Annotated in this window: 57 protein-coding genes, 1 tRNA gene and 1 pseudogene (2 of these 59 only partly in view); 36 read left to right on the top strand and 23 right to left on the bottom strand. The window is 41.0% G+C overall.

Annotation, left to right across the window (positions count from 1 at the left end; translation table 11 throughout):
• The 4 genes from G529_RS0101370 to G529_RS0101355 form a co-directional block, all read right to left on the bottom strand.
• Positions 1-1194, bottom strand: the 5' portion of a protein-coding gene (locus tag G529_RS0101370) for a BatD family protein (protein ID WP_026913816.1). Its footprint begins 441 nt before the window's first position; 1194 of the gene's 1635 nt are visible here — the first part of the coding sequence; it begins with the start codon at positions 1192-1194; its stop codon lies beyond the left edge, outside the window.
• A 3-nt stretch (positions 1195-1197) separates the two neighbouring features.
• Positions 1198-2064, bottom strand: a complete 867-nt coding sequence (locus G529_RS0101365) for a DUF58 domain-containing protein (protein ID WP_026913815.1) — start codon at positions 2062-2064, stop codon at positions 1198-1200.
• Positions 2065-2135: 71 nt separating this feature from the next.
• Positions 2136-3140, bottom strand: a complete 1005-nt coding sequence (locus tag G529_RS0101360; RefSeq protein ID WP_084509722.1) for an AAA family ATPase — start codon at positions 3138-3140, stop codon at positions 2136-2138.
• Positions 3141-3292: 152 nt separating this feature from the next.
• A complete protein-coding gene (locus G529_RS0101355) occupies positions 3293-4141 on the bottom strand; it encodes a DUF4382 domain-containing protein (RefSeq protein ID WP_026913813.1) in 849 nt (282 codons plus the stop codon).
• Positions 4142-4301: 160 nt separating this feature from the next.
• Between G529_RS0101355 and G529_RS0101350 the strand changes: the two genes are divergently transcribed.
• From G529_RS0101350 to G529_RS0101325, 5 genes are all read left to right on the top strand, one after another.
• The gene (locus G529_RS0101350) at positions 4302-5054 is read left to right on the top strand and encodes an SDR family NAD(P)-dependent oxidoreductase (RefSeq protein WP_026913812.1); all 753 of its coding nucleotides are present in this window, start codon (positions 4302-4304) and stop codon (positions 5052-5054) included.
• 10 nt (positions 5055-5064) lie between these two features.
• Positions 5065-6201, top strand: coding sequence for an ATP-binding protein (locus tag G529_RS0101345; RefSeq protein ID WP_026913811.1), 1137 nt, complete (start codon positions 5065-5067; stop codon positions 6199-6201).
• A gap of 1 nt (position 6202) precedes the next feature.
• On the top strand, positions 6203-6928 hold the full coding sequence (locus tag G529_RS0101340) for a metallophosphoesterase family protein (protein ID WP_026913810.1): 726 nt from the start codon (positions 6203-6205) through the stop codon (positions 6926-6928).
• Positions 6929-7095: 167 nt separating this feature from the next.
• Complete coding sequence (locus tag G529_RS0101330; protein WP_026913809.1) at positions 7096-8100, top strand: acyl-ACP desaturase; 1005 nt, start codon at positions 7096-7098, stop codon at positions 8098-8100.
• A gap of 83 nt (positions 8101-8183) precedes the next feature.
• On the top strand, positions 8184-8732 hold the full coding sequence (locus G529_RS0101325) for a DUF3575 domain-containing protein (RefSeq protein WP_026913808.1): 549 nt from the start codon (positions 8184-8186) through the stop codon (positions 8730-8732).
• A 145-nt stretch (positions 8733-8877) separates the two neighbouring features.
• Here G529_RS0101325 and G529_RS16820 read toward each other — a convergent pair.
• The 3 genes and pseudogenes from G529_RS16820 to G529_RS0101310 form a co-directional block, all read right to left on the bottom strand.
• Positions 8878-8982: pseudogene (locus G529_RS16820) on the bottom strand (YkvA family protein); the annotation flags it as partial.
• Between the two features lie 377 nt (positions 8983-9359).
• Positions 9360-10913 carry an L-piperidine-6-carboxylate dehydrogenase gene (amaB, locus tag G529_RS0101315; RefSeq protein WP_026913806.1) on the bottom strand — a complete coding sequence of 518 codons (1554 nt, stop codon included), beginning with the start codon at positions 10911-10913 and terminating at the stop codon, positions 9360-9362.
• 60 nt (positions 10914-10973) lie between these two features.
• Entirely contained in the window at positions 10974-11516 is a 543-nt protein-coding gene (locus G529_RS0101310) for a 3-hydroxyanthranilate 3,4-dioxygenase (protein ID WP_026913805.1), read from the bottom strand.
• Positions 11517-11642: 126 nt separating this feature from the next.
• On the opposite strand from G529_RS0101310, the gene G529_RS0101305 reads away from it, so the two are divergent.
• The 8 genes from G529_RS0101305 (at position 11643) to trxA (ending at position 21322) form a co-directional block, all read left to right on the top strand.
• On the top strand, positions 11643-12710 hold the full coding sequence (locus G529_RS0101305) for an isoaspartyl peptidase/L-asparaginase family protein (protein WP_026913804.1): 1068 nt from the start codon (positions 11643-11645) through the stop codon (positions 12708-12710).
• Positions 12711-12851: 141 nt separating this feature from the next.
• Complete coding sequence (locus G529_RS0101300) at positions 12852-13688, top strand: phospholipase A (RefSeq protein ID WP_035695378.1); 837 nt, start codon at positions 12852-12854, stop codon at positions 13686-13688.
• Positions 13689-13839: 151 nt separating this feature from the next.
• Positions 13840-14322, top strand: coding sequence for a GbsR/MarR family transcriptional regulator (locus tag G529_RS0101295; protein WP_026913802.1), 483 nt, complete (start codon positions 13840-13842; stop codon positions 14320-14322).
• Positions 14323-14341: 19 nt separating this feature from the next.
• Positions 14342-15469: an efflux RND transporter periplasmic adaptor subunit gene (locus tag G529_RS0101290; protein WP_026913801.1), complete on the top strand. Its 1128-nt coding sequence runs from the start codon at positions 14342-14344 to the stop codon at positions 15467-15469.
• A 22-nt stretch (positions 15470-15491) separates the two neighbouring features.
• Entirely contained in the window at positions 15492-18623 is a 3132-nt protein-coding gene (locus tag G529_RS0101285; RefSeq protein ID WP_026913800.1) for an efflux RND transporter permease subunit, read from the top strand.
• Positions 18624-18631: 8 nt separating this feature from the next.
• Entirely contained in the window at positions 18632-20029 is a 1398-nt protein-coding gene (locus G529_RS0101280) for an efflux transporter outer membrane subunit (protein WP_026913799.1), read from the top strand.
• 86 nt (positions 20030-20115) lie between these two features.
• Positions 20116-20973 (top strand): phosphatase PAP2 family protein, encoded by an 858-nt coding sequence (locus G529_RS0101275; protein WP_026913798.1) that lies wholly within the window; start codon positions 20116-20118, stop codon positions 20971-20973.
• 52 nt (positions 20974-21025) lie between these two features.
• Positions 21026-21322: a thioredoxin gene (gene trxA, locus G529_RS0101270; protein WP_026913797.1), complete on the top strand. Its 297-nt coding sequence runs from the start codon at positions 21026-21028 to the stop codon at positions 21320-21322.
• On the opposite strand, the gene G529_RS0101265 is transcribed toward trxA, so the two are convergent.
• Genes G529_RS0101265 through G529_RS0101255 form a run of 3 tightly spaced genes read right to left on the bottom strand, consistent with a single transcriptional unit; the run spans position 21315 to position 22953 of the window.
• Positions 21315-21815: a YciI family protein gene (locus G529_RS0101265; RefSeq protein WP_026913796.1), complete on the bottom strand. Its 501-nt coding sequence runs from the start codon at positions 21813-21815 to the stop codon at positions 21315-21317. The genes trxA and G529_RS0101265 overlap by 8 nt on opposite strands.
• On the bottom strand, positions 21812-22285 hold the full coding sequence (locus G529_RS0101260; protein WP_026913795.1) for a CYTH domain-containing protein: 474 nt from the start codon (positions 22283-22285) through the stop codon (positions 21812-21814). The genes G529_RS0101265 and G529_RS0101260 overlap by 4 nt, the downstream gene beginning before the upstream one ends.
• Complete coding sequence (locus G529_RS0101255; protein ID WP_026913794.1) at positions 22282-22953, bottom strand: NAD(P)H-binding protein; 672 nt, start codon at positions 22951-22953, stop codon at positions 22282-22284. The genes G529_RS0101260 and G529_RS0101255 overlap by 4 nt, the downstream gene beginning before the upstream one ends.
• A 45-nt stretch (positions 22954-22998) precedes the next feature.
• On the opposite strand from G529_RS0101255, the gene dinB reads away from it, so the two are divergent.
• Both dinB and G529_RS0101245 read left to right on the top strand, forming a co-directional pair.
• The gene (gene dinB / locus G529_RS0101250) at positions 22999-24090 is read left to right on the top strand and encodes a DNA polymerase IV (RefSeq protein ID WP_026913793.1); all 1092 of its coding nucleotides are present in this window, start codon (positions 22999-23001) and stop codon (positions 24088-24090) included.
• Positions 24090-24590 (top strand): lipocalin family protein, encoded by a 501-nt coding sequence (locus tag G529_RS0101245; protein ID WP_035695376.1) that lies wholly within the window; start codon positions 24090-24092, stop codon positions 24588-24590. Before dinB ends, G529_RS0101245 begins: the two co-directional genes overlap by 1 nt.
• A gap of 59 nt (positions 24591-24649) precedes the next feature.
• On the opposite strand, the gene pyk is transcribed toward G529_RS0101245, so the two are convergent.
• The 5 genes from pyk to G529_RS0101220 all read right to left on the bottom strand — a co-directional run bounded on the left by pyk (position 24650) and on the right by G529_RS0101220 (position 28917).
• Positions 24650-26080, bottom strand: a complete 1431-nt coding sequence (gene pyk, locus G529_RS0101240) for a pyruvate kinase (RefSeq protein ID WP_026913791.1) — start codon at positions 26078-26080, stop codon at positions 24650-24652.
• A complete protein-coding gene (locus G529_RS0101235; RefSeq protein WP_051201312.1) occupies positions 26080-26559 on the bottom strand; it encodes an IPExxxVDY family protein in 480 nt (159 codons plus the stop codon). Before G529_RS0101235 ends, pyk begins: the two co-directional genes overlap by 1 nt.
• Positions 26560-26677: 118 nt before the next feature.
• Positions 26678-27409, bottom strand: coding sequence for a ribonuclease III (gene rnc, locus G529_RS0101230; RefSeq protein ID WP_026913789.1), 732 nt, complete (start codon positions 27407-27409; stop codon positions 26678-26680).
• A gap of 3 nt (positions 27410-27412) precedes the next feature.
• Complete coding sequence (gene fabF / locus G529_RS0101225) at positions 27413-28666, bottom strand: beta-ketoacyl-ACP synthase II (protein WP_026913788.1); 1254 nt, start codon at positions 28664-28666, stop codon at positions 27413-27415.
• Positions 28667-28680: 14 nt separating this feature from the next.
• On the bottom strand, positions 28681-28917 hold the full coding sequence (locus tag G529_RS0101220) for an acyl carrier protein (protein ID WP_013069791.1): 237 nt from the start codon (positions 28915-28917) through the stop codon (positions 28681-28683).
• A 146-nt stretch (positions 28918-29063) separates the two neighbouring features.
• Here G529_RS0101220 and purN point away from each other — a divergent pair, with 146 nt between their 5' ends.
• The 4 genes from purN (at position 29064) to G529_RS0101200 (ending at position 33095) form a co-directional block, all read left to right on the top strand.
• Positions 29064-29654: a phosphoribosylglycinamide formyltransferase gene (purN, locus tag G529_RS0101215; protein WP_026913787.1), complete on the top strand. Its 591-nt coding sequence runs from the start codon at positions 29064-29066 to the stop codon at positions 29652-29654.
• A 5-nt stretch (positions 29655-29659) separates the two neighbouring features.
• Positions 29660-30124: a ribonuclease HI gene (gene rnhA / locus G529_RS0101210; protein ID WP_026913786.1), complete on the top strand. Its 465-nt coding sequence runs from the start codon at positions 29660-29662 to the stop codon at positions 30122-30124.
• Between the two features lie 74 nt (positions 30125-30198).
• Complete coding sequence (locus G529_RS0101205) at positions 30199-31122, top strand: PfkB family carbohydrate kinase (RefSeq protein ID WP_026913785.1); 924 nt, start codon at positions 30199-30201, stop codon at positions 31120-31122.
• Positions 31123-31196: 74 nt separating this feature from the next.
• Positions 31197-33095: an amidophosphoribosyltransferase gene (locus tag G529_RS0101200; RefSeq protein ID WP_026913784.1), complete on the top strand. Its 1899-nt coding sequence runs from the start codon at positions 31197-31199 to the stop codon at positions 33093-33095.
• A 630-nt stretch (positions 33096-33725) separates the two neighbouring features.
• Here the strand turns inward: G529_RS0101200 and G529_RS0101190 are convergent.
• Positions 33726-34334, bottom strand: coding sequence for a superoxide dismutase (locus G529_RS0101190; protein WP_026913783.1), 609 nt, complete (start codon positions 34332-34334; stop codon positions 33726-33728).
• Between the two features lie 168 nt (positions 34335-34502).
• Here G529_RS0101190 and G529_RS0101185 point away from each other — a divergent pair, with 168 nt between their 5' ends.
• From G529_RS0101185 to G529_RS0101165, 5 genes are all read left to right on the top strand, one after another.
• A complete protein-coding gene (locus tag G529_RS0101185) occupies positions 34503-37622 on the top strand; it encodes a UvrD-helicase domain-containing protein (protein WP_245566881.1) in 3120 nt (1039 codons plus the stop codon).
• Positions 37623-37665: 43 nt separating this feature from the next.
• Positions 37666-38862 (top strand): glycine C-acetyltransferase, encoded by a 1197-nt coding sequence (gene kbl / locus G529_RS0101180; RefSeq protein WP_026913781.1) that lies wholly within the window; start codon positions 37666-37668, stop codon positions 38860-38862.
• A gap of 181 nt (positions 38863-39043) precedes the next feature.
• The gene (locus tag G529_RS0101175) at positions 39044-40468 is read left to right on the top strand and encodes an OmpA family protein (protein ID WP_026913780.1); all 1425 of its coding nucleotides are present in this window, start codon (positions 39044-39046) and stop codon (positions 40466-40468) included.
• A gap of 61 nt (positions 40469-40529) precedes the next feature.
• On the top strand, positions 40530-43280 hold the full coding sequence (locus G529_RS0101170) for a PD-(D/E)XK nuclease family protein (protein WP_035695373.1): 2751 nt from the start codon (positions 40530-40532) through the stop codon (positions 43278-43280).
• On the top strand, positions 43267-44160 hold the full coding sequence (locus G529_RS0101165) for an alpha/beta hydrolase family protein (protein WP_026913778.1): 894 nt from the start codon (positions 43267-43269) through the stop codon (positions 44158-44160). The genes G529_RS0101170 and G529_RS0101165 overlap by 14 nt, the downstream gene beginning before the upstream one ends.
• Before the next feature lie 41 nt (positions 44161-44201).
• Here the strand turns inward: G529_RS0101165 and G529_RS0101160 are convergent.
• Positions 44202-44275, bottom strand: a tRNA-Ala gene (locus tag G529_RS0101160).
• 62 nt (positions 44276-44337) lie between these two features.
• Between G529_RS0101160 and G529_RS0101155 the strand changes: the two genes are divergently transcribed.
• Genes G529_RS0101155 through G529_RS0101135 form a run of 5 tightly spaced genes read left to right on the top strand, consistent with a single transcriptional unit; the run spans position 44338 to position 47369 of the window.
• Positions 44338-44838 (top strand): GNAT family N-acetyltransferase, encoded by a 501-nt coding sequence (locus tag G529_RS0101155; protein ID WP_026913777.1) that lies wholly within the window; start codon positions 44338-44340, stop codon positions 44836-44838.
• A 26-nt stretch (positions 44839-44864) separates the two neighbouring features.
• Positions 44865-46205 carry an MATE family efflux transporter gene (locus tag G529_RS0101150; protein ID WP_026913776.1) on the top strand — a complete coding sequence of 447 codons (1341 nt, stop codon included), beginning with the start codon at positions 44865-44867 and terminating at the stop codon, positions 46203-46205.
• A 56-nt stretch (positions 46206-46261) separates the two neighbouring features.
• Positions 46262-47029, top strand: coding sequence for an enoyl-CoA hydratase/isomerase family protein (locus G529_RS0101145; RefSeq protein ID WP_026913775.1), 768 nt, complete (start codon positions 46262-46264; stop codon positions 47027-47029).
• Entirely contained in the window at positions 47030-47215 is a 186-nt protein-coding gene (locus tag G529_RS0101140) for a hypothetical protein (protein WP_026913774.1), read from the top strand.
• A complete protein-coding gene (locus G529_RS0101135) occupies positions 47190-47369 on the top strand; it encodes a hypothetical protein (RefSeq protein ID WP_026913773.1) in 180 nt (59 codons plus the stop codon). Before G529_RS0101140 ends, G529_RS0101135 begins: the two co-directional genes overlap by 26 nt.
• Positions 47370-47479: 110 nt before the next feature.
• Here G529_RS0101135 and G529_RS0101125 read toward each other — a convergent pair whose 3' ends face one another.
• Positions 47480-48133 (bottom strand): 2OG-Fe(II) oxygenase, encoded by a 654-nt coding sequence (locus G529_RS0101125; protein WP_026913772.1) that lies wholly within the window; start codon positions 48131-48133, stop codon positions 47480-47482.
• 99 nt (positions 48134-48232) lie between these two features.
• On the opposite strand from G529_RS0101125, the gene G529_RS0101120 reads away from it, so the two are divergent.
• Positions 48233-48685: a 6-pyruvoyl trahydropterin synthase family protein gene (locus G529_RS0101120; RefSeq protein WP_026913771.1), complete on the top strand. Its 453-nt coding sequence runs from the start codon at positions 48233-48235 to the stop codon at positions 48683-48685.
• A gap of 86 nt (positions 48686-48771) precedes the next feature.
• Here the strand turns inward: G529_RS0101120 and G529_RS15365 are convergent, their stop codons facing one another.
• Positions 48772-49143 (bottom strand): hypothetical protein, encoded by a 372-nt coding sequence (locus G529_RS15365; protein ID WP_051201311.1) that lies wholly within the window; start codon positions 49141-49143, stop codon positions 48772-48774.
• Positions 49144-49279: 136 nt separating this feature from the next.
• Here G529_RS15365 and G529_RS0101110 point away from each other — a divergent pair, with 136 nt between their 5' ends.
• On the top strand, positions 49280-50038 hold the full coding sequence (locus tag G529_RS0101110) for a UDP-2,3-diacylglucosamine diphosphatase (RefSeq protein WP_026913770.1): 759 nt from the start codon (positions 49280-49282) through the stop codon (positions 50036-50038).
• On the opposite strand, the gene recJ is transcribed toward G529_RS0101110, so the two are convergent.
• From recJ to G529_RS0101090, 4 genes are read right to left on the bottom strand one after another with little or no spacing between them, the layout of a single operon-like run.
• Positions 50035-51735, bottom strand: coding sequence for a single-stranded-DNA-specific exonuclease RecJ (gene recJ / locus G529_RS0101105; RefSeq protein ID WP_026913769.1), 1701 nt, complete (start codon positions 51733-51735; stop codon positions 50035-50037). The genes G529_RS0101110 and recJ overlap by 4 nt on opposite strands.
• 54 nt (positions 51736-51789) lie before the next feature.
• On the bottom strand, positions 51790-52359 hold the full coding sequence (locus G529_RS0101100) for a uracil-DNA glycosylase family protein (RefSeq protein ID WP_026913768.1): 570 nt from the start codon (positions 52357-52359) through the stop codon (positions 51790-51792).
• Positions 52360-52361: 2 nt separating this feature from the next.
• Entirely contained in the window at positions 52362-53033 is a 672-nt protein-coding gene (gene rsmI / locus G529_RS0101095) for a 16S rRNA (cytidine(1402)-2'-O)-methyltransferase (RefSeq protein WP_026913767.1), read from the bottom strand.
• Positions 53034-53039: 6 nt separating this feature from the next.
• Positions 53040-53849: a hypothetical protein gene (locus G529_RS0101090; protein WP_026913766.1), complete on the bottom strand. Its 810-nt coding sequence runs from the start codon at positions 53847-53849 to the stop codon at positions 53040-53042.
• Positions 53850-54038: 189 nt separating this feature from the next.
• Here G529_RS0101090 and G529_RS0101085 point away from each other — a divergent pair, with 189 nt between their 5' ends.
• The 5 genes from G529_RS0101085 to G529_RS0101065 form a co-directional block, all read left to right on the top strand.
• Positions 54039-54683, top strand: coding sequence for a thymidine kinase (locus G529_RS0101085; protein WP_026913765.1), 645 nt, complete (start codon positions 54039-54041; stop codon positions 54681-54683).
• The gene (alr, locus tag G529_RS0101080; protein ID WP_026913764.1) at positions 54676-55785 is read left to right on the top strand and encodes an alanine racemase; all 1110 of its coding nucleotides are present in this window, start codon (positions 54676-54678) and stop codon (positions 55783-55785) included. Before G529_RS0101085 ends, alr begins: the two co-directional genes overlap by 8 nt.
• Positions 55786-55846: 61 nt before the next feature.
• Positions 55847-56269, top strand: a complete 423-nt coding sequence (gene mscL, locus G529_RS0101075; protein WP_026913763.1) for a large conductance mechanosensitive channel protein MscL — start codon at positions 55847-55849, stop codon at positions 56267-56269.
• A gap of 185 nt (positions 56270-56454) precedes the next feature.
• Positions 56455-57444 (top strand): aspartate-semialdehyde dehydrogenase, encoded by a 990-nt coding sequence (locus tag G529_RS0101070; protein ID WP_026913762.1) that lies wholly within the window; start codon positions 56455-56457, stop codon positions 57442-57444.
• Positions 57445-57535: 91 nt separating this feature from the next.
• Positions 57536-57671 carry the 5' portion of a prolyl oligopeptidase family serine peptidase gene (locus tag G529_RS0101065; RefSeq protein ID WP_026913761.1) on the top strand. It continues 2021 nt past the right edge of the window, so only the first 136 of its 2157 coding nucleotides appear in the window; its start codon is at positions 57536-57538; its stop codon lies off the right edge, out of view.

Raw genomic sequence — 57671 nt, 5'->3', positions numbered from 1 at the left:
CAGTACTTGTGGGGTAGTCACCGCAACCGAAGGATTCCCATATTCACTGCGAATCCATTCACCTTCCAGCAATTCTTTGGTAGGATGTCCAATATAAGTATCCATCACATAGGTAATACCTTTGGTGGCTATAAGGGTAGTCACTCCTATGATGACAATGGCTGCACCAACCAGAACACCCAGAATGATTTTGCGTTTCTTTCTCTTTTTGCGCTGAGCTTCCAGATACTCCTCATCCTGCAGCAATTCTTCCTGAGTAGGCTTAGGAACCGAAGCACGGAGATCATCAATAATTAACTGGGTCTTGGAACGATCATCCTTTGCGGTAATCACATCTGGTTTGGATCGGGCAAACTTCGCCAGATCGGCTCTATTAAGTATTTTTTCAAAATTTCGAATAGTATCTTCGCTAAGATTCAGCTTGCCAGACTCCCGCTGTGCCTGCAAATAGATAATGAGTTCTCCGGTAGTCCTTTCCAGCCCATGATCATAGATCTTGCGATCCAGGTATTTTCTCACGGCAAAACTCAGTTGCGAATAATATTCTCTAATCTCCCTCTTTTCCAGGAGTCCGGAGTTATCCAATTGCTGAAGTTGTTCCATGGCTTCTTCATAAGGTGGAAGTTCACGCACCTTATCATCAGATTTTCTTTTTCGCACGATCAGGTAAACTGCTGCTCCGGCGACTGCCAGGATTGCCAGCAACCACCATAACCAGTCGGGAATACTGAATCCTGGTGAAACTGTTACCGATGGTTTTAGAGGAAATAAATTCTGCTTGGTAGTATCTACAATCACATCCTTTACCTCTACAGCGAAAGAATCTGTACGATACGTCCTGTTTTGAATAAGCACTTCCTGGGAAGGAATTACGTATTTACCACTATCAAATTGCGTTAAAAAATATTCCTTCAGTAGCCTGAATTTTCCCTGCTCTCGAAGTGTATCCGGATCTTTACTTTCCACCATTTCCAGTGGAGCAAAAGTTTCACCTTCAGGAAAAACAACAAGATCTTCAGGACTTGAGTTCACTTCAATCTTATAAGTGATCTGCTCACCAATTTTAATGCTGGTTGAATCTATACTGGAAGTAACTTCCTGAGCCCAGAGACCTTGAAATAGCAACATGGCCAGAATCCCGGGCAGGATCCTTACTATTTGTTGGCGATATGTGGAGATCTTACTTGAGTTCATGAGTTAAGCTCTTCTTTTGAAATAGCCCAGTAGTTTCTTTACGTAATTTTCGTCTGTTCTGTTATTGATAGTTCCCGCGCCACTTACAGAGAAACTTTGCAGAAAATAATCCAGGCGCTCCTGGTAATATTTGGAATAGGAATGGCGCACAGCTTTAGAACCGGTATCTACAGTTATATAATTACCACTTTCAGCATCTTGCATTTGTACAAGACCAAGGTTTGGAATGCTTTCTTCCATTTTATCAAATATCCTGATCCCGGTAACATCATGTTTGTTGGCGGCAATTTTCAGAGTATGCTGATAGTCCTCATCCATAAAATCTGACAGAATAAAAACGATCGCCTTTTTCTTCATCACATTAGACAGGTACTTTAAAGCACCCGTAATATCTGTTGCTGAATTTTGAGGATGGAATTCGAGTAATTCCCGAATAATCCTGAGTACATGAGAACGTCCTTTCTTTGGCGGAATATATAGTTCGATCTTATCTGTAAATAACATCAAACCAATCTTGTCATTGTTATTTGTTGCTGAAAATGCCAGTGTAGCAGCAATTTCGGTCACTACATCTTTTTTGAATTGCTCGCGGGTACCAAAAAGTTCAGATCCTGAAACATCTACCATAAGCATCATGGTAAGTTCCCGTTCTTCCTCAAATACTTTTACGAATGGCTCATTGTAACGCGCGGTAACGTTCCAGTCGATATTTCGAACGTCATCCCCAAACTGGTAAGATCTTACCTCGCTAAAGGTCATTCCGCGTCCTTTAAAAGTAGAATGATATTCCCCACCAAAGACATGATCGCTCAGTCTGCGGGTTTTGATCTCTATTTTGCGTACTTTCTTAAGAAGCTCTTTTGTATCCATCTATACCTTCAACAATGTTTATGAACCGGTAACTTCAGTCACCAATCTTCGGCCTTGCACGATTTTGATCGTTATGGCACTTCGATTTCATTCACGATCTTGTTGATAAGATCTTCCGAAGTAATATTTTCAGCTTCAGCCTCATAGGTGATTCCAATTCTATGTCTAAGCACGTCATGTACCACGGCACGTACATCTTCAGGCACCACATAACCGCGACGACGAATAAAAGCATAGCATTTGGAAGCTACAGCAAGGTTGATACTTCCCCTTGGTGATGCGCCAAAGCTAATCAAAGGTTTGATATCAGACAGGTTGTAATTCTCCGGGTTTCTTGTTGCAAAGATGATATCGAGAATATACTTTTCGATCTTCTCATCCATATAAACTTCACGAACTGCACTCTGCGCACGCAAAATCTGTTCAAGACTTACCACAGGGTTCACTTTTTCAAATGCACCTTTGAGATTGGCACGAATGATCAATTGTTCTTCTGCCATTTTAGGATACTTGATCACCGTCTTCAGCATGAATCTATCTACCTGTGCTTCTGGCAGTGGATAGGTTCCCTCCTGTTCCACCGGGTTTTGAGTGGCCATAACCAGGAAAGGCTTATCCAGAACAAAAGTTTCATCACCTATGGTTACCTGCTTCTCCTGCATGGCTTCCAGTAAAGCCGATTGTACCTTTGCCGGAGCTCGGTTGATCTCATCTGCAAGCACAAAATTGGCGAATATTGGTCCCTTTTTTATACTGAAGTCATTCTCCTTCATATTATAGATGAGGGTTCCCACAACATCTGCAGGTAAAAGATCTGGAGTGAACTGTACCCGGCTGAAACTCCCCTGAACAGCCTGAGATAAGGTGTTGATCGCCAGAGTTTTCGCCAGACCGGGAACTCCTTCCAGAAGAATATGTCCCTGGCCAAGTAACCCGATTAAAAGGCGTTCAACCATATGATGCTGCCCTACGATGACCTTGTTCATCTCCCGGGTTAGCAGGTCTACAAAAGCACTCTCTTTTTCAATTTTTTCGTTAATACTGGCTATATCAACAGATGAATCGTTTTCCATCATGATTTTTCAGATTTTGATGTCGTGAATATACGTACAACATGTAAGCGTCGCAAATTGTTATTTTATTGGATTTACGTTGGTTAAAAAAAGGTTAAAATAGAAAAGGCAGTACCCTGAAGTACTGCCTTTTCCATTGTATTTTGAGCAGATGCCTATAGCTCTATCTCACCAAGATCTGTTGTTTCGTTTGGACGAACTTCCACATCGCTTACCGTATAAACTGTAAGACCAGAAGAAATTTGAGGCGTGATTTTCACATCATAAGTTCCTGCTGGCACTCCGTTTAGAGCAAAATCACCATTGGCATTCGTATACGCCGATACGGTAATTCCATTACCGGTTAGTACAACCAGCGACTGTACATCGCTGTTCAATGCTGCAGGCACTACAGTGGTCCCTACGACCATTCCCGCATTGGCTTCAGCGCTTAACCTGATCACAGGCTTCAAATTATAGCTACCGTTTCCTGTCTCTACGATGGACTGGTCTACATCAAAATCCAAAAGAAATGCATAGTTTTCACCAGCTTCCAAACGCTGATTCAATTGTAATTTAAGACCAGATTGTTGTGCACTTGGAGTATTTAAGGCTTTGGTTTCACCATCTATCACCACCGTGTTGTCTGGCCCTAAGATCAATCTCATCTGTCCAACATAACCGGCTTCAACTTCAGTATTTGCCAGAAGTTGTGATACTCCACCCGTTAATTCCAGCAAATCGTAGATCCCTGTATCCACATCATCCAGAGTCACCCACTGGCTACCTTCAGTTGCATCGTCATCAATTGCATCAAGATCTTCATCAGCTTCAAGCTGAATTTCAATTCCCTGCACATCCACAAAAACTGCATCGTAATCTCCAGGAGCATCGGTCATACGGATACTAAGATTTGCCATTCCGGCGGCAGAACCTTCAGAATCATCGTCATTACAACTCACAAGTCCAACAGAAATTAACGTTGCCAACAGCAGGCTTTTAAAACTTACATTCAGGTATTTCATATATTGATTTTATTTGGTTCATGCGGAGAACGGCAATTCCCATGCTAAATTTTAATCAAAAAGACGCTTTAACTTATTTTAACGCAACTTAACCACGCTTTAATACAGGAATCCCCGATGCTAAGCAATACTTTCTTACTTTAGAAAATAAATTTCAAATATGAAAACAGCCCTTATAACCGGCGCTACAAGCGGAATAGGAAAGTCTACTGCTATTCGTTTTGCGGTGGAAGGATTTAGATTGATACTTTGTGGCAGAAGACTCGAAAGACTGCAGCAGTTACAGCAGGAACTCGCTGTGGAAACCCAGGTACATATCCTCAACTTTGATGTAAGAAATCGACAGGAAGTATTTGATAATATAGAAAGTCTTCCGGAGGAATTCAGGCAGATCGACATACTTGTGAATAACGCGGGAAATGCACATGGATTGGATCCAATACAGTTTGGCGATATGGACGACTGGGACAATATGCTGGACATCAATGTAAAAGGGCTGCTTTACATGAGCAAGGCGGTGATCCTTGGAATGATAGAAAGACAGTCTGGCCATATTATCAATATTGGTTCTACTGCGGGAAAGGAAGTTTATCCCAATGGAAACGTATACTGTGCCAGCAAACATGCGGTAGATGCCATTAACCAGGGAATGCGAATCGATCTGAATGGGAACGGCATCAGGGTTGGTGCAATCAATCCTGGTCTTACAGAAACTGAGTTCAGTGATGTACGCTTTAAAGGTGATGCTGCAAAGGCAGAAAAAGTTTATAAAGGTTACAAGGCTTTACAGCCAGAAGACGTTGCAGATATTATACATTTTACGGTGACCAGGCCTTATCATGTAAACATTGCCGATCTTACGGTGATGTGCACGGCACAGGCCAGTAGTACCATAGTGGATAAAAATCAGTGAGACAAACGCGATGATCAATAAACGACTTCTTATTAAAAACCTGCTGGCTCATAATGATGAGAACAGCTTCTACGATAAGAAGCGGCAATTGAATATTGGCGAAAGAGAAGGTAAGGCGAAATTTCTAAAACATATTTGCGCGCTTTCCAACTCCAATCCCGAAAACAATTCTTACATCGTGATAGGGGTCGAGGATGAAGATAGCAAGATCGTAGGCATCGATTTTTTTGATGACAGTAAGATTCAGAACCTGGTGAATGCCTACTTAAGTAATCCCCCAAGAATATCTTATGAAAATATACCTTTTCCACACTTACCAGATCACCTGGTAGTTGGACTGGTAACCATAAAACCTAACCATGGAAAGATCTGTTCCTTCAGAAAAAATATCTGGAAATATTATGGCGGGTCTGTTTTTATGCGGGATGGCAGTATATCTATGCCTAAAGTTTTTGATATCGCCATTCAGGATGTAAACTCAGCCCAGGTATCGTCTATTGAAAATCATTCACATAATAATATTGAATACACCCTGGACGGGGTATTCGATTTTATGCGGAAAAGAAAGGATTATAACCCCAGCTATAAGGTATTCAAAGAGTATTTTGTGGTATGCTGGGCAGGAAAGGAGAAAAAGATCAAACAGCAATCCTATTATTCCCGGGTAGACATCGAGCTTATCAATGAACAGGTTAAATTATTTTACTCTGCACTTGATGAGGTGAGTATCATTCAAAATGACGATAGTTTTAAGATTCTGGAATATGTTCATTTAGGACTGCACGACCAGTTTAAGTACTATCCTTTGGAAGAAGTAAGCATTAGTTTCAGAAATAATGGAAGTTATGAAATTGAAAGTAATGTTATTTTTGAAGCTCCAAAGTTCGATAAAAAAACGCTCTATCATATATTCAATACCAATCGCAGTCTCGTTGAGAAACTGAGAAACGGTATCGAGCTTACTGCGGAAGACCTCAAGGATCTACGGAATTTGCCTTCTACGTACCTTCTTTGCTACCTGAACGATTTTTCAGACGCATTGGACAGACTGGAAGAAGCCCGGCCCTATCTGAAGAATTTTGGAGCTGAATATCACCAGTCTTACAAAGACAGTATGAGAATTTTAAGAAAAGTAAAATACAATTAGAATGTCAAGAACCTTCGCTATTGGAGATTTACATGGAGGAATGAAAGCGCTCATTCAGTTACTTGAAAGGATAGACCTGAAGCCTGAGGATACCCTGATTTTTCTGGGTGACTATGTAGATGGCTGGAGCGATTCTGCAAATACGGTGAGCTACCTGATCAAGCTGGCCCGGCAAAATTCCTGTATTTTTATTCGCGGAAATCATGACGATCTTGCGCAGAAATGGCTGGAAGGTGGGGAAATGAACGAAAAATGGCTGGAACACGGTGGCCAGTCCAGTATCGATGCCTATCGTACATTTACGCCTGAACAGATCGAAGCTCACATTCAATTTTTCAAAGATACTCTGAATTTTTATCGACAGGATGATCGCTTATTTGTACATGCCGGATTCACCAATTTACATGGTCCAGATTATGAGTATTCAGACAAAGGTTTCTACTGGGATCGTACCTTATGGGAAATGGCATTAGCCATGGATCCATCGATTAAACCCGGTGACATGTTCTATCCAAAAAGATTAGCTCATTTTAATGAGATATTTATTGGGCACACTCCCGTGACCAGAATTGGTGAGACAAAACCTGTAAACAAAGCAAATATCTGGAATGTAGATACCGGGGCTGCATTTAAGGGTCCTATCACGGCAATTGATATAAATTCGAAAGAAATCGTACAAAGCGACCCGGTTTATACGCTTTATCCAGATGAACAGGGTAGAAATTAGCATTCATTTACGATAGCTTCTATTTCCTTATTCATATCTTTGAAGTTCAAGTTTTTGAGCCAATAAACTGCAGTTTTTAAAGTTTCTGTAAAAATTTGCATGTTTATTGTAATATATTGGGCAAACAGGCTTTAATTAGCAGTCGAAAATCTACAAAGAACTACAGAATGGCATTAGACAATATACGTTTAGAAGTGATGAACACGGTGGAGAAATCTGTACAGGGTTTCATCGATAAATACCTGATCCCGGTTGAAGAGATCTGGCAACCAACAGACCTTTTACCTAATCTACAAACAGAGGAAGGTTTTGAGGGCGTTCATCAGATTCGAGAAGAAGCAAAAGAGCTGGGATACGATTTCTGGGTTGTTTTAGTAGCCGATATGGTTACAGAAGAAGCATTGCCAACTTACGAATCCTGGTTAATGGATATGGAAGGTGTGGAACAACATGATGCCAGCCAGGGAAAATCCAATTCGTGGGCAAAATGGGTAAGACACTGGACAGGAGAAGAGAACAGACACGGTGATACCTTAAATAAATATCTATACCTCTCTGGAAGAGTAGATATGAAAGAGATCGAAAAAACCACCCAGCATCTTATCAATGATGGTTTTGATATTGGAACTGGCAGAGATCCCTATAGAAATTTTGTCTATACCAGTTTCCAGGAGCTTGCTACCAACATTTCGCACAAACGTGTGGGACAACTGGCTAAGCGAAAGGGGAATAAAATGCTGGCAAAAATGTGTAATATCATTGCTGGAGACGAAATGAGACATTATATGGCTTACAGAGAATTTGTAAAAACCATTTTCGAGCATGATCCAAGTGAAATGATGCTGGCATATGTTGATATGATGAAGAAGAAGATCGTAATGCCTGCACAATTTATCAGAGAATCTGGACAGGGTATTGCGGAAGCTTTTGAAAACTTTTCAAATGCTGCGCAGAGATTAGGAGTTTATACAACCATGGATTATATCGATATTCTGAAAAAGCTGAATGATTACTGGGAAATTGATAAAATGCGTGATCTTAATGATGATGCTGAAAAAGCCCGTGACTACCTGATGGCATTACCAGACAGAATGACCAGAATCGCCAGTAGAATCGCAGTTCCACAGGATCCTCATACCTTTAAATGGGTTTCCAATAACGGGATGTTGTAATCGTTCTGCATAAAAAGTATGAACCCTGCAGTCCAATTGCAGGGTTTTTTAATCTATAGCTTTATACATAGGAAACTTATATCATGAAAAAAATTGCTTTCGCTCTTATATGCCTGGTAACAACCAGTTTTGCAAATGCACAGAGCGCAGAAAAAAATAATGAGATCAAACTCAATATCGCCAATACGATCGCGATCGCGTCTGTGGAATTTGGTTACGAAAGATTTCTGGATGATCACCAATCTATCGAAGGGATGATCCTTATCAATGACCGTATTAATTACCATTCTGAAAGTGGTTCCAGAAAATTTGAAACCAACAGTTTCAAGGTTGGTTATAATTATTATTTTGGAGAAGAATACGCCGCATCGGGTTTATATGTAAATCCTTTTTTAAAATACAGAAGTGGTGAATTTAGCGAGGCTGCACCAGATGCTGAATTTAATGGTGATCTAATTACAGAGATGGATTCCTTTATTATTGGCCTTGGTGGAGGTTATAAATGGAATTTCAATGATACATTTGTGATAGGACCTTTCGTAAATATTGGAAGAAATTTCAGCGATGAAGTAAAGGACAGGTTTTCTGCAATCGAGTTTAATGCAGGTTTAAACATTGGTTATAGATTCTAAGATTCAAATTCTTATACAAAAAAGCCGATTCAAATGAATCGGCTTTTTTTATTCTTAGTGTTTCGCACTAGCTGAGTTTTGTGAAATTTTGCTTCCAGAGCTTATAAGTTGCCAGGTCCTTCTCCATTAAGTTTAGACAGAAAGCGATTACCGCAGCATCATCCAGATACCCAAGCACCGGTATGAAATCTGGAATAAGATCTATCGGTGACAATACATATAAAAGTGCTGCTCCTGCTGCTGCAATGATATTAAAAGGTATCTCCCTGTAATCGCCTTTGGCATAATCCTTTACCAGGGAAAAGAGAATGATCGCATCATCAAGATATCGTTTTAACTTTCCTTTACTTTCGAATTTATTGAGAATCTTTTCCTCCTCTTCGATCACCTTTCCCACATCTTCCTTCGAAAAGTCTTCTGTTCTTTTCTGGTGTTCCTTTTCAGCCTGTTCTTTTGAAAATTCGCTCATGATTTCTTTTGGTTTGTAATGCTCGAAAATAAAGATTATCTAAGCCTGATTCAAAATCGGGTCATGTATTTAAGTATGATTTAACGATTTAGTCAAAAGCTAGATATAAAAAAACCCGCAATCCATGGAAAGCGGGTTTTTTGAAAATTTTACACGGATTACAGATCAAACTTGATTCCCTGAGCCAGTGGAAGCTCGGTAGTGTAATTGATCGTATTGGTTTGTCTTCGCATATATACTTTCCAGGCATCAGAACCCGATTCGCGGCCACCACCGGTGTCTTTTTCACCACCAAATGCTCCACCAATTTCAGCGCCTGAAGTTCCAATATTCACATTGGCAATTCCACAATCTGATCCTTCCGTAGAAAGAAAACGTTCCGCTTCTCTTAGATTGTTAGTCATGATCGCTGAGGAAAGCCCCTGTCTTACTCCATTTTGTAATTCCAACGCATTGCTTACATCACCAGAATATTTCATAATGTACAATACCGGTGCAAAGGTTTCATGCTGTACGATCTCAAAGTCGTTCTTTGCTTCAGCAATCGCAGGCTTTACATAACACCCGCTTTCGTAACCATCACCTTCTAGCACACCACCTTCAACCAAAATAGTTCCGCCTTCTTCTACTACCTTTTTCAATGCATGCTGATAATTTTTAACAGCGTCTCTATCAATTAAAGGACCTACGTGATTATTCTCATCCAGCGGGTTCCCAATCCTGATCTGCTTGTAAGCGTTTACGATCGCATCCTTCACTCTATCATAGATATCTTCGTGAATGATCAATCTTCTTGTAGAGGTACAACGCTGTCCACAAGTTCCAACTGCACCAAAAACAGCACCAATCACCGTATTTTTAATATCTGCATCTGGAGTCACAATGATCGCATTGTTCCCGCCAAGTTCCAGCAAAGTTTTTCCTAATCTTCCGGCTACTTCTTTAGCGACAATTTTACCCATTCTGGTAGAACCTGTAGCCGAAATTAATGGTACGCGCTCATCTTTGGTCATCATTTCGCCAACTTTGTAATCACCGGTGATCAAACAGGAGATACCTTCAGGTACATTATTTTCAGCGAATACTTTAGCAGCTATGTTCTGACAGGCCACGGAAGTCAGCGGAGTTTTCTCTGAACCTTTCCAGATACAGGCGTCTCCACAAACCCAGGCCAGAGCCGTGTTCCATGACCATACAGCCACCGGGAAATTAAATGCTGAAATGATGCCAACAACTCCCAGGGGATGATATTGTTCGTACATGCGATGTCCAGGGCGTTCACTATGCATGGTCAAACCATGTAATTGTCTGGAAAGTCCTACTGCAAAATCGCAGATATCGATCATTTCCTGAACTTCGCCAAGACCTTCCTGGTAAGATTTTCCCATTTCATAAGAAACCAGTTTCCCCAATGGCTCTTTTAATCTTCTCAGTTCATCATTGAACTGGCGTACAACTTCCCCACGCTGAGGTGCTGGCCAGGTTCTCCATTCCCTGAATCCCTTGGCAGCTGTAGAAACTGTCTTTTCATAATCCTCACTGGTAGTTGCTTTCACTTTTCCTATGAGTTCACCATCAACTGGTGAATAAGATTCGATGATATCTCCATTGCTAAACCAGTCTTTCCCGGTAGATGTTCCGTTATTCACGTCGTTTAAACCTAAATCTTTCAGGGCTTGTTTGATCCCGAATTCTTCAGCGATTTTGCTCATTAAATTGCGTTTTTAGCGATTATTTTGTGTAGTTATTGCGAAAATAGTAAAAATAAACGGCTATTCCTCCGGAGCCGTGAATCGTTCATCGGCGGGCATAACCTCCCCACAATTATCGCAGGTACGCAATTCCTTTGTGTTGTAAAAGTGTTTGAAATGTTTTAGAAAGTCGGTTTCTATATCGTGAAGTGGAAAGTAAACTTCATATAATTTGTGATTGCAATTGTCGCAAAACCAAAGTAAACCATCCTCACCTGCTTCGTTCAATCTCTTGCGTTCCACAACCAGACCAATAGATCCTTCTTTTCTTTCTGGGGAATGCGGCACTCTAGCTGGATGCAGGTACATATCACCAGGTCCTAATTTCATGGTGCGCTTTTCTCCATGATCCTGAATATGAACTTCGATCTCTCCTTCCAGCTGGTAGAACAATTCCTCCGTTTCATTATAATGATAATCCTTTCTCGCATTTGGCCCGGCTACGATCATGACAATATAGTCGCCAGATTCCTTGTACAAATTCTTATTTCCAACGGGTGGCTTTAAGTGTTCACGGTTCTGTTCGATCCACTTATTCAGGTTAAAAGGTCCTTCTACAGGCATATTTGATTTTTTCCTAAAATTACTGAATCCTCTTTAAAGCTTCTGAAGAACATCTATTAAAATTGAATTAAGAGTTTGCTTCAGCAGTCTATCTGAAATTTTATAACTTTCAGACAAATATGCATCATGAAAAAAATTCTTCTCTTATTCAGTTTGCTCACTTTGATATCCTGTGATCAGAATTCTGAAAATCGTTCGAAGGTTTCCACTTCCGCAGAAAAAAATAAAACGGATACCGATACAGTGCAAAATTTTGGGATCGTGATCCATGGTGGTGCTGGTACCATCCTGAAGGAAAATATGAGCGATAGTCTTGAAAAGGCTTATAAGGACAAGATGGAGGAAGCCATTAGAACAGGGCACGAAATCCTGGCGAATGGTGGCACAGCCGTAGAAGCCGTGCAGCGAACTATTAATATTATGGAAGATAGTCCGTTGTTTAATTCGGCTAAAGGTGCCGTATTTACCAACGAAGGTAAGAACGAACTCGATGCCTCGATCATGGAAGGAAAAAACCTGAATGCCGGTGCGGTCGCCGGGGTGACCAATGTTAAAAACCCAATCAACCTGGCTTTTGAAGTGATGGAAAATTCTGAACATGTTCTCTTATCTGGCAAAGGAGCTGAAGATTTCGCAAAAGAAAGAGGGCTTGAAATTGTTGACCCGGAATATTTTTATACAGAGAACAGGTTTAAAGCCATGGAAAGAGCCAGAGACCGGGAGCAGAACAAAACTGCGTATTATGATCCTTTTGTAAAAGATGAAAAGTTTGGAACTGTAGGCTGTGCTGCTCTGGATAAGAATGGAAATCTTGCTGCAGGTACCTCTACCGGCGGAATGTCCAATAAAAAATATAATCGTATTGGGGATTCTCCAATTATTGGAGCTGGCACCTATGCCAACAATGCCACCTGCGCCATTTCAAGTACTGGCTGGGGAGAATTCTTTATTCGCGGAGTGGTCGCTTACGATATTTCAGCCATGATGGAATACAAAGGCCTGAGTCTGCAGGAAGCGGCCCGGGAAGTCATTCAGAAAAAACAACCGGCACTGGGTGGAAATGGAGGGATCATCGCTATCGATCACCAGGGAAATGTAGCGATGGAATTCAATACCGCAGGCATGTATCGTGCGAGCATGAACGCCAGTGGTGATCTTCAACTTGGGATCTATAAAGAAAATAACGCAAAATAAATTCACTGGTATATACAATTTAAAGCTCCTGAAATCGGGAGCTTTTTGGAATTAATAACAATCCTGTCCATTCTTCAAATTAGATTTAAAGCGACTTTAGACTTACCTTTGCTTCTACAAATTTCCCTACAAAGTCCTAACATGAAGTCATTTATCACAAAGACTGGCCTCCTGGTTATCATTTTATGCAGTTCAATAAAAGTACATGCACAGCGAATGACGCGTGAGGAAGTGAATGATACGATCCAAAGCATGCCATCTTTCAGCAGTTATCATGATAATTACCTGATAAGTGGAATTCCCACGAACATGCCTGCCAACAAAGTAAATTCAGATATCAAGTACCAGATAAGTTTCAAGCAACTGATCTCCAGGGCTACGCTGCCGTTTGACAGCCATTTGTTCGTGAGCTACACACAAAAAGCATTCTGGAATATCTATGATAAATCCAGCCCGTTTGAAGAAATCAATTTTAATCCCGCTATAGGAGTTGGCAAGCCAATTTTCGATAAATCCAATAGAATCATTGCACTGGCAGAACTGCAGCTGGAACACGAATCCAATGGAAGAGACAGCCTGGTGAGCAGAAGCTGGAACAGGGTTTCCGGGATGTTTCATACACCGCTGGGAAGGCGCACCATGCTGAGCGCGAAGGCCTGGGTTCCTTTTGCTTATACTGAAAACCATCCGGATCTGCTGGATTACGTTGGTTTGGCTGAAGTCAAGGTAGAACAGACATTCTTCAGAGAACTTTTTATTGGCGAGATAACGCTAAGAAAAGGATTGAAAGACTGGAAAGGATCTGTAGGTACCAAACTTTATTATAGACTATTTAATAATTCTGGTAACCAGTATTTGATGCTGGAGTGGTTCGCGGGTTATGCGGAAAGCCTTATTGATTATGACAAATACACCAGCATGGTTAGAATTGGCTACGTTATCAAGTCTACAGACCTCAACATCCTTAAAACCAGATAATCAAAATTTGCCGATGTCCCGATTCTGAAATCCTTCTGGAGAAAAATGCATTGAATCTGAAGAATTCACACTTTTAACGAACATTTAAGTTTGTTTGGTTCGGTTAGTTCCGAACTGAGTGTATCTTTGCAAGCTCATTTAAAATAATTGCATGGATTGTTGTTCACCGGAAAAGCGAAAACTGATCGAAGAGATTGGGGTTCATTTTGAAAGAATACATAACCTCGCGCCATTATCGGCAAGGATCTACATCATTATGATATTGTCTCCCAATGACGGTCATACTTTCGATGAGATCATCGAGATCACCCAGGCGAGTAAAAGCTCTGTCTCCACCCAGCTGAATTTGCTTTTACAAACCAAGAAGGTGGAATATTTCACCAAATCGGGAGATCGAAAGCGCTATTTCAGGGCCAGCAGGACTTACCTGAAAAACACCCTGAATGATGAAATGATCAGGACCAAAGAAGAGATCAGGATCATTAACAAGATCCACGAGTTCAATTCTACTCACAATGAAGAGAAGTTTAAAAGATCTGGTGGTGTTGGCAGCCTGTATATAGAGTATTTGAAATCACAAAAAGAGAACCTGGAACGCACGATCGAACTAATGACCCAGGAACTGGAAAATTAATTATTGAAGAAGAATAAAAATGAAAAAAATAGTTTCAATCGCAGGATTATTCAGCCTAATACTGCTACTGGCGAGCTGTGGAAATGATGGTGAATCACAAGCTCAGGCTGCTGCACCGCAGGCAAAACCATTTCCGGTAACCGAAGTTCCGCAGAGAACCGTTACCGGTCATACCACCTACCCGGTGAACATAGAAGGTATCGTAAATAGTGAAGTTAGAGCGAAGGTTTCCGGCTATATTACTGATGTTCTAGTAGACGAAGGCCAGGAAGTAAAAAAAGGACAGTTGCTTTTCAAACTCGAAACCCAGTCATTAAACCAGGATGCCGCAGCGGCAAAAGCAAATGTAAATGCAGCGCAGGTAGAGGTAGATAAACTGAAGCCTTTGGTTGAAAAGAACATTATTAGCGAGGTGCAACTGGAAACGGCAAAAGCAAAATTACAACAGGCTCAGAGTAGTTATAACAGTATCGCGGCAAATATTGGTTACGCCAACATTAAAAGTCCTGTCGATGGTTTAGTAGGTTCCATAAGACTTCGTGAAGGTGCTTTGGTGAGCCCAACCAGCACTCAGCCACTTACTACGGTTAGTAACATCAGCAAGGTTTACGCCTACTTTTCCATGAATGAAACTGAGTACCTTGATTTTTTAAAAGAATATGAAGGGGAAAAAGTTCAGGATAAGATCGCTAATATGCCGGCAGTAGAATTGATTCTTGCGAATGGATCTTCCTATTCTGAAAAGGGAAAGATCGAAACCATTAATTCACAGGTAAACGAAAATACAGGTTCTATCTCCTTCAGAGCAGTTTTTGACAATCCTTCGAGACTTCTTTCCAATGGAAACAGCGGTAAGATAAGAATTCCGAAGACCTACGAAAATGCATTGATCGTTCCGCAGGAATCCACCTTTGAGAGACAGGGCAACGTTCTGGTCTATAAGCTTGGAGCCGAAAATAAGGTGAGCAGTTCCACCCTGGAGATCATAACGAGCATAGATAATTTGTATGTGGTAAAATCTGGAGTAAAACAGGGAGATACCATTGTAGCGAAAGGTCTGGCAAAACTACGACCAGACACCCAGATCCAGCCACAACCCGTCGCTTTCGATAGTGTGGCTAAGCCTATTGATAAGGTATTCAGATAAATTTTCAGGAAAAAGTAACGTTATGCTAAAAACATTTATAGAAAGACCCGTACTCTCTACGGTGATTTCCATCATTATCGTGATCCTGGGAGTTCTTGGACTTTCCAACCTTCCTATCACGCAATATCCTGACATCGCACCTCCAACCATCACTGTAAGCACTTCGTATCCAGGTGCCAATGCAGAAACGGTACTGGAAAGTGTGATCATTCCTATTGAAGAACAGATTAACGGAGTGGAGGGAATGACATATTTGACCTCAACAGCTACCAATAACGGTACTGCAGAGATCACGGTTTATTTCGATCAGCAGGTAGATCCAGACATTGCTGCAGTGAACGTACAGAACAGGGTAGCCCGTGCAAATCCTCTGTTGCCTGCAGAGGTAAAACAAACCGGGGTCACCACCCAGAAACAGCAAACAAGTGCCCTGATGTTCTTCTCTCTTTTGAGTAAGAATCAGGATTTTGATGACACATTTATTCAGAATTACCTGAAAATAAATGTGATTCCTGAAATTCAAAGGGTCAACGGTGTTGGAAATGTACAGGTGTTTGGAAGTAAGGATTATGCCATGCGAATATGGCTGCAACCTGATAAACTAGCAGCCTACAATCTTGTTCCCGCAGATGTGATTGGTGCTTTAAATGAGCAGAGTCTGGAAGCTGCTGCCGGTTCTCTTGGAGAAAATGACGGTAAGGCTTTTAACTACACGATAAAATACAGCGGTAGATACAATACAGAAGAGCAGTACAGCGACATTGTTATAAAAGCTCTTGGGAATGGTGAATTTCTTAGACTAAAAGATATCGCAGAGATCGAACTGGACGCTCAAAGTTATAGCGGAAGTTCCATGACCAAAGGATATCCCGCGGTTAATATGGGTGTTTTCCAGACCAAGGGATCTAATGCACGTGATATCATCCTGGAAATTGAAGACCGACTCGCAGAAGTGGAGAAGGATCTTCCTGAAGGACTGGAAATCTACGTACCCTACAATACCAACGAATTTCTGGATGCCTCGATTAACAAAGTGACACATACGCTTATTGAAGCATTTATACTTGTTTTTCTCGTAGTTTTCATATTTCTACAGGATTTCAGGTCGACCTTGATCCCGGCTATTGCGGTTCCAGTGTCTATTATTGGTACTTTTTTCTTCCTGAATCTTTTTGGATACAGTATCAACTTATTGACCCTGTTTGCCCTGGTGCTGGCCATCGGGATCGTGGTAGATGACGCCATTGTGGTGGTGGAAGCCGTACACGCGAAACTGGATGAAGGTGCTAAAAGTGCCAAACAGGCCACCACAACCGCCATGAACGAAATTTCTGGAGCGATCATCTCGATTACCCTGGTTATGGCAGCGGTGTTTATTCCGGTAACTTTTATCCAGGGACCTACAGGTGTCTTTTATGAACAGTTTGGAATTACACTAATTGTAGCGATATTCATTTCCGCAATAAACGCTTTGACCCTGAGCCCTGCTCTTTGTGCATTGTTTCTGAAAACGCACGACGAAAAGAAAAACGGAAAGAAAAGTTTTCTTCAGAAATTCTATGACGGTTTTAACCGCGGATTCAACGCGACTATCGAGAGATATGGAAGATCGCTGAAGTTTCTCTACAGGAATAAGTGGGTAACCGCTTTGATCCTTATTCTTGCCATTGGAGGAATCTGGTGGTCTGCATCCACAACTCCTTCAGGTTTTGTTCCCGATGAAGACCGCGGACTCATATTCGTGAACCTGGAATTACCAGCAGGTGCTTCGATAGACAGAACCCAGGAGGTGAATGATCTCCTTTACCAGAAAGTGAAAGATATTGATGGAATTCAGGGAGTTTCTGTGATTGCCGGTAGAAGTTTGATTAGCGGTGCAGGTAGCAACTATGGTCTTGGTTTTATAAAACTAGACAACTGGGATGAACGTGATACCGATGAGTTATCCATTGAAAGCATCACCGGAAAGCTTTTTGGTGTAGCAGCAACCATCCCGGAAGCAAATATTATTTTCTTCTCTCCTCCCAGTATTCCTGGCTTCGGAAATTCTTCCGGATTTGAAGTGAATTTACTGGATAGATCTGGAGCAGGTTTTAACGAGCTGGATGAAGCCAACCAGGAATTTATCAGGAAACTATCTGAAAGACCTGAAATTCAATATGCGCAAAGTTCTTTTAACACCAATTACCCTCAGTATGAACTGGAACTGAATGTTCCGCTGGCTAAAGAAAAAGGCGTTACGGTAAATGAGATTTTCAGCACACTTCAGGGCTACATTGGTGGAGTTTACGCTGCCGATTTCTCCAAATTCGGAAAACAATACCGGGTTTACGTACAGGCTTATCCTGAAGATCGAGCACAAAAATCTGATCTTAATAAACTGTACGTCCGCACGTCTTCCGGAGAGATGAGTCCTATTACACAGTTTGTGAATCTTAAAAGGGTTTATGGGCCGCAATCTGTAACCCGTTTCAACCTGTTCAACTCTACTAAGCTGAGTGGAGCCACGAATCTTGGTTTTAGTTCAGGAGACGCGATTACAGCTATCGAAGAAGTTGCCAGCACACTCCCTGAAAATTATACGACTGCCTTCAGTGGTCTAACCCGGGAAGAGGTGAATGCCGGCGATCAAACGACTACGATTTTCCTATTATCTATCGTATTTGTTTACTTCCTACTGGCGGCACAATATGAAAGCTATTTATTGCCTTTTTCAGTGCTGTTCTCTTTACCTCTTGGAGTTTTTGGTGCCTACATCACGACAAAGTTCTCTGGATTGCAGAATAACATCTATTTCCAGATCGCATTAATCATGCTTATTGGCCTGCTTGCCAAGAATGCTATTCTAATCGTGGAATTTGCTTTGCAGCGAAGACGACAGGGGGAATCGATCGTAGAGGCCGCCATCGATGGAGCAAAATCAAGGCTAAGACCCATTCTTATGACCTCTTTTGCCTTTATTCTCGGTTTGCTACCACTGGTGCTTGCTACTGGAGTTGGAGCAGAAGGTAACCGTTCCATTGGTACGGGTGCCGCGGGAGGACTATTAATAGGAACTATTCTGGGAGTATTTGTAATTCCTATTCTGTTTATTCTCTTCCAGTGGTTACAGGAAAAAGTAGGTAAAAAGCCTGAAGCTGTCGAAACTAAATAACATTGAACATGAACGTATTACATAACACGAAATTTGGTTTGCTTGGAGTTGTACTTCTAAGCCTTCAGTCCTGTTTTGTCGCAAAGGACTACGAACAGCCGGAGGTCATCGAAGAAGCAACTTACAGGACCGATGAGATAGAACAGGATAGCCTGAACATGGCTAACATTTCCTGGAAAGAGATGTTTACAGATCCACTTCTGCAGGAATATATCTCTGAAGGGCTGGAAAACAATATTGACATTCGGGTGGCAGTGCAGCAGATTAATGCTGCGGAAGCCTACGTAAAGCAAGGTAAAGCCGGTTATCTTCCAACTCTTGGGGCCAATGCCACTTTTACTCATCAGGAGCTTTCACAAAACAGCCAGTTTGGTAGTTTATTCAGCTCGCTGGATCAGTATCAGTTAAGTGCAGATCTTTCCTGGGAAGCAGATATCTGGGGTAAAATTAGAAGCAGAAAGCGGGCTTTTGATGCCAGGTACTTACAAAGTATTGCTGCACACCAGGCCGTAAAAACAAGGTTGATCTCTGATATCGCTTCAACCTACTATCAATTGTTAGCGCTGGACGAGCAGATCGATATCACGAAAAGAACAGTAGAAACCAGGGCGAACAGTCTTGAAACTACAAAAGCCTTGAAAGAAGCCGGAACTCTTACTGAAGTTGGTGTGCAGCAAACTGAAGCTCAGCTATACACCGCAAAGGCGATCCTGATTGATCTTAAAAACGAAGCGAGATTACTTGAAAATACGCTTTCCATACTTCTGGGTGAGGCACCCAGGTTGATTGAACGATCAAATCTGGATGAGCAGAAAATCACGACAGAACTCCATATTGGTGTTCCAGTACAACTCTTACGCAACCGCCCCGATGTCATTGCTGCGGAATATAATTTTGTAAATGCTTTTGAGTTGACCAATGTGGCGAAAAGCAATTTCTATCCTTCGCTTACTTTAAATGCAACTGGTGGTTTACAGGCTCTGGACAAAGGAGACCTTTTTGATCCCAATTCCCTTTTCGCAACTGTAGTTGGTGGGCTGGCACAACCAATCCTCAACGGTAGAGCCATTAGAACAGAGTATGAAGTGTCACAGGCTGAGCAGGAACAGGCCAGGCTTGAGTTTAGAAGAGCGATACTAACGGCAAGCAAAGAGGTTTCAGATGCCATGTATTCTTATGAAGCTGCTTCAGAAAAGATTGATGTCAAACAGAAAGAATTCCAGGCTTATGATCTCGCGACAGATTATTCTGAAGAATTACTGAACAATGGACTCGCCAATTACCTTGAGGTTTTAACGGCAAGACAGAATGCCCTGAACTCTAGTTTGGATCTTGCGAATGCAAAGTACAATCAATTAAAATCAATTGTCGATCTTTACGCGGCCTTAGGCGGCGGCTGGAAATAATTAAAATTTAGTTTTTTCATAGTTAGTTGTTGGTTGATGGTGACCTCGGGCTTTAGGGTTTGAGGTCACTTTTTTAAAATTATAATATGCTTAGAAAATTACAATCTCTATCACTTTGCCTGGCGTTTCTTACGCTCTCATCGATTACCTGGTCTCAGCAGGACACATTGGAAATTGAAAAGGACAGTGTTCCCACGACCTGGGAATTGCTGAAATATGATGGCGCCAGCGCTTTTGGCGGAATCAAGAATGCCTATTCTTCTCCCCTTAGATGGCAAAAAGATGATTTTATCACCGCCGGAGCTGTAGTTGCCGGAACTGCTGCACTCTACATTTTTGATGAAGAGACCAGTGATTATTTCATGGAACAGGGTGAAGACGTCCCTGAGCTCGTAAAGGATTTTGGATGGTATTTTGGGAGTCCGCAGAACAATTACGGGGTTACCAGTGCGGTCTACCTGGTTGGTCTCTTTACAAAGAATGAAAAGATAAGGCAAACAGGAGTGTTAATGATTTCAGCAGCTACAGCTTCAGGAATTATTCAATCCATTTCAAAAACGGTAGTAGGAAGAGCACGTCCAACAGGTGGTGAGGGCAAAGCAAGTTTTGCTCCTTTCAGCAATGAAGGAAAATACCACTCATTTCCATCGGGTCATACGATACTTTCATTCACCACTCTGTACGCTTTATCCAAACAATTTGACAATCCTTTTGTAAAGGCTGGACTTATTGGAGTTGGAATGGTCTCGCCGGTTTCCAGGCTTTGGTCTGGAGCACACTGGCTTACCGATGTGGGACTTAGTATCGCTATTAGCGTAGCAGTGGTGGACAGTATCGACAAATACCTGAAAAACGAACGTAACTACGGAGTACAGAATCCAAATAAAATAAGCTGGAAAATGCAGGTTGGTCTTGGCCGTGTAGGGATCGTAGGTACTTTTTAACCTGATTTTAAAATAATTAAGACCAGGCATTTCTTAACTTTAAAAGAAAAACATGAAAAGTAGTTTTAGTGATATTATTTCCGGAGATACACCAGTACTGGTAGATTTTTATGCCGACTGGTGTGGACCGTGCAAATCTTTGGCGCCTATACTTAAAGAAGTGAAAAACGATCTTGGGGAAGGTGTGAAGATCGTGAAGATCGATGTGGACAAGAACCAGGAACTGGCCTCAAAGTATCAGGTTAGAGGTGTTCCAACCATGATCCTGTTCAAAGATGGCAAACAATTCTGGAGACAATCTGGTTTATTGCCCAAACATGATATTGTAAGCATAATAAATTCTATTTAAGCTTCCCGCCTTTTGCAACCCACCAAGGGTGTATTTCCACTTTGAGCCTGCCTGCTTTCACCATAGGATCCAGGTTGGCGAGACTATCTGCTTCCGCTAGTGTTGCCGTATTGAACACTACAATTCCACGAAGATCGCCATCATCACCCATAGGTCCGGTTAAACTGGTATAACCTTCAGTAGCCAAACGCTCGAGGTGCGCCATATGCTTCTTTTGAAGTTCTGCAGCTTCTGTAGAACCCTGGCTTCTTTCAGGACCCGATTTCAGGAAAACCATATAATACTGCTGCATGAGATAGGTCGTATCTCCTTCCTTATAACTAAAAGTCTGGTAACCTTTCTTTTTAAGATCTTCTTCGATGGATTTTACATCAGCGCTTTTTATTACGGTTGTATCCTTCGTATTTTCTACGATTTCTTCAGAAGAGTTGTTGGCAGATTGATCACAGGATAAGAATAAGGACAGGATTGCTACTACTACTAGATTTTTCATTTTTCCCAGTTTTTATATGGATAAAGAATAAGCTGTGAATTGTAATATTTATGGTCGCCGGTGACTTCCTCACCCAGCCATTCTGGTTTTATAAAAGGTTCGTTTTCAGTACTTAGTTCCACTTCTGCGATCGTAAGTCCATTATTTTCTCCAAGAAATTCATCTACTTCAAAAACGTGTGCTCCAGCTTTCACGAGATGACGATACTTTTCAATTTTGCCGGGTTCACAAAGTTTAAGCAATTCTTCAGCTTCATTAACCGGTATTTCCTTCTCCCACTCGTAACGGGAAACGCCATTTTCAGAGCTTTTGCCCTTAATGGTCATAAATGCCTTTTCAGCTTTGATGCGTATGCGGATGGTTCTTTCCGGATGCGTATTTAAATAAGCCTGAACGAATAATGTTTTACTACTGGCTTCACTTTTATATGCCTCTGAAGTAATTAAAAATTTTCTTTCTATTTCTATCATGCTGAATTGTTGCTGAAAGCCTTGAGTTTATCAGATTCTATCCTGCCACCAGGATATTGATGATTTGCCAGGTATTGCATGGCATTGGCTATCTCCTCTGGTTCTATAGTCCGGTACTTTTTAAGATTGCCAATAAGCAGGTGATTACCAAATTTCATCAATTTAATAAAAATCGACTCCATGAGCCTGTTCTCTGCCCGGTCACCAGCGATCAAAGATGGTTGTAGTATATAAGTATTCGGGATTTTCTGCTCTAGTACAGCACCTTCCATTTCTCCTTTTACTTTGTTGTAAAAAATGTTACTGTCCTCATCGGCTCCCAATGCCGAGATGACCATAAAAGTGTCAATATTGTTCCTTTTGGCCAGTTTGGCCGCGGTCGCAGGAATTCCGAAATCAATTTGTCGATACAATTCCTTATCTGGAGTTTTGCTTTTTGTAGTTCCTATGCAGCAGAACACCTCGTCTCCTTTAAAAAGTTCCTGGACTTTCTCCATTTCAAAAAGATCAATCAAATATTCCTCGATCTTTTCACTTTTTTGAGCCACATGATTTCTTCCAAAAATCCTGATCTTTCGATATCGATCATCCTTGACTAATTTGTCCAGAAGAATACCACCAGTAAGACCGGTAGCCCCGAGAATGATCGCTGTTTTTGCCTGTTCCATTGCTATAGCTATTAAAGAGACTAAGATATTACTTAAATTTACAAGGTGGAAAAACTTCGCAAAATTATCCATGTGGATATGGATGCCTTCTATGCTTCAGTCGAGCAACTGGACAATCCCGAACTTCGGGGTAAGCCTGTCGCAGTAGGTGGAAGTTCACAACGCGGAGTGGTAAGCGCAGCCAGTTATGAAGCCCGGAAATTTGGTGTGCGAAGCGCGATGAGCAGCGTCATGGCTAAAAGGAATTGCCCCGATCTTATCTTTGTAAAATCAAACTTTGAAAGATACCGCGAAATTTCAGCACAGATCAGGGAAATATTTTATGAGTATACAGACCTGGTGGAACCCTTATCGCTTGACGAAGCTTATCTTGATGTAACCGAGAACAAAAAAGGCCTGATGAGCGCGACACTTATCGCGAAAAAGATAAGAGACCAGATCAAGGAAAAAACTGGATTAAACGCTTCCGCAGGAATATCTGTGAACAAATTTATAGCGAAGGTCGCCAGTGATGTTAATAAACCAAACGGACAAAAAACAGTAGCTCCGGAAGAAGTTTTAGAGTTCCTGGAAGAGCTGGACATTAGAAAGTTCTACGGTGTGGGAAAAGTAACTGCTGAAAAAATGTATCGGCTAGGCATCTTTAACGGTAAAGATTTGAAGTCTAAAACAGAAGAATACCTGAGTGAACATTTTGGAAAGAGCGGCAGACATTTTTACAGGGTAGTGCGCGGCATTCATCATAGTGAAGTAAAACCGCACAGAACCCGAAAATCGCTCGGAGCTGAAAGAACTTTTAATGAGAATATTTCTTCTGAAATCTTTATGTTGGAGAAACTTCAGAATATCGCTGAAGAGATAGAACGCAGACTCAAAAGATCTGATGTTGCCGGGAAAACAATTACTTTAAAGATCAAATACAGTGATTTTACCCAGCAAACCAGGAGTAAGACTATTAGCTACTACATTTCAAACAAAGATCTGATCCTGGAGATAGCGAAAGAATTATTGTACCAGGAAAAAATGAAAAATTCAGTACGATTATTAGGCATTTCGCTGTCCAATCTCAATACTGAAAAATCGGATAGTAAAGAGGCGGAAAAGGAAGTATCGGTACAATTAAAATTCAAATTCTAATGAAGAATTCAATTTCAATATTGATGATGATGATTCTCATACTTTCCTGCCAGGAAGAGCAGGTGTACAGCTTGCCAGAAGATGCAGAATCTTTACTTACAGATGGAGATACCAAAACCTGGAAGCTTGCCAGGCGTTTGAATAATAACGTTCGAATGAACATGGGACCCTGTTTTATGGAGTATCGCCAGAGTTTTTCGAATGATCATAGCGTTCGAGACAATAATGGCGAAAATAAGAATTGTGGACCGAGTCTCGTTGGCACCTGGGAATTTAAGAAAGGGGCTAAAAACGAACCCTATCTGCGAATTACGAGTCCGCAAATTCCCGAACTCCTAAGTACCGGTAAAGAATACAAAGACTTCAAGATCCTGAAGTTAACTATGGACACACTGGAGGTTGTATTCAGGCATAATCAATACGGAAATAAGAGTAGATTGATCAAAGATATTCTTGTTCGGGAAGACCTGGATATCGGTGACCGCTACTTTCACCATTAAAAAACCGGATACCTGCTTTTGCGGATACCCGGTTGTTTTATATCTGAACTTTGAAGGTTTTATTCTATTTCTGAAACTCTTAATGTATTCACCATTCCTTTGGCGGTTATTGGCATAGCGGCAAGGTTGATAGTAAAGTCTCCAACTTCCACAAATTTATATTGCTTCGCCATATCATTGATATCATCGATGGTTTCATCTGTACTCACGAACTTATCGTAATAAAAGGCTTTAACCCCCCATAGCAAGCTTAGTTGATTTAGTATCCTTCTATTTGAAGTAAATACAAGAATATGAGCTTCCGGCCTCCAGGCAGAGATCTGGAAAGCTGTATAACCACTATTGGTTAACGTACAGATTGCTTTTGCCTTGATTTCGTTGGCCATGTGCGCAGCGTGATAACAAACCGCTTTCGTAATATATCTTTTCGTTCTAACATGCGGTGGCTCATGTGGCACCTTAATAAGTGGTGAGTTTTCCACACTTTCCAGGATCTGCGCCATTTTCTGAATTACCTGTACCGGATATTGTCCTACGGAAGTTTCTCCGGAAAGCATCACAGCATCAGCACCATCCATCACAGAGTTTGCCACATCATTCACCTCTGCCCTTGTTGGTGTAAGGCTCGTGATCATGGTTTCCATCATCTGAGTTGCGATAATCACCGGGATACGAGCTTTTTTAGCAGTTAGAACCAGTTTCTTCTGAATTAGAGGAACTTCCTGAGCAGGAATTTCCACTCCCAGATCTCCTCGAGCTACCATGAGTCCGTCACAATAAGCAACGATCTTATCGATATTTTCTACACCTTCAGGTTTCTCGATCTTGGCAACGATTGGAATCTTAAATTCTGAATGCTCACTGATCAATTTTTGAAGTTCCATAAGATCTTCAGCATGTCTAACAAAAGAAAGCGCCATCCAGTCCACCGCCAGTTCGCAGGCAAATTTGGCATCCTTGACATCTTTCTCTGTAAGCGCAGGTAAAGAAATATTTGTATTTGGAAGGTTTACACCTTTTTTCGATTTTAATGGTCCACCCTGAATAACCTTGGTTGTAACCTCATCCTTTTTATTGGTTTTAACCACTTCGAAGATCAGCTTCCCATCATCCAGCAGTATTCTTTCTCCAGCTTTTACGTCCTGAGGAAAAGTCTCGTAGTTCATGTAGACCCGCTCCGATGTCCCTTTAAAAGGTTTTCCAGTCACAAATGTGATCTGGTCACCTTCAGAGACTACTACTTCCTCCTTCATGACTCCTACTCGAAGTTTTGGACCCTGAAGATCGGCAAGAATCGCAGCATTAAAACCTTCTTCCTCGTTTAGTTCTCTAATCATCTGTACTCGCTCTTTCACATCTTCATAATCTGCATGTGAAAAGTTGATACGAAACACGTTGACACCTTCCTGCAACATTCTCTTTAAAGTATCCTTGCTACTGGTTGCAGGGCCCAGTGTGGCAACTATTTTTGTTTTCTTGTTGGTCGGCATTATTCGAAAATTAGATTTTGTTTGTTCTTCAGCTTCTCCATCTCTATGGAATAAGCTGCCTGTACTCCTGGAATTTGATTGATCCTGTTGAGAATCCTGATGAATTCTTTGGGTAGAATTTCCTCGCTAATCTTCAGAAAAAAATCAACTTTACTGTATTCAGGTATCAGATTAATTTCTTTAGTACTAAATTCTTCTTCACCAAAAAGGGATCCCGTACTTAAAATTCTTTTGGGCTCTCCTTTGAACTTGTTTGCGACCAGTTCTACATGGTAGTAAGCTTTAGGATCTTTAAAAGAGTAGAGTGCGTAGAAAGCGTGGTATTCAGCAAAATTAAAATCGATATCTGTCGCCTCTCTCTCCAGCTTTGTTCGCAAATACTTATTGATTAAATAAGCTAGCCTGTACCCTTCCAGAGAAGAGTAGATCGCGATCAATTGAAAGCTCTCATCTTCAAACTCAAGCAGTTCCTTATGCATAAGCACAAATTCGGAATTTAAGGTTAAAGATAATATATCATTGCTGAAATGAAGATATTAGGGGTCTAAAATTCATAATTTTCTACGAAAACGTTATAGCTTACGTTAATTTCGCAATTTACTTTATTTTAGACTGAAGCGCATAATAAGCTCTTTTTGATGCCTTTTCCTCCGCCTTCTTTTTTGAAGTTGCCCTTGCTTTGGCTACCACGCGATTCTCAATTCGAAGCTTTACGGCAAAATGCTTCAGTTCGTCATTGCCGGTATCTTCGTAAACTTCAAAATCAAATTCTTTCTTCTCTTTCTGGCACCATTCTATGACCAGGCTTTTGTAACTAATCACCTTGCCCTCGAGCTGTTCTATATCCACATATGGATCTATTACCCGTTCATAAATAAAGCGTTCACAGTACTTATAACCCCGGTCAAGATAGATGGCTCCCACCAGAGCTTCAAATAAGTTTCCATGGATATTCACTCCAAATTGAGTAACGGGAATGTTGGTTTGAACATGTTGAATAAGCCCAAGATCCTTGCCTAATTCATTCAGATGTTTTCGACTTACCACCTTGGAGCGCATCTTGGTGAGATACCCTTCATTTCCTCCGGGTACTGCTTTAAAAAGATGAGAAGCAACCACTGAACTGAGCATGGCATCCCCTAGAAATTCCAGGCGTTCAAAATTGATCGCGTTTCCATCTTCGTCCTTGCGATTAAGAGAACGATGGGTAAAGGCTTTTTTATAAGGGGAAAGTGTTTTGGGTTTGAATCCCAGAATTTGAGTTAGGATATTAAAAAAATTCCCGCCTTTATAAGAGCGGGAATTTAATATGTTCCGAATGACGCTCATGGTCTATTCGTCTAATTTTTTAAATACAACGCAGGCGTTGTGACCTCCAAAACCAAAAGTGTTGCTCATAGCGATCTTGACTTCTCTTTCCTGAGCTTTGTTCAGGGTAAGATTTAGATCAGGATCGATATTTTCATCAATGTTTTCATGGTTAATGGTAGGTGGTATCAAACCATGTTGCATGGATAATATCGATGCAATAGCTTCAATAGCTCCGGCTGCACCAAGCAGGTGACCGGTCATGGATTTTGTTGAATTGATATTCATGTTCTTGGCATGATCTCCAAAAACCTTGGTGATCGCTTTAAGCTCAGCTACATCTCCAAGAGGCGTGGAAGTACCATGTGTATTGATCACATCCACATCTTCAGGTTTTAAACCTGCATTTTTAAGACAATTCTGCATCACTGCCACGACACCGTCTCCTTCTGGATGCGGAGCAGTCATGTGATAGGCATCTGAAGAAAGACCACCGCCAAGTAACTCAGCATAGATCTTGGCTCCTCTGGCTTTCGCATGCTCATATTCTTCAAGAATAAGAGCTCCGGCTCCTTCACCCAGTACAAATCCATCTCGTGTGGAATCAAATGGTCTTGAAGCGGTCTCCGGGCTTTCGTTTCTGGTAGAAAGGGCATGCATTGCGTTAAATCCACCCATTCCTGCCAGTGTAACGGCAGCTTCAGATCCTCCTGAGACAATCACATCACTATAACCCAGCCTAATATTGTTCAGTGCGTCTATCATCGCATTTGCAGATGAAGCACAGGCAGATACCGTGGTGTAATTTGCTCCCATAAATCCATGTTTGATAGAGATATTACCTGGGGCAATATCTGCGATCATTTTTGGAATAAAGAAAGGATTGAATCTTGGAGAACCATCACCTTCAGCAAAGTTAATGACTTCGTTCTGGAAAGTTTCCAGTCCACCTATCCCGGCACCCCAAATAACGCCAACGCGATACTTGTCTACCGTCTCCAGGTCTATACCAGAATCCTTGATAGCTTCGTCTGCAGATACCATTGCGTACTGAGCGAACCTATCAAGTTTTCGGGCTTCCTTACGATCAAAATGATCTAAAGGATTAAAATTTTTGAGTTCACAAGCGAATTTAGTCTTGAACTTTTCAGTATCAAAATAGGTGATAGGTGCACTACCACTTTTTCCACTCTTAAGTCCTTCCCAATATTCCTGTAAATTGTTACCTATTGGGGTTAAGGCACCAAGGCCTGTAACTACTACTCGCTTCAACTCCATATGGTGTCTTTGATTTATTTTTTAGCGTCTTCGATATAAGAAATTGCCTGACCAACAGTTGCAATGTTCTCTGCCTGATCATCTGGGATCTGAATGTCGAATTCCTTTTCGAATTCCATAATCAGTTCAACTGTGTCTAGTGAATCAGCACCCAAGTCGTTGGTGAAGCTGGCTTCGTTTACAACTTCATTCTCGTCAACTCCTAATTTGTCAACGATTATAGCTTTTACTCTTGATGCAATGTCTGACATAATTTTTTATTTTAATTTTGATTAGGTGGCAAAAATAAAAACTTTTATTTTAAAACCGATTTTTACTCCAAAAATGTGATGGTAATTTACATAAATTCACTCAAAGCAGTTAATTTTACATCCTAATAATTGTTAACAGCCTTATTTTGAGTGACAAAAGAAATACGACCCCAAAGAAGATTGTCATTTTTGCTTCAGGCTCCGGCACGAACGCCGAGAACATCATTAAATACTTTCAGGAATCTACCAGCACAAAGGTACTAGCCGTATTCTCCAATAAAAAGTATGCGGGTGCATTGAAACGAGCACATGATCTGCAGGTGAAAGCACTACATTTTGACCGCGAATCTTTCTACCAGAACAACGATGTACTTCATATTCTAAAAGACATGAACCCAGATCTTATAGTTCTTGCAGGTTTTCTATGGTTATTCCCTTCCAAGATCATTGCAGAGTTCCCCGATCGTATCATTAATATTCATCCCGCGCTACTACCTAAATATGGCGGAAAAGGTATGTATGGCAGCAAGGTACATGAGGCGGTTATCGAAAACAGGGAAATGGAAAGCGGCATCAGTATTCATTACGTAAATGAACATTATGATGAAGGGAATATCATTTTCCAGGCAACTACTCCAATCACCGAAGAAGATACGCCAGATAGTCTTGCCACGAAGATTCACGCGCTGGAGTACAGACATTTCCCGGAAGTGATACAGCAACTCCTGCAAAAATAGACTACGTGATAACACCAAAGGTGCATATTTATACAGATGGTGCTGCAAGGGGCAATCCAGGTCCCGGTGGTTTTGGTATCGTGATGGAATGGGTAGGCAAACCGTACCAGAAAGAATTCGCTCAGGGTTTTAAACTTACCACCAACAACAGGATGGAACTTATGGCTGTGATCGTCGCCTTGAGCAAATTAAAAACACCCGGAACACCCGCTAAAGTTTTTACAGATTCCCGCTATGTTTCAGATGCTGTGAACAAAGGCTGGATCTTCGGCTGGGAAAAGAAAAATTTTGTAAATCGTAAAAATGCTGATCTCTGGAAAGCTTTTCTTAAGGTCTTCCGAAGACATAAAGTTGAGTTCCAGTGGATCAAAGGTCATAATGATCATCCACAGAATGAGCGTTGTGATGCACTGGCAGTAATGGCCTCCAAAGGAAAGGACCTTCCTGCAGACGATGGTTACAAAGCTTAACAATTGAACCTGGCAATCAGGTTTACAGCTTGGAAAACAAACTGTATATTTGCAGCGACAATTTAAAACCCGTTATGAGTAAATTACTTATTGTAGGAACTGTAGCTTTTGATGCTATTGAAACTCCTTTTGGAAAAACAGATAAAATTTTAGGTGGAGCAGGAACCTACATAGGCCTGTCTGCAGCCAATTTCGATATAGACAGCGCAGTGGTATCTGTGGTGGGAGATGATTTCCCCCAGGAATATCTTGACCTCATGAAAAACAATAAGATCGATATTGAAGGGATCGAAGTTGTAAAAGGCGGTAAAACATTTTTCTGGAGTGGTCGCTACCATAATGACCTAAATAGCAGGGATACCCTGGACACGCAATTGAATGTGCTTGCAGATTTTCAGCCAGTAGTTCCTGAAAATTATAAGGATGCTGAATACGTAATGCTCGGGAATCTACATCCGCTAGTGCAATTAAGTGTTTTAGAACAGATCGAAAATCCTAAGTTGGTGGTTCTTGATACCATGAATTTCTGGATGGATAACACTCCTGAAGAGCTTGATAAAGTAATTGCTAAAGTAGATGTGATCACCATCAATGATGAGGAAGCAAGACAACTTTCAGGCGAATACTCTCTGGTTAAAGCTGCCAGAAAGATCGCTGAAATGGGTCCTAAATATATTGTGATCAAAAAAGGAGAACATGGAGCGCTGCTTTTTCATGAAGATCAGATCTTCCATGCTCCTGCCCTTCCCCTGGAAGAAGTCTTTGATCCAACTGGCGCAGGTGACACCTTTGCTGGTGGTTTTATTGGGTATCTTGCCAGAACGAATGACATTTCTTTTGAGAACATGAAGAATGCAGTTATCTATGGATCCAATCTCGCCTCCTTCTGCGTTGAAAAATTTGGTACTGAGCGAATGCAGAAATTAACTCGCGAGGAAGTGAATGAACGGCTTCACGATTTCAAGAAGTTAACACACTTCGAAACAAAATTAGACTAGTAAGACATGCCCTGTAATTTCAGGGCTTTTTTTGTGACATAAACAACAACACAACAAATTCCAGATAAGACCCTATGAGTGACGCTATCAAACACGAATGTGGAATTGCACAGATAAGGCTTCTTAAACCATTAGATTACTATAAAAAGAAGTACGGTACCGCCTTCTATGGTGTAAACAAAATGTACCTGCTTATGGAGAAACAGCACAACCGTGGTCAGGATGGTGCAGGTTTTGCCAGTATCAAATTGAATACAGCACCGGGTGAGCGCTACATTAGTCGCGTAAGATCTAATGCTGCACAGCCAATTCAGGATATTTTTGAACAGATCAATCAAAGGATTAACGATGAGATCCTGGCGAATCCCGAATATGCAGATGATACTGAGCTTCAGAAGAGATATATCCCCTACCTGGGCGAAGTTTTCCTTGGCCATGTTCGCTACGGAACCTTTGGAAAGAATAGTATAGAAAGCGTACATCCATTCCTGAGACAGAATAACTGGATGCACCGTAATCTTATAGTGGCAGGAAATTTCAATATGACCAACGTAAACCAGTTATTCAATAACCTGGTTGAACTTGGACAACACCCTAAAGAACGTGCAGACACTGTGACGGTGATGGAAAAGATTGGTCATTTCCTGGATTCTGAAGTAAGAAAATTATATAAAAAGCTGAAGAAAGAAGGCTTTTCCAAAAAACAGGCCTCTCCACATATTGCAGAACAGCTTGATGTGGCGAAGATCCTGAAAAAATCCAGTAAGAACTGGGATGGTGGTTATGCCATGGCAGGAATGATTGGTCACGGTGACTCCTTTGTACTTCGTGATCCTGCAGGAATTCGTCCCGCTTATTATTACAAGGATGATGAAGTGGTGGTGGTCGCTTCAGAAAGGCCGGTGATACAAACCGTCTTCAATGTAGATTTTAAGGATGTTCATGAATTACCTCCGGGTAACGCGATCATAACTAAAAAAAGCGGGGATGTAAAGATCACTGAAATCATCAAACCACTGGAACGCAAAGCCTGCTCTTTCGAGAGGATCTACTTTTCTCGTGGTAGTGACGCTGAAATCTATGAAGAGCGCAAAATGCTGGGAAGACTGCTTATGCCAGATGTATTGAAAAGCATTGAACATGACACCCTGAAAACGGTTTTCTCTTTTATTCCTAATACTGCGGAAACATCTTTCTACGGAATGGTGGAAGCAGCACAGGATGAGCTCAACAAACAGAAGAATGAAGCCATCCTTGAGGAAAAGGAAACTCTAACTGACGCCAGGCTGCAGGAAATTTTGTCGCACAGGTTAAGAACTGAAAAGATCGCGATCAAGGATGTAAAATTACGAACCTTTATTACTGAAGACAGCAGCAGAGATGACCTCGTGGCCCATGTTTATGATGTCACCTACGGCGTGGTAAAACCCGACGATAACCTGGTCATCATCGATGATAGTATTGTTCGCGGAACTACGCTGAAGAAAAGCATCATTAAAATGATGGACAGGCTTAAACCGAAGAAGATCGTCGTGGTTTCTTCTGCTCCTCAAATACGATATCCAGATTGTTATGGTATTGATATGGCCAGACTGGAAGATCTCGTTGCTTTTAGAGCGGCATTGGAATTGCTAAAGGAAACTGGCCAGTATGAGATCGTGGAGAAGGTGTATAAGAAGTGTAAACAACAGCTAGAGCTGGATGACTCTGATGTACAGAATTTTGTAAAGGAAATGTACGATCCATTTACCAATGAACAGATTTCAGATAAAATATCTGAACTATTATGCGATACAGATGTAAATGCTGACGTCAAGATCATTTATCAAACGGTAGAAAACCTACATAAAGCCTGTCCTAAAAACCTGGGAGACTGGTACTTTACTGGTGATTATCCCACAGCTGGCGGGAACCGGGTGGTAAACCGAGCCTTTATAAATTTCTATGAAGGAAATAAAGACAGAGCATATTAAATTGGTCTTTTAACTATTAAATAAGCATTTGGTCTAATAATGTTTGCGACTCGATTTTATCTGTCTACATTAGTACCATGCCATAACATAAGTAGGTTAAGTTCATGGTAGATTTGGGGCAAAAAAAGGTGGATTCATTCCGCCTTTTTTTATTTCCGGTTCAGAAATAATTGCTAACACCTGAAAATTAAATATCTTATTCTAAACCGGTTAACTAATTTTCAGGTAGTTCATCCAAAAATCTATTTTGCCATAGACATTCGTTTTATATTTATACTACCATAGCATAAGTAGGTTAAGTTCATGGTAGATTTGGGGCAAAAAGAGGTGGATCTTGATCCGCCTTTTTTTATTCATATAATTCAAATTTATATTGTTTAAGACTAAAATATTTTAATTAAACAATCAGTATTTTTAAGCTACTCATCTAATTTTCAGGTACTTCATCCAAAAGTTCGAGAGAAAACGATCTAAGACATTATCTTTATATCACCATAGCATAAGTAGGTTAAGTTCATGGTAGATTTGGGGCAAAAAAAGGTGGATCTTTATCCACCTTTTTTTATGCATACAATTCAAAAAAAAAGACCGCCAGTTGGCGGTCTCAATCTTTAGAAAATCAATTCTAAATTATTTCGCTTTTGCGTATCTGCTGGAAACTTCTTTCCAGTCGATCACGTTAAAGAATGCATCGATATATTCAGGACGCTTGTTCTGGTAGTTCAAATAGTAAGCATGCTCCCAAACATCCAAACCAAGAACCGGAGTTCCTCCACAACCAATTTCTGGCATGATTGGATTATCCTGGTTCGCAGTAGAACAAACTTCTACTTTTCCACCACTATGTACACATAGCCATGCCCATCCAGATCCAAACTGTCCGGCAGCGGCTTTAGAGAATTCTTCCTTAAAAGCCTCAAATGAACCAAAAGCGTTGTCTATCGCAGTAGCCAGCTCGCCTTCTGGTTTTCCTCCACCATCTGGAGACATTACTTCCCAGAAGAGGCTGTGATTATAAAAACCACCACCGTTGTTTCTCACCGCTTTATTAGACATATCAAGGTTTTGAAGAATATTTTCGATATTCTTTCCTTCCATATCTGTACCTTCGATAGCATCGTTCAGTTTTTTAGTATAACCGGCATGATGCTTATCATGGTGAATTTCCATTGTTTTTGCATCTATATGTGGCTCCAATGCATCAAAAGCATATTTCAATTTTGGTAATTCAAAAGACATAATTATCTGATTTTTTTGTGATTAGTACTTTATATTCCTTCAAATTTAGCCATTAAGGCATTTAATGGAAATTTTTTACTGTTATAAATTACTTAAAAGCAATGCCCGGTTTGCAGTCATTTTTATTTTAACTTTAAGCATTTTACAAGCGCTCAAACTTCAATCATATTGCCGACTTTGGAAAATTTCTTTCATATCTATAATGCCTCTGCAGGTTCTGGAAAAACCTTTACCCTGGTAAAACGTTATCTCAGTATTTTATTCAATTCCAGCCGAAAGGATAGCTATAAAAATATCCTCGCGATCACCTTCACCAATAAAGCGGTTGGTGAGATGAAAAAGAGGATCATTGAAAGCCTGGCAAGTTTTGCCAAAGAAGAATCGAGTGCGCCAGATGCTTTGATGACAGCTATTATGGAAGACACCAAACTTTCAGAAGAGCAGATAAGAGAAAAATCCAGGGAAATTTTGAAGAGCATCATACATAATTATGCAGCCTTTGAAATATCGACTATCGATGGATTCACTCATCGTGTAATACGCACTTTCGCACGTGACCTTGGCATCCCCATGAATTTTGAAGTTGAAATTGGAGCCGAAGATATTCTTATGGAAGCGGTAGACAGGCTCATTAACAGGGCCGGGAACGACGAGAAATTAACTAGGGTGCTGGTAAACTACACACTTTCCAAGACAGATGATGATCGAAGCTGGGATATAAGTCGTGATCTCTACGATATTTCGCGCTTGCTCATCAATGAAAATCACCAGAAAGAGATTGCAATTCTAAAGACCAGAACTCTTGAGGATTTTGCCGCATTCGCCAGAAAAATGAAAGCGGATATGCAGGAAGCAGAAGATGGGTTGAAAACTTTTGGAGATCATTTCTTTGAGGTTATCCAGAATGCTGGTCTTACAGCAACAGATTTTAAAGGCGGGTATATACCGAAACATTTTTCAAAGCTACAGCAAGCCGACATGTCGGTGAATTTCGACAGTGCCTGGGCACAGAACATTGCAGACGTCCCGATGTATGCCAAGACCAAAGCCAGCATGGATACTCAATTGAGCATGGATGCTTTACAACCTGAGATTGTAGAGATCTTTGAAAATTCTAAAAAACTGTTCTTTCACCTGGAATTTCTTACCGAGATCCGGAAGAATCTCGTTCAGCTTTCTTTGATCAATGAGATTAACCGGGAAATAGAATTGATCAAGAAGGAAAAAAACGTCATTCTCATATCAGAATTTAATCCGAAGATAAGTGAACAGGTAAAGGACCAGCCTGCTCCTTTTATTTATGAACGACTGGGAGAACGTTACCAGCACTATTTTATTGATGAATTTCAGGACACCTCCACCATGCAATGGGAAAATCTGGTGCCACTTATTAGCCATAATCTTAGCCAGGGTGAAGAAGCATCTGGAATCACGATCGTTGGAGACGCGAAGCAGAGTATTTATCGCTGGCGAGGCGGCCGTGCAGAACAGTTAATTGACCTGAGTAATAAAAAGACGAGTCCGTTTCAGGTAGAACAGATTCTCGAAAACCTGCCGAACAATTTTAGAAGTGGCTCCACGGTCGTGAACTTCAATAATAGCTTTTTCCAGTATGCTGCTACAGTGCTGACACATCCTGAATATGCCGATCTATTTAAGAATTCTGCGCAATCGCCAAAGAGAGGTGAATTTGGTTATGTGAACGTAAACTTCATAGAGGCCAAAAATGCCGAAGAGCAACTGGAAATCTATCCTGAAAAGATTCACGAAACTATTTTAAACCTTGAAGCACAAGGCTATTCCAGGCAGGATATCTGTATCCTTACCCGTAGGAAAAAAGAAGGTATTGCTATTGCTGAATATTTATCTGAACAAGGGATTTCAGTAATTTCTTCGGAAACCCTTCTTGTGAACCAGTCTTCAGAAGTAAGACTGATCGCAGATTTGCTGAAGTTTTCACTTTATCCCGAAGACGATCAGCTAAAACTGAAGATTTTCGAGCAGTTATCACCACGCTGCATTTCCGAAGAAGACAGTTTTCCGGTACTGGTGGAGTATTTACCTAAAAACGGACAGGAATTTCTGGGTTGGCTGGATTCTGATACGGTAAATTTTGATCTAATGGAGATCAAAAAAATGTCCATCTATGAAGCAGCAGAATATATTGTAAGAAGTTTTGAACTCGTGCAGCGATCTAATGCGTATATCCAGTTTTTTCTGGATTTTGTATTTGAATCTGCTCAAAAAACCTCGAACAGTCTGCATGCTTTCCTGGAACTCTGGGAGCGCAAAAAGGATCGACTTAGCATCGTGGTTCCTGAGACCGATAACGCTGTACAGATCATGACCATTCATAAATCCAAAGGACTTGAATTTCCTGTCGTCATTTACCCATTTGCAGATGCAGACCTGCAAAATACAAAGATGGACAACCTCTGGTTAAGCGTTCCAGATGAGCATATTCCCCTGGCGTATGTAAGCGCTTCCAAAAAATTACTAAACTGGAATGAGGAAGCGGTGGAAAAGTACCAGGACCTGTTGAGCAAGAACGAACTGGATACTCTCAATGTACTCTATGTTGCCTGCACGCGTGCTGCGGAACAACTTTATATTATGACCAGTCACGAATCTTCAGATAAAAAAACCCTTAATATTTCAGGAATCCTAAGAAACTTCCTCGAATCTGAATCCAGATATGATGACTCCCTGGTTTGCGAATTCGGAGAAAAGCGAAAGTATTCTTCCGAAGAGAATAAAAGTAAAACAGCGATAGTTCCGGAACAGTTTCATAGCTCACCAGTTCAAAACAAAGCTGTAAATATAGTCACCCGATCTGGCGCCATGTGGGACACTAAACAGCAGGAAGCGATCGAAAAAGGAGAAATTGCCCATGAAATCCTGGCCAGGATCAATTCCTATAATGACCTTGAAAAAGCCATGGATTGGGCCGTAAATTCAGGATTGATTCGGGAAGAGTCCAGACCAGAGATTACAATTAGTATTCAGAATATCATCCAGCACACCGCACTTAAACAATTTTTTGCAGATGATGTACAGAACAAAAATGAAAAAGAAATTATTACCAGTGATGGTAACAGACTAAGACCAGACAGGCTGAACTTCAACAATAATAAGGTCACGATCATAGACTATAAAACCGGTGGTTTTGTGGATACGCATACCCGCCAGGTTTCAGAATATGCGAAAGCCATGAGTCATATGGGTTACGAAGTAGAGAAATCTCTGCTGGTATATACGAACGAACCTGTCCAGATTAGGATTGTATAAAAGAATCATAACTTTGCAACCAAGCAAAAATTAAAATATTGATATGTACGGAAAAATAAAGGAGCATTTAGAGAAAGAACTTGAAGAGATCAAAAACGACGGACTCTTTAAAAAAGAACGCATTATCACCGGACCGCAGGATGCGGTGATCAAAATATCTACCGGTCAGGAAGTGATTAACTTTTGTGCTAACAACTACCTGGGATTGTCTTCACATCCAGAGGTAATACAGGCCGCAAAAGACACCATGGACACGCATGGTTTTGGAATGTCCAGCGTACGGTTTATCTGTGGAACTCAGGATATCCATAAAGAACTGGAGCAAAAGATCGCCGATTTCTACGGAACTGAAGATACCATATTATACGCTGCATGTTTCGATGCCAACGGTGGAATTTTTGAACCACTGCTTACTAAAGAAGATGCCATCATCTCAGATTCATTAAATCACGCTTCCATTATTGATGGTGTGAGACTATGTAAAGCTGCTCGCTATCGCTACCAGAATGGTGACATGAATGATCTTGAAGAGCAATTAAAAGCAGCGAATGAAAACGGTGCCCGATTTAAGATCATCGTGACAGACGGTGTATTTTCCATGGATGGCCTTGTAGCTCCACTGGATGCTATTTGTGACCTGGCAGATAAGTATGATGCTTTGGTAATGATCGATGAATGTCACGCCACTGGATTTATTGGTGAAAATGGTATTGGAACGCTGGAAGAAAAGAATGTACTGGGAAGAGTTGATATCATCACCGGTACTTTAGGAAAAGCACTTGGTGGCGCCATGGGAGGTTACACGACGGCCAAAAAAGAGATCATTGAACTATTAAGACAAAGATCGAGACCATACTTGTTTTCAAATTCACTGGCACCTGCAATTGTTGGCGCCTCGATCAAAGTGTTTGATATGCTGGAAAATGATTCCAGTTTGAGAAAAAAGTTAAAGGAGAATACTGATTACTTCAAAAAAGGTGTTAAAGATGCAGGATTTGAGATCATTGATGGCGAGGCCGCCATTGTACCGGTAATGCTTCATGATGCGAAATTATCCCAGGATATGGCAGACAAGTTGCTCGAAGAGGGGATCTATGTGATAGGCTTCTTCTATCCGGTTGTACCAAAGGGAAAAGCAAGAATTAGAGTTCAATTATCTGCTGCCCATGAGAAGGAACATCTAGATAAGGCGATCCAGGCTTTCACTAAAGTAGGTAAGGAATTAGGTGTGATTGGCTAAAATTAACTTCTTATTTAATGATCGAAGAAGCTCGAATTCATTGAAAACCAGTCAATCACAAAGCTGGAAACCCTTTGGAATCCCGCTCTAATTAAGAAAACTTTATTATTTTTACTTTTGTTAATATGCATTAAGCATATACTTTTGCTTACTATTAACACTTAAAACTAAACTATTAAATATGAAACATCTTAGCAAAATTGTATTGGCTTCTTTGCTGTTTTTGGGCTTTACTACAGCTCAAGCACAGGATGCTGACAACCCATGGGCAATTGGTATTGGTGCCAATGCAGTCGATTTTTATCCAACCGGTGAGGATGCTCCTCTAGGTGGATGGTTCGACCAGTATTTTGATACCGGAGATCACTGGAATATTCTTCCATCGGTTTCCAAGCTTTCTGTGTCCAGATATATTGGAGCTGGATTTGTAGGAGAATTGAGTGGTACTATCAACCAGATCGATAAATATGGTGACAGAGGTGTTCAGGATCTTTCTTACTACGGTGTTGACCTTGGATTAGATTATAGCCTTAGAGCACTACTTAATGACGGGTGGATTGATCCTGTTGTTGGAGTTGGTGGTGGTTATACCTGGATAGGTGATCAGGATGGAGAAGATATCTCTAACCTTGATGCTGCAACTCTTAACGGTAAAGTAGGATTGAACTTCTGGTTTTCAGATAACATCGCTCTTACTGTAGAATCTAAGTACAAGCACGTATTTGAAGCTGAAATGGCTTCTCACTTCCAGCATGCTGCTGGTGTCAAATTCATGTTCGGTGGAACTGATACTGACGGTGATGGAATATACGATAAAGATGATGAGTGTCCAGAACAACCAGGTCTTGCTGAATTTAACGGATGCCCAGACTCTGATGGTGACGGGATCGAAGATCGTCAGGATGCATGTCCTAACGAAGCTGGTCTTGCTGAATTTGACGGATGTCCTGATTCTGACGGTGATGGTGTAGCTGATCCTGATGATGATTGTCCAGAAGTTGCAGGTCTTGCTGAAATGAACGGTTGTCCTGATGCTGATGGTGATGGTGTAAGAGATGATGAAGATGAGTGTCCAGAAGAAGCTGGTCCAGCTGAAAACGACGGATGCCCATGGCCTGATACTGACGGTGACGGAATCCTTGATAAGGATGATGACTGTCCTGAAGTAGCTGGTGTTGCTGCATCTAACGGATGTCCAGAGCCTACTGCTGAAGTAATTTCAGAACTTAACGAATACTCTAAGACTGTATTATTTGACTTGAATAAAGCAACTATCAGATCTGAATCTGAAGAAGCTCTTAAGTCTATCGTTGATATCATGAATGAGTACCCACAAACTATCTTCCACATTGGTGGTCACACAGATAGCTCAGGAAGTGATTCTTATAACATGAATCTTTCTAAAGAACGTGCTGCTTCTGTAGCTACTTTCCTTGAAGAGAATGGTGTACCATCTAACAGATTGACTTCTGAAGGATATGGTGAAACTCAACCAATTGCTACTAACAGTACTGCAAAAGGAAGACAGGATAACAGACGTGTTGAAATCTCTCTTGACAAAGACAAAGAGATGAAAAACAAATCTGGTGAAGAGTCAATGAACTAATTAGTGAATTATTCATATAAGAAAACGCCCCGCATTGCGGGGCGTTTTTTATTTTAGGGCTATGAAATCATTCATTTCCGAAGTCCTGGGGAAACTCAGAACTCCAGATCAAAATATCTCGGAGCTGGTCATTATTCTTCCCAGCAAACGAGCCGGAGCTTATCTACTTAAAGAACTGGCTGCAATCATAGATGAAACCATCTTCGCACCTACGATTTATAGTATTGAAGAGTTTACAGAGGTCATTTCGAATCTACAGGGAATAGACAATACCGTCACACTTTTCGAATTTTATAATGTTTATAAAGAACTGACTCCTGTAGAAGAACAGGAAACATTCGAAACATTTGTCACCTGGGCCCAGAGTCTCATTCACGATTTTAATGAAATAGACCGGTATCTCATAAATCACAAACCTTTCTTCGATTATTTATCGGGCATACAGGATATCAAACACTGGTATCTCCAGCAGGAGAAAACAGAATTGATAGAAAAATACCTGGCTTTCTGGAAAAGGCTTCCGGAATATTATGAATCCCTATCCGGCAGCTTACTTGAGAAACAACAAGGATACCAAGGACTTATTTACAGAAAAGCTTCAGAAAATATCGAGGAATATTCTGCCAATATCACATCAAAGCATGTGTTTATTGGATTCAATGCTCTAAATGCTTCGGAACAGCATATCATTCAGTTTATGCTGGAAAAGGGTCATGCTGAAGTTTTCTGGGATCTTGATGGATATTTTTATCATGATCCTGCACACGGTGCTTCTTTGTTCCTGCGACAATACCTCGAAAACTGGAAATTTTACCAGGAGAATTCCAGGCCTGAATTTTCAAATAAGTATTCCGAAGAAAAAGAAATAAAACTCATTGGCGTACCTAAGAATATTGGCCAGGCGAAATATCTAGGAGAGATAATCACCGAGCTTACTTCCGAAGAATTGGAGAATACAGCGATAGTTCTTGGCGAAGAAGACCTTTTGCTTCCTGTTCTAAATTCACTACCAGCCCATATCAATGATCTGAATGTGACCATGGGTTTTCCAGTCGATAATGCTCCTGTAAGCTCGCTTTTTGAGAACATTTTTCAAATCCATATCTCCGGCGGCAAGGACTATTATTATAAAGATATTCTTGGAATCATAAACCATCCGGCATTGTTTGAGATCATTTCAAATGATGCAGACAGGCTAATTCGAAAAATCAATAAAGATAATCTTGTATATCTAAGGCCGGAGGAGATTCTGGCAGCGTTTACAGATGAAAACAGAAGAATCGCTGATCTTTGTTTTAAACCGAAAAACGATTCGGTCACCAGGTTTTCTGAAGACGTGCAGGAACTGATACAAATTCTTAAAACTCAATTAGAGGCAAAAGATGATACGCTTTCATTGGAGTTTTTGTACCATTTCTACCTGCTCTTTAATAAACTGGAAACTCTGAATGAAAAGTTCAGACATATTAAAACTATCAAATCCTTATATGATTTCTATAAGGAGATGGTAAGTACCGAAACACTGGATTTCCAGGGAAGACCTTTTAAAGGCTTGCAACTAATGGGAATGTTGGAATCGAGGGCGCTGGATTTTGAAACCGTGATCATCACCTCTTTAAATGAAGGGACCTTACCTGCAGGAAAATCTGACAACTCATTTATTCCTTATGATCTAAAACAGGAATACAAGTTGCCCACCTATAGGGAGAAAGATGCCGTTTACACCTATCACTTTTACAGACTACTTCAGCGGGCGAAAAAGGTTTTTCTATTGTACAATACGGAAGCAGATGGTCTCAATTCCGGAGAAAAATCGAGGTTTATTACTCAGTTGGAAATAGAAAGCTTCCCATCTCATCACATTTCCCAGCACCTGGTTAGTCCAATGGTACCGGTAAGTGAAAAGAAATTAAGGGAGGTAGAAAAGACTCCGCAAATGATGGAAAGGATCAGGAATCTTGCAGGCTCAGGATTCTCACCTTCCGCATTGACCACATACATGAGAAATCCGCTGGATTTCTATCATCAATATGTACTTGGAGTAAGAGACCAGGAAGAAGTAGAGGAAACAGTAGCCTTCAATACCCTGGGGACCGTAGTGCATAATGCGCTGGAAAATCTTTATAAACCACTGGAAAGTGAATTATTGTCATTGGAGCTAATCCTTAAATTTAAAAAGCAGGCTAATGATCAAATAGCCCGGGAATTTGCAGCGAATTATAGCAAGGCACCCTTAGATAAAGGGCGAAATCTCCTGATCTTCGAAGTGGCTAAAAGGTATATGCGCAATTTTCTCAACTTCGAAATTAAGAGGTTAGAGAGTGGTACCGACATACAGATTTTACAGATAGAAAAAGACCTCAAGGTGCTGCTACCTATGGATGAATTAAGTTTTCCCGTGTATTTGCGAGGTAAGGTGGACCGGGTAGAAAAGGCTAATGGAGTGACGCGAATTGTTGATTATAAAACAGGAAAAGTTGAATCAAAGGATCTTATCGTCAAAGACTGGAATGAAATAACAAAAGATTATGACAAATTCGCAAAAAGCTTTCAGGTTTTAACTTACGCTACCTTGATATCCCTTGAGAAAGATCTTAAATTCCCCGCTGAAGCAGGGATTATTTCTTTCAAAAATCTTAGGTCCGGATTTCTCAAATTTCAGCTAAAAACTGACAAAAAACCGGATTCTTTGATAAAGGAAGAAACGCTGGAGAATTTTCAGAAAGAACTAAAAAAATTAATAATGGAGATCTGCAACCCGGAAATTCCATTTATTGAAAAAGAAATCAAATCACATTATGGAAGTTTCTAAGGAGAAAAATATCATCATCGAAGGTCGTCATGACAAGCCCATTCCAATGGATCTTATTTTTAAGGATGATGGAAAACCAAAACCGGTAGTAATTTTCTGCCACGGTTACAAAGGATTTAAAGACTGGGGTGCCTGGGATAAAATGGGCGAATTAATTGCGGAAGCAGGATATTTCTTTGTGAAATTTAATTTTAGTCACAATGGTACCAGTCCTGAAAATCCAACGCAATTTTACCAGATTGAAGCATTTGGGGATAACAATTACATGATCGAATTAGACGATCTACAATCTGTTATCGACTCACTTTTACTACCAACATTTAAATTTGGCCAACACCTGGACCCTTCAGATATCAGTTTAATAGGACACTCCAGAGGTGGTGGAATAACCGTATTGAAGTCGGCTCAGGACAAAAGAATCACTAAACTTATCACGCTGGCATCAGTTTCAGATTTTGGTTCGCGATTTCCGGAAGGCAAAAAGCTGGAAGCATGGGAGAAAAAAGGCGTGCAGTACATAGTTAATTCAAGAACAGGACAGCAGTTGCCTCACCACTACCAGTTCTACAAGAATTTTAAAGAAAATAAAGAGAAGCTAAATATTAAAAAAGCTGCTCAAAAACTGGCGATTCCACATTTAATCGCTCATGGAAGCAGCGATACAAGTGTGTCTATTGGAGAGGCCGGAAATCTTTTTGAATGGAGTCCTGCCCCGAAACTTTTGCTGGTAGAAAATGCTGATCATGTCTTCGGAGTCTCTCATCCATGGAAAGATGAAGATGAACTGCCAAAGGAATTTAGACATGTGATCAACAAAACGATCGAGTTCTTAAATGCTGATGCAGAGGATCTTTATGCTGAATATGCTGATAACGATTAATCCTTAAAACAAAAAACCACTGGAATCCAGTGGTTTTTTTGTGGAGAATATCGGAGTCGAACCGATGACCTTTTGGCTGCCAGCCAAACGCTCTAGCCAGCTGAGCTAATCCCCCATAGCTGAGCAAATGTAATGATTTTTCAGAAATATGAAAATGTTTATTTCTTTTAAGAGAAGATGATCGAAAAAGCCAAAATTAGCGACCTGAAGGAAATAAAAATGCTTACGGAAGCCTGTGCCAGGGCTATGATTAGTCTGGGCATTTATCAATGGAATGAGCACTACCCATCCATGAAAAAATTGCGAAAGGATATTGAAAATCAGGAATTATTCAAGCTGGTTTCAAAAAACAATATTCTGGGAATTATCGTACTGAGCGCGGTAAAAGATTTAGAATATGAAGCCATAGAATGGAATAGTGAAACCGAGAACAATCTATATGTTCACCGGTTAGCCACGCATCCAGATTACTGGAGTAGCGGTTTGGGACAGCAATTAATGAATTTTGCCGAAGATTTCGCCCGGGAACAGAATTACGAATCTATTAGACTCGATACCTTTAGTTTAAATAAGCGAAATCACAGATTTTACCAAACGAGGGGATACCAGCGACTGGACGATATTTATTTTCCCATGCAAAGCGATGCACCTTTTCATTGTTACGAGTTGCTATTGTAATCTAAAGGCTTCTATATTTGTTGAATATGAGGTCAAAGCTCGCAAATTCTATAAGTTTTAGTAATATTAACAGGATCGCAATCCCGGCGATTATAGCTGGTATCGCAGAGCCTTTAATCTCTTTAACCGATATTGCCGTTATTGGCAATGTGGAGGAGAATTCTATTGAAGCTCTTGCCGCAGCGGGTATTGTAGGCTCCTTCCTTTCTGCGATCATCTGGATCGTAGCTCAAACCAAAACTGCGATTTCAGCTACCGTTTCTCAACATCTGGGAGCAAATCGGTTACATGCGGTAAAAACCTTGGTGCCGCAAACCATTCTATTTAATTTTATTTTCAGTCTGGTCATTTACGCAACTACAGCGTTCTTTGCTGAAACGATCTTTAGCGCGTATAATGCTGATGGTCTTATTCTACAATATTCTGAAAGTTACTATAAGATCAGGGCACTTGGCTATCCTCTTACGCTGGTAACTTTCGCCATATTTGGCGTCTTTCGGGGACTACAAAATACCCTTTGGGCAATGAAATGTAGCTTAACCGGCGCCGCGGTAAATATCATCCTGGATTATATATTGGTTTATGGAGTCGACGGCCTGGTACCGGCTCTGCATCTTGAAGGTGCCGCCTATTCAAGTCTCGCTGCGCAGGCAACCATGCTTGTGATGGCGCTCTGGTTTTACTTCAGGAAAACACCATTTCATTTAAAGTTGAGTCGTAAGATCAATCCCCAGATGAAACCCTTGCTGCTTATGGCAGCAAACCTTTTCGTTAGAACGGCTGCTCTTAATTTTGCAATCTACCTGGCGAATGCGTATGCGACAGATTACGGTAAAAATTACATTGCTGCACAGAGTATTCTTATGAACATTTGGCTGTTTTTCAGCTTTTTTATTGACGGTTATGCCAATGCTGGGAATGCGATTGGTGGTAAATTACTGGGCGCACGCGATTACAGGAACTTGTGGGAATTAAGTAAAAAAATCAGTAAATATGCGGTGCTCATCGCGCTTATTCTCATGGGAATCTGTTTTGCCCTGTATGATCAGATAGGCCTGCTATTTAATAAAGAAGCCAGCGTTCTGGCCTTGTTCGCCTCGGTATTCTGGATAGTTTTGATCATGCAACCCGTAAATGCGATCGCCTTTATGTTCGACGGAATCTTCAAGGGACTTGGAGAAGCAAAATATCTGCGGAATGTATTACTGGTGGCCACGTTCCTGGGCTTTACTCCAGCCCTGCTGCTTGCAGATCATTTCGGACTGAAACTCTATGCAATCTGGATCGCGTTCTTCATATGGATGCTCATTCGAAGCAGTACTTTGGTGATCTACTTCCGCAGAAAATATCTTCACAAAGAAGTCTAAAGAGCATCAGCAGATATATTCAGAAATCTTACATTTGAGTAAAATCGTAATACAGTATGAATACCACCCGCGAGAACGGAAGTTTGTTTACCAGCATAGTTCAGAATATAGCTACCCTGGAATTTGGCCATCCAGCCAGTAATTCTTTTCCATCGATTCTCCTGAAAAGACTGGAAGATGAGATCCATAGTCTTTCTGGAAATAACGACGTAGCTGTGATCATTCTAAAATCTGAAGGTGAAAAAGCTTTTTGTGCCGGTGCATCTTTTGATGAACTCATCCAGATCGACAACCTGGAAGACGGGAAGAAATTCTTTTCAGGTTTTGCAGGAGTCATCAATGCGATGAGAGTCTGTAAAAAACCAATCGTAGGAAGAATTCATGGCAAAACTGTTGGTGGCGGTGTGGGACTTGCCGCTGCCTGTGATTATGCTTTCGCTACGGAAGCCGCTTCCATCAAACTTTCAGAATTGAGCATTGGAATTGGTCCTTTTGTGATCGCTCCGGCCGTGGAAAGAAAAATGGGCACCGCTGCCCTGGCAGAACTTACTCTGGCTGCACATGAATGGAAGAATGCCTATTGGGCGAAAGAAAAAGGCCTATTCGCACGGGTATTTGAATCCACTAAAGACATGGACAGGGAGATTTCAATATTTACTGAAAAGCTTGCCTCTTACAACCCACAGGCGCTTACAGAAATGAAAAAGATCCTCTGGAAAGATACCAATCACTGGCCGCAACTACTGGAAGAAAGAGCTGCTGTTTCCGGAGAGCTGGTACTTTCAGATTTTACGAAAAATGCGCTTTCAAAATTCAGAAAATAAATGAATTCGATCCAATCTATCCAACCGCAAAAAGATGAAGCTTACGAGATGGGCTACTCCATAGGAACATTTCTAGGCGAGAATATTTATTTATTGATAGCCCTGGTAATTGGATTGATCGCTGGAATTTTCATGTGGAAATACGTTAAAAACACACCCAATGCAGGAACACCTCCCAAAAGATAAGGATGCAAACGAGGCTCAGGAATGGGGCTGGACATTTCAAGAATTCATCACCGAAAACCTGTGGTATCTACTGGCAATTTTATTTTTAATACTCATATTCCTTTACGCACGCTACCGCTGGAGAGTTCGTAACAATCGAAAATACAGGAACTAATGGAAAATGATACCTGGGAATTTCTAAGTTTTTTAAGCGGAATGGGATTTTGGATCCTTCTCGCGATCATTCTTATAGTAGTCGTACTTTACAAAAAGTCTAAAAAGTAATTACCTCGTTTTTAACCAGCCTGTAATGCTCAGCCTTGGAACCTTCACAGTTTTAACTTCGTGTTCCAGTTCCTGACTTTCAAAAATCACCATTCTCCCGGGCAAAGGATAGATCTTCACTTCCTCCTCCTGTCCATTCCTAGACGTATAAATACTCAGTTCTCCGCCATTTTCAGGAGTCCAGTCCTCATTATTGAGGTAACATACCATCGACAATTTCCGTCTTCCATCATTTTGGAACGTATCAAGATGCCGCTTATAGAAAGTACCTTCCGGATATAAGGCATAATGAAATTCTTTGTGTAGAATTCCCATAAAGCAGGTACGATTCAGGTATCGCACCAGATCGTTTACCTTTTGAAAAAATATGGATTCTGCAGGTTCTGCTGTAGCTTCATTCATCCACAAAATAAAATCACCCCGAACAGATTTTTCAATAAGCTCGTTGGTTCTATTCCCGATGGCAGCCTTTTTAAATGCGTCTTCCTTATGTTTGGCTATAAGTGATGACCTTAAAAGGTCCACCTCAGCAGCATTAAAAAACCCATCAACAATACTATAATTTTGCTGAGAGATGCCATTAATGATGGTTTCATAAAGCTCATTAAGCTCGAAATCCAGCTGTTCAAATAACTCCTGTTCTTGAAGGATCATGTGCGAAAAATTTCGCAAATGTAAATTTTAATTCAATTCGTTGGTGTTAAAAATTAGGGCTTAAAAATTCCAATTATCTTTGCACAAAATAACTGCGTAATGAGCAAGATTCGAATCACCAAGCAATTCACTTTTGAAACCGGTCACGCCCTGTATGGTTACGATGGTAAATGTCGTAACGTACATGGTCATTCCTATAAACTGGGAGTTACCGTTATCGGGGAACCTATTACAGATCCTGAGCATGTGAAATTAGGAATGGTGATCGATTTTGGGGATCTAAAAAGGATCGTAAAGTCTGAAATTGTGGACCAGTTCGATCATGCAACAGTGTTCAACAGGAATACACCACATCTGGAACTGGCAGAAGAGCTCAAATCACGCGGTCATCATGTGATCCTGGTCGATTACCAGCCTACAAGTGAGAATATGGTGATCGATTTTGCCGGTAAAATCTCTAAACATTTGCCGGATCATATCCAGCTTCACTCCTTGAAATTACAGGAAACTGAAACTTCTTTTGCAGAGTGGTACGCCAGCGATAATGCTTAGGGCGCATCCCTTCGGGTCGGGCTATTCGCTGCAAGTCCCGTGAAAAACGGGAGCTTTTCGCTACTATCCTTTGCGCAAATCCTGATTTATGACTTTTTCAATTCTCCCAGTTGCAGAGCTTTGTCATAATTGGCACTTACAGATTTCCTTAGACCAAGGATCTTAGCGCCATCTACCCGCTGTAGTGTTACAATGCTTTCACCTTTCTTGTTCTGGGTGATTTTTACAACTTCCACCAGGGTGTTTTGAGCCGACTTATAATTAGCCACTCCACCTTTCTTCACAACGAAGTTAAGCTTTGGCATATTCACAGCCGAATAAGTAGTATTTTTTGGAGTCTGAATGAGAAGACGGTCCCCAACTTTAGGATTATTGTCAATATTCTTGGCATTTACCTGATAACTCATTAAACCACAAATCATTAAAAAAGCGATTGAAAATAGTTTCGTAAATTTCATATTAGCAATATTTATGGGTTTAATCTCTAAAATAATAATTTCTGAGCTTCTGGCGATGCGTTTTTAGAATGCTTTAAGTCTTATATTAAAAATGAAGTTTCAGTAGAATTTCTATCTTCGCTATAAGTTGTAAAGCATGAAAGTTTCCCCGGGAAAAAAGTTATATTTCGCCAGTGATAATCATCTTGGTGCGCCTACTCAGGAAGAAAGCCGACCTCGAGAAGCCAGGTTTGTGAAATGGCTTGATGAGATCAAACAGGATGCAGAAGCAATTTTTCTCCTGGGAGACCTCTTCGATTTCTGGTTTGAATATAAACACGTGATTCCAAAAGGCTTTGTACGAACACTGGGCAAGCTAGCCGAAATCAGAGATTCAGGAATTCCCATTTATTTCTTTGTAGGAAATCATGATTTATGGATGCAGGATTATTTTCAGAAGGAATTAAATATTCCAGTTTATCATAAGCCGCAGGAATTTGAGTTTTCAGGAAAGAAATTTTTAGTTGGTCATGGAGATGGTTTAGGACCCGGAGATCATGGTTACAAAAGAATGAAAAAGGTCTTTACCAATCCCCTTTCCAAATGGTTTTACCGCTGGCTGCATCCTGATCTTGGAGTGCCTTTAGCTCAGTATTTTTCAGTAAAAAACAAAGCGATCTCGGGAGAAGAGGATATGAAATTCTTAGGCGAAGAGAAAGAATGGCTAATACAATACTGCAAGCGTAAACTGGAGCAAAAAGATTATGATTACTTTCTTTTTGGTCACCGGCATTTACCCATGGAAATCGATCTGGACGGGAAAGCAACCTACATCAATACTGGTGATTGGATCAATCATTACACCTTTGCGCAGTTTGACGGAACAGATCTTAAACTGGAGAAACTGGTGTTCTAAACACTTTCTCGTATATCCTTCAGCCTAAGCTGAATCGTGGTATTGCCATTCCAGGTATTTTCATCGAGACTAAAAACAGCATCGAACTTCTTACCCTGCTCTATCAAGTTCAGTTTTTTACCAAGATTAAAGCCAATCACATCAAACTTGATGTTTGAACCTTCCTGTTTTACCTGGCATTTCAGGTGAGTTTTATCTGTACCCACACATTTTCCAAAGCCGGTGTCGGTTAAGTTTCGCGCAAGAAAAACCGGCGACATGTTTCCAGGTCCAAAAGGAGCGAATTGCTTCAGGATCCGGTAGAATTTTGGTGTTATATCTTTCAGCTCTAACTCGGCATCAATGTTAATTTCAGGTGTAAGCAACTGCCGGTCGATCGTTTCTGAAACGACCTCCTCAAACTTTCTTTTAAAATTATCATATTCGGCTTCGAGCAGGGTCAATCCCGCTGCGTACTTATGACCCCCAAATTGCTCAATATGTTCACTGCAGGCTTCCAGGGCTTCATAAACATCGAAACCTTTTACAGACCTAGCGGAGGCAGCAAGACGTTCCCCGCTCTTTGTGAAAACGAGCGTTGGGCGATACCAGGTTTCAGTTAACCTGGAAGCCACGATTCCAATCACTCCCTTGTGCCACTGTTCATCGTAGACCACGGTGGTTAGTCGGTTTTCTTCCTGAAGATCCAGGATTTGCTGTTTCGCTTCTTCTGTAATACTTTTATCTGTACTTCTGCGATCTGTGTTATAAGTCTCTATTTCTTCAGCATACGTTGCAGAGATCGCTTCATCTTCTTCGGTGAGCAGGTTTACTGCGTGCAGACCATGCTTCATTCTGCCCGCCGCGTTGATTCTTGGCGCCACCATAAAAACAACGTCTGTAATACTTACATTTTTACGTTCGCCCAGCAAACTTTGAATTCCTTTACGCGGGGCAACATTGATCACATGCAATCCATGATAAGCGAGAATCCTGTTTTCACCAGTGATGGGTACAATATCTGCTCCAATAGCCGTTGCGACCAGATCAAGATATGGCAGCAAGGTTTCTTCGGGTTCATTATTCTTCCTGGTGATCGCCTGGATCAATTTGAAACCAACTCCGCAACCGCACAGTTCGTCATATGGATAGTGGCAATCACTCCTCTTAGGATCCAGTACTGCGGCAGCTTCTGGCATTTCGGCACCAGGGCGGTGATGATCACAGATCACAAAATCGATTCCTTTTATCTTTGCGTAAGCTACTTTCTCGATCGCTTTGATTCCGCAGTCTAAAGCAATTATAAGACTTACGTCATTATCTTCAGCATAATCGATTCCTTTGTAGGATACGCCGTAACCTTCAGCATACCTGTCTGGAATATATGTGGTCACATGTGGATATCTGAATTTCAGAAAAGAAGACATAAGCGCAACACTCGTAGTGCCATCCACATCATAATCTCCATAGACCATAATGTGCTCTCCGGCTTCCATCGCCTGTTCTATTCTGGCGACTGCTCTGTCCATATCCTTCATCAGGAAAGGATCATGCAGATCATCCAACTGTGGTCTGAAAAACTTTTTCGCCTCGTCAAAAGTGGTTATTCCTCGCTGAACCAGTAATTTTGAAATTGCGAGTCCGGTTCCAAGCTTTTCGGCGAGAGCCTGAGCTGTGATAGGATCGGGTTTTGGTTTCAGGGTCCAGCGCGTCTTCATGGTCGTTCAAATTTCAGCCGAAAGTAATAAATTTATGCTTCTAATCTATGGGTGCTATTCTCCTATTATCGACCTGATCTTCTGCTGAAGTGTAGGCACTATGGCCGATTCAAATTCAGGATTCTTCATTCTCCAAAATCGGTTTACAGGAGAGGGATGCGGCAAAGGCCAGTATTCGGGAAGATATTGCTCATACTCATGAACCTTAGCCGTAAGATTATTCTTTTTTCCGAGGTAATAATTGGAAGCATAAGCACCAATAAGAATCTTCAGCTTCACATTTTTTAAATGTTGAAGTACTTCTTCATGCCAGAGAGGAGCACATTCTTTTCTAGGCGGCAAATCTCCGGTTTGCGCTTTCCCGGGATAACAGAAACCCATTGGCAAAATGGCGAAGTTATCCTGATCATAGAATGTATCATCATCTACGCCCAGCCATTTCCGCAGTTTTTTACCGCTTTGATCCTTCCAGGCAATTCCAGATTCATGCACCACTCTTCCCGGCGCCTGACTAATAAGTATGATCCTTGATTTTGGCGTTGCTTCAATGATAGGCCTGGGGCCTAGTGGTAAATGTTCCTTACAAACTTTACAATCCCGTATGCTGCTTAATAGTTCTTTCAAATTCAGCTTTTTCCAGCAACCACCATCACCAGTTCACCTTTTGGAGGATTTGCCGTATAATGGGCATGTACTTCTGGGATACTCCCCCGAATGGTTTCTTCATGCATTTTGGTGATCTCACGGGATATGGAAACGCGACGTTCCTCGCCAAAATATTCCTGAAAATGGCCTAAAGTTTTGAGCAATTTATGCGGTGATTCGTAAAAGATCATCGTACGCGTTTCTTCAGCAAGGATCTTAAGCCTGGTCTGTCTTCCTTTCTTGACTGGCAAAAAACCTTCGAATACGAATTTATCGTTAGGGAGTCCGCTATTTACCAGCGCCGGGACAAATGCCGTGGCTCCCGGAAGGCAATCTACTTCAATTCCCGCATCCACACAAGCCCTGGTAAGCAAAAACCCGGGATCTGAAATTGCCGGAGTTCCCGCATCACTAATCAATGCAAGGGTTTCTCCAGCTTTGATTCTGGAAACAATATGATCTACTGTTTTATGTTCGTTATGCATGTGATGACTCTGCATGGGAGTCTGTACACCCAGATGCTTCAGTAATTTTCCACTGGTACGGGTATCTTCAGCCAGGATGAGATCCACTTCTTTTAAAATACGAATCGCTCTCAAGGTGATATCCTCAAGATTCCCGATTGGCGTGGGAACCAGGTATAGTTTACCCATCATGATCTATTTTCCGAACTTGTTTTCGATATGAGTTCTAAAACGTTCTTCATAAGCTTCCTTCCCCTGCCAGTTGTTATAATCCGGCTTTACGACCAGGTTGATGAACTTCAAAGCTTCTTCCAGGCTGGTAAAGGTATTTAACTGTGAAAGTACACGATTGTAATCTGCGGTATCTCCGCCAAAAAGATGTTTGATGTAAGCAAGACGCTCATTTAAGCCGATATTGATGCCTTTCTTCAGTCGGTCATTAAGGGACCTTGGTTTATCGTTGGCCGGAACGTGTTTTACCGGTTCAAAATCTGGCAAATTATCATAATCCACACCTATATTTCTGAAATCTTTCTTCTCTTCGACCTGTTGTGAATAGGGTGCCGAATTCGAAACTTCAGGCGCATCGTTGATATGATTCATAAAAAGATCTACCGACTGACTTTCAGGAGGCATTTGCGCTACGATATCTTTAATCTTTTCAGTATTCGGTTCTGTGATCGCGTCTGTATCCTCATTAAATTCAGTTCCATCCGGATAAAATTCATCGTAAGCAGATAATTGCGCAGGTGGTTCAGGCAGGTCTTGTACCTGAGGCTCTGGAGCAATTGCTTCTTCCTTTTTCACGATCTCCTTTTGGTGCGGAATTTCTTCGGATTGCTGCGGAACTTCTTCGGAAAGATGTTTTTCAGTAAAAGCCAGAACAGTCAGTTTTTCATATAGATGCAAAGCATGTTCCTTGAGCTCCATCGTAGTAAAATGTCCTTTATTCTGAAGGATTTTTTCAGCGATTTCCGCCAGTTCTGCTTCAATTTTCTTTTTCATCACTTTAATTTTATATGTTTTCTACCAGTCAGAAGAAATTCTTATTTTATAGTTTTCAGGCAGACAAATCAGGTTACTACTCATTTCATAACTTTCATGATTCGCTCTTTCTCCGGGTTGTATTTTTAATAAATTTGTTCCACCTTTATACGAAAGAGGTATTTCCCGTTTCGATTTGAAAAATACAAAATGTTTCTCGAAAATACAGTAAATCACGAAGAGCAATTTGGCTGGATTGAGGTTATCTGTGGGTCAATGTTTTCCGGAAAAACGGAAGAATTGATACGCCGACTCAAACGCGCAAAATTCGCCAAACAAAATGTTGAGATCTTCAAACCTGCGATCGATGTTAGGTATGACGAGGAAATGGTCGTATCTCACGATTCCAATGAAATAAGGTCTACACCGGTGCCCTCTGCTTCCAACATACGCTTGCTTGCAGATGGCTGTGACGTGATCGGGATCGATGAGGCACAATTTTTTGATGATGAGATCGTCACCGTTTGTAATGATCTTGCCAACCAGGGAATTCGAGTGATCGTGGCCGGTCTGGACATGGATTTTAAGGGGAATCCATTTGGACCCATGCCCAATTTGATGGCTACTGCAGAGTATGTAACCAAAGTGCATGCGGTTTGCACCAGAACCGGAAATCTTGCCCAGTTCAGTTATCGAAAAGCAATCAACGACGACCTGGTATTTCTTGGAGAGACTGAAGAATATGAACCATTGAGTCGGGCTGCATATTATAAAGCCATGTTGCGTGAACGCGTAAAAAAACTTGATGTGAATGCCGAAGAACTGAATGCTAAAAAGACCAAAGAAAATGCCTAAAGCCAAAGAGACCGTTCTGGAGATTGATCTCGGAGCACTGGCGCACAATTACAGATATTTAAGAGCAAAGATTGACGATGGAGTAAAATTCCTTTCAGTGGTAAAAGCTTTTGCCTATGGAAATGATTCAGTGATCATTGCCAGAAAACTGGAAGAACTTGGCACTGATTATTTCGCGGTTGCTTATGTGGAAGAAGGAATACATCTACGGAAGAATGGGATTACCAAACCTATTCTAGTACTGCATCCACAATTCACCCATTTCGAAGATATTATTGAACATTGCCTGGAGCCTAATCTATATAGCGAGAAGATCTTACGTTCTTTCGTAGAAATTGCTGAATCTAAAAACCAAAGGAACTATCCTGTTCATATCAAGCTGAACACAGGTTTGAATAGGCTGGGATTCGATCAGCCTGAAATTCAAAATGTCAGGGATATCATTCAGAACACGGAGAGTCTAAAGATAGCGTCTGTATTTTCACATCTGGCTGCCAGTGAAGACTGGAAAGAAAGAGATTTTACCGTAGGACAAATAGATCTTTTCAGAAAGATGACCTGGGAGTTGATCGAAGGCCTGGACTATGAACCTATCTTGCATATCTGCAACACTTCCGGAGTGCTCAACTACCCAAAAGCAGCCTTTAGCATGGTGCGCAGCGGGATTGGATTATATGGTTATGGGAATGATAAAAATATAGATCCAGAACTAAGACCGGTTTCTACTTTAAAAACAATCATTTCGCAGATAAGGAGTCTTGATAAAGGGGATACCGTTGGTTACAATCGCGCCTTTAAAGTAGAAAAACCTACACGTATCGCTACACTTCCTGTTGGACATGCTGATGGGATCAACCGGATCTATGGAAAAGGCAAGGCTGGAGTGATCATAAACGGAAAATACGCGCCAATTGCCGGCAATGTATGCATGGATATCATCATGGTAGATGTTACGGGTATATCATGTGAAGAAGGCGATGAAGTGATCGTTTTTGGAGGACCTCAGCACCCGGTAAAGTTTGCTGAAGCCGGAGGCACTATTTCTTATGAATTGATCACCGGTATTCAGAGAAGAGTGACACGCCTGGTGATCCCGGAATAAATAATTGGGAAGACTTCTCAAAATTTATATAAATTTGAAAATCAACTAACAACTATATTCTATGAGCTTTTTTTCAGATTTTAAAGCATTCCTTTTGAAGAAGGATATTGTAGCACTGGCAACCGCTGTGGTAATTGGCGCTGCATTCAACAAAGTGATTTCATCTGTAGTGGCAGATATTTTCATGCCTATCATTGGTTTGATTACCGGTGGTGTGGATCTTACCCAAAAATTCATTGCCCTGGATGGTGTGGAGTATGAAAGCCTGGAAGCCGCTCAGGAAGCTGAAGCCGCAATTCTTACCTATGGAAATGTGATACAGGCGGTTATCTACTTCATCATTGTTGGTCTGTTCATTTTTCTTTTTTTAAGAGCTTATGAAAAAACTAAAAAGAAGGAAGAAGCTGCAGCTCCAGCAGGACCAACAAAAGAAGAGGTTTTACTTACTGAAATTCGTGACGAACTAAGAAAAAGGAATATTTAAGACGTACGCTTACCGCTACATTACTCATTCTTAACTAAACCCCTGGCAAAAACCAGGGGTCTTTTTTTAACAATAATCTAAAATTGGTGCAATTTTTTTAAAACAGCTTAAATTTTCAGAAAGGAGGCAGATAGAATAATTTGCAAGCGATAACTTTGTAATTCATCTTTTAAAGAAAGCAAAATATGAAAGTAGCTGTAGTTGGAGCAACCGGGATGGTAGGAAGCGTAATGCTGAAAGTACTGGAAGAACGTAATTTTCCACTTACCGAACTTATTCCTGTAGCTTCTGAAAAATCTGTAGGCAAGAAAATAGCCTACAATGGAAAGGAGTTTGAAGTGGTAAGCCTTGAAACCGCAGTTTCCATGAAACCGGAAGTGGCCATATTTTCAGCTGGTGGAGACACTTCATTGGAATGGGCTCCAAAATTTGCTTCCGCAGGAACTACGGTGATCGATAATTCTTCAGCATGGAGAATGAATCCAAAACATAAGCTGGTGATCCCGGAGATCAATGCGAACCTGCTTTCAAAAGAAGACAGGATCATTGCGAACCCTAATTGTTCCACGATACAGTTATTAATGGCTCTAAAGCCGCTGCACGATACGTATAAGATCAAACGGGTCGTGGTTTCAACATACCAGTCCATTACCGGAACCGGAGTAAAAGCCGTACAACAGCTGGAGAACGAATATGCCGGTAAGAAAGAAGAAATGGCCTATCCTTATCCAATTCATAAGAATGCATTGCCACATTGTGATGTTTTCCAGGACAATGGATACACCAAAGAAGAGATGAAATTAACGAACGAAACCAAGAAAATTCTTGGGGATGACTCGGTGAACGTAACGGCAACTGCGATTCGTATTCCGGTGGTTGGAGGACATTCAGAATCTGTGAATATCGAGTTCGAGAAAGATTTCGATGTAGTTGATGTACGAAAGATCCTGAGTGATTTCCCAGGAATCACCGTTCAGGACAACCCGGAATTAAACACCTATCCCATGCCAATTTATGCGGAAGGAAAAGACGATGTCTTTGTAGGTAGATTACGTAGAGATCTTAGCCAGCCAAATACGCTGAATATGTGGATCGTTGCAGATAATCTCCGTAAAGGCGCGGCCACCAATGCGGTGCAGATCGCAGAATATTTACTGGAGCAGAAACTATTATAATCCACAATTTTAAAATTTTACTTAAAAGCCTGAAACTGTAAAGATTCAGGCTTTTTAATTCTTATTTTAGACATTCTAAAGCAAGAATCGTATGAAGAAAATCTATTCTGGCATTGTAGGACTTGGCCTGGTTGCCGGGTCGCTGAGTGCACAAAGTCAAAACCAAAGCAAATTGAACTATCCTGAAACCAAAAAAGTTGATACTGTAACCGATTATTTTGGAACCG

It is taken from the genome of Christiangramia portivictoriae DSM 23547 (assembly GCF_000423045.1).
In the GTDB taxonomy this organism is placed as follows: domain Bacteria; phylum Bacteroidota; class Bacteroidia; order Flavobacteriales; family Flavobacteriaceae; genus Christiangramia; species Christiangramia portivictoriae.
This window is presented reverse-complemented; position numbering and strand designations above follow the sequence as displayed.

Bases quoted from the DNA above. Each gene is read 5' to 3' on its own strand.
- G529_RS0101365 (WP_026913815.1), bottom strand. From the start codon at position 2,064: ATGGATACAAAAGAGCTTCTTAAGAAAGTACGCAAAATAGAGATCAAA.
- G529_RS0101360 (WP_084509722.1), bottom strand. From the start codon at position 3,140: ATGATGGAAAACGATTCATCTGTTGATATAGCCAGTATTAACGAAAAA.
- G529_RS0101355 (WP_026913813.1), bottom strand. From the start codon at position 4,141: ATGAAATACCTGAATGTAAGTTTTAAAAGCCTGCTGTTGGCAACGTTA.
- G529_RS0101350 (WP_026913812.1), top strand. From the start codon at position 4,302: ATGAAAACAGCCCTTATAACCGGCGCTACAAGCGGAATAGGAAAGTCT.
- G529_RS0101345 (WP_026913811.1), top strand. From the start codon at position 5,065: ATGATCAATAAACGACTTCTTATTAAAAACCTGCTGGCTCATAATGAT.
- G529_RS0101340 (WP_026913810.1), top strand. From the start codon at position 6,203: ATGTCAAGAACCTTCGCTATTGGAGATTTACATGGAGGAATGAAAGCG.
- G529_RS0101330 (WP_026913809.1), top strand. From the start codon at position 7,096: ATGGCATTAGACAATATACGTTTAGAAGTGATGAACACGGTGGAGAAA.
- G529_RS0101325 (WP_026913808.1), top strand. From the start codon at position 8,184: ATGAAAAAAATTGCTTTCGCTCTTATATGCCTGGTAACAACCAGTTTT.
- amaB (WP_026913806.1), bottom strand. From the start codon at position 10,913: ATGAGCAAAATCGCTGAAGAATTCGGGATCAAACAAGCCCTGAAAGAT.
- G529_RS0101310 (WP_026913805.1), bottom strand. From the start codon at position 11,516: ATGCCTGTAGAAGGACCTTTTAACCTGAATAAGTGGATCGAACAGAAC.
- G529_RS0101305 (WP_026913804.1), top strand. From the start codon at position 11,643: ATGAAAAAAATTCTTCTCTTATTCAGTTTGCTCACTTTGATATCCTGT.
- G529_RS0101300 (WP_035695378.1), top strand. From the start codon at position 12,852: ATGAAGTCATTTATCACAAAGACTGGCCTCCTGGTTATCATTTTATGC.
- G529_RS0101295 (WP_026913802.1), top strand. From the start codon at position 13,840: ATGGATTGTTGTTCACCGGAAAAGCGAAAACTGATCGAAGAGATTGGG.
- G529_RS0101290 (WP_026913801.1), top strand. From the start codon at position 14,342: ATGAAAAAAATAGTTTCAATCGCAGGATTATTCAGCCTAATACTGCTA.
- G529_RS0101285 (WP_026913800.1), top strand. From the start codon at position 15,492: ATGCTAAAAACATTTATAGAAAGACCCGTACTCTCTACGGTGATTTCC.
- G529_RS0101280 (WP_026913799.1), top strand. From the start codon at position 18,632: ATGAACGTATTACATAACACGAAATTTGGTTTGCTTGGAGTTGTACTT.
- G529_RS0101275 (WP_026913798.1), top strand. From the start codon at position 20,116: ATGCTTAGAAAATTACAATCTCTATCACTTTGCCTGGCGTTTCTTACG.
- trxA (WP_026913797.1), top strand. From the start codon at position 21,026: ATGAAAAGTAGTTTTAGTGATATTATTTCCGGAGATACACCAGTACTG.
- G529_RS0101265 (WP_026913796.1), bottom strand. From the start codon at position 21,815: ATGAAAAATCTAGTAGTAGTAGCAATCCTGTCCTTATTCTTATCCTGT.
- G529_RS0101260 (WP_026913795.1), bottom strand. From the start codon at position 22,285: ATGATAGAAATAGAAAGAAAATTTTTAATTACTTCAGAGGCATATAAA.
- G529_RS0101255 (WP_026913794.1), bottom strand. From the start codon at position 22,953: ATGGAACAGGCAAAAACAGCGATCATTCTCGGGGCTACCGGTCTTACT.
- G529_RS0101245 (WP_035695376.1), top strand. From the start codon at position 24,090: ATGAAGAATTCAATTTCAATATTGATGATGATGATTCTCATACTTTCC.
- pyk (WP_026913791.1), bottom strand. From the start codon at position 26,080: ATGCCGACCAACAAGAAAACAAAAATAGTTGCCACACTGGGCCCTGCA.
- G529_RS0101235 (WP_051201312.1), bottom strand. From the start codon at position 26,559: ATGCATAAGGAACTGCTTGAGTTTGAAGATGAGAGCTTTCAATTGATC.
- rnc (WP_026913789.1), bottom strand. From the start codon at position 27,409: ATGAGCGTCATTCGGAACATATTAAATTCCCGCTCTTATAAAGGCGGG.
- fabF (WP_026913788.1), bottom strand. From the start codon at position 28,666: ATGGAGTTGAAGCGAGTAGTAGTTACAGGCCTTGGTGCCTTAACCCCA.
- G529_RS0101220 (WP_013069791.1), bottom strand. From the start codon at position 28,917: ATGTCAGACATTGCATCAAGAGTAAAAGCTATAATCGTTGACAAATTA.
- G529_RS0101205 (WP_026913785.1), top strand. From the start codon at position 30,199: ATGAGTAAATTACTTATTGTAGGAACTGTAGCTTTTGATGCTATTGAA.
- G529_RS0101200 (WP_026913784.1), top strand. From the start codon at position 31,197: ATGAGTGACGCTATCAAACACGAATGTGGAATTGCACAGATAAGGCTT.
- G529_RS0101190 (WP_026913783.1), bottom strand. From the start codon at position 34,334: ATGTCTTTTGAATTACCAAAATTGAAATATGCTTTTGATGCATTGGAG.
- kbl (WP_026913781.1), top strand. From the start codon at position 37,666: ATGTACGGAAAAATAAAGGAGCATTTAGAGAAAGAACTTGAAGAGATC.
- G529_RS0101175 (WP_026913780.1), top strand. From the start codon at position 39,044: ATGAAACATCTTAGCAAAATTGTATTGGCTTCTTTGCTGTTTTTGGGC.
- G529_RS0101170 (WP_035695373.1), top strand. From the start codon at position 40,530: ATGAAATCATTCATTTCCGAAGTCCTGGGGAAACTCAGAACTCCAGAT.
- G529_RS0101165 (WP_026913778.1), top strand. From the start codon at position 43,267: ATGGAAGTTTCTAAGGAGAAAAATATCATCATCGAAGGTCGTCATGAC.
- G529_RS0101155 (WP_026913777.1), top strand. From the start codon at position 44,338: ATGATCGAAAAAGCCAAAATTAGCGACCTGAAGGAAATAAAAATGCTT.
- G529_RS0101150 (WP_026913776.1), top strand. From the start codon at position 44,865: ATGAGGTCAAAGCTCGCAAATTCTATAAGTTTTAGTAATATTAACAGG.
- G529_RS0101145 (WP_026913775.1), top strand. From the start codon at position 46,262: ATGAATACCACCCGCGAGAACGGAAGTTTGTTTACCAGCATAGTTCAG.
- G529_RS0101140 (WP_026913774.1), top strand. From the start codon at position 47,030: ATGAATTCGATCCAATCTATCCAACCGCAAAAAGATGAAGCTTACGAG.
- G529_RS0101135 (WP_026913773.1), top strand. From the start codon at position 47,190: ATGCAGGAACACCTCCCAAAAGATAAGGATGCAAACGAGGCTCAGGAA.
- G529_RS0101125 (WP_026913772.1), bottom strand. From the start codon at position 48,133: ATGATCCTTCAAGAACAGGAGTTATTTGAACAGCTGGATTTCGAGCTT.
- G529_RS0101120 (WP_026913771.1), top strand. From the start codon at position 48,233: ATGAGCAAGATTCGAATCACCAAGCAATTCACTTTTGAAACCGGTCAC.
- G529_RS15365 (WP_051201311.1), bottom strand. From the start codon at position 49,143: ATGAAATTTACGAAACTATTTTCAATCGCTTTTTTAATGATTTGTGGT.
- G529_RS0101110 (WP_026913770.1), top strand. From the start codon at position 49,280: ATGAAAGTTTCCCCGGGAAAAAAGTTATATTTCGCCAGTGATAATCAT.
- recJ (WP_026913769.1), bottom strand. From the start codon at position 51,735: ATGAAGACGCGCTGGACCCTGAAACCAAAACCCGATCCTATCACAGCT.
- rsmI (WP_026913767.1), bottom strand. From the start codon at position 53,033: ATGGGTAAACTATACCTGGTTCCCACGCCAATCGGGAATCTTGAGGAT.
- G529_RS0101090 (WP_026913766.1), bottom strand. From the start codon at position 53,849: ATGAAAAAGAAAATTGAAGCAGAACTGGCGGAAATCGCTGAAAAAATC.
- G529_RS0101085 (WP_026913765.1), top strand. From the start codon at position 54,039: ATGTTTCTCGAAAATACAGTAAATCACGAAGAGCAATTTGGCTGGATT.
- alr (WP_026913764.1), top strand. From the start codon at position 54,676: ATGCCTAAAGCCAAAGAGACCGTTCTGGAGATTGATCTCGGAGCACTG.
- mscL (WP_026913763.1), top strand. From the start codon at position 55,847: ATGAGCTTTTTTTCAGATTTTAAAGCATTCCTTTTGAAGAAGGATATT.
- G529_RS0101070 (WP_026913762.1), top strand. From the start codon at position 56,455: ATGAAAGTAGCTGTAGTTGGAGCAACCGGGATGGTAGGAAGCGTAATG.